Genomic DNA, 44,759 nt, shown 5'->3' on the forward strand with positions numbered 1-44,759 from the left:
GGCATCAAGCTCGTGCGGCGGATCATGCAGGCGCCGGCATTGGCGAAATACCGCGACAAGGATCTCTTCGCCGCCGGCGATCACCTCTGACGAGGCGCTGATGAACCACATCCACCCTGTGGGCACCTGCAAGATGGGTGTCCACGACGCGGCCGTAGTGGACCCCAAGCTGTGCGTGCGCGGATTGCAGGGGCTTCGGATCGTCGATGCCTCGGTCATGCCGACGCTGGTCGGCGGCAACACCAATGCTCCGACCATCATTATTGGCGAGAAGGCGCCGCGCTGATGAACTGATCGAGTGGGATGCAATTTGCCCCGATGCATGAGTCCGGATTTGGCCCTTCTGCGACCTCGGGCAATGTCCGCTCTTCCGCCGCTGTTGGGGGTTGAGCTGACATCAGTCGGCCAAGCCGCTTAGTGAGTACACGCCCTCGTACTCAAGTGCCTCGCGAAAAATGATGTAGAAGACATGCCACAGTAACCGGTACCGGTACCTTGGTCGCTTCAATCCCGACTGAGTGCCCCCGGGGGAGCCCACCCCCTTCAGCGACAGCTGTCCACCGCGGGCCCGCCGGTACCTGTTGGCCCATCAGCGAAGTGATCGCGCACCTCGTCGAGATCCGGGCACGGGGGATATTGCGGACCAGTATTGCTCGCACTGAGTTACTCGCATTTTGCCCCACAAGAGACATGGCCGTTGGAGATCACCCAATGCTCCATGTATATCGCGGAGGTCTAGGTGACTTAGGGAGGAGCAGCTGGTGTCTGAGAAACTTCAAATCGCCGTCGTCGGCGGCGGGATCGGCGGCTTGACGGCGGCGATCGCGCTGCGAGCGCGCGGATTGATGGTAACGGTCTTTGAACAGGCTGGCGAGCTGCGCGAGATTGGGGCTGGGGTTTCAATCTTTCCGAACGCCACGCTTCTGCTCCAGCGAATTGGCCTTGGGGCTGAGATCGAGAAAATAGGTTGCCCGATAACCGGCCAAGTGATCCGGACATCGGCTGGGAAGCTAATCAGTACGTCGGCGCCCCCCTCAACAGGTGTCCCGAGCTACAATGTTCATCGCGCGGACTTTCTGAAACTGCTCGCCGACGCCCTGCCGGAAGGCACGCTCCAACTAGGTCATCGCCTGTCCGGGGCCACCGAAACAAATGGTCGCGTGCGCTTGACCTTTTCGAACGGAGCGATCGTAAATCCGGATGTCGTGATTGGAGCCGATGGTATCCACTCTGCTTTGCAACGCGAGATCGGATTGCAAACCCATCCGTCGAGCGAAGGCATCATGGCCTACAGAGGCCTGATTCCGACCGAAAGGCTTTCGTGGGCGAAGGACATCGATGGTCGAATGTCGAGGTGGATGGGGAGCGGCCGCAGTTTTCTCTGCTATCCGGTGGCGAGAGGCCGTTTGATGAACATGGTCGCTTTTGTTCCCACCAATCTGGATTCCGAGGAATCGTGGACGGCCCCGGGCGACCTGAATGCGCTGCGCGCCGAATATGCTGGGTGGGACGATCCCGTACAGGAAACAATCTACGCTCTCGACACGACATTTCGTTGGGGCATTTACGATCGGGCGCCCCTGCCATATTGGTCCGTCGGTCGGATGACGCTGTTGGGTGACGCCGCCCACGCGATGGTGCCGCATCTTGGCCAAGGCGCCGCGCAAGCTATCGAAGACGGCTTCACGCTTGCCGTCTTTCTGGAAGGCGCCAAGCAACACGACGTCTCACAGCGGTTGAAGGCCTACGAAAGAGCGAGGCGTGAACGGACCAGCCAAATACAGGCTTTGGCTCGTGATACCGGCAGGTTTTTTCGTGCCGAGTATGAGGATGCGGCGGAACGAAACCGCTTCATGGTCAGGTGGATGTCGGAGAACGGACAGATCCGCAGGCACGATGCGGAGCAAGCCGCGAAAGACGCACTTGTGCTGGCAAAGGACGCCGGATCGATCTAGCAGCAACTTCCGAAATTGGCCCAAAGTGGCAGTCCCGAAATGTCTGCTCTCGCGCCGCTGTGGGGCAAAACAGACGTGGGCCTCGAACGGTCTCACTGCCTACACCCCAGCAAGTCGCACGCAGCGCTCGGTAGGGCTTTGTCCGCCGGATGCTCGAGCCAGCCCTCAGTTACCGGTGCCGGTACCTTGGTCGCTTTAATCCCGACTAATCCCGCGGGTCCTCCCCCTCCCACGACGTTAGGCGGAGCGTGTGCTTACTGTTGCGCCGTGCGTGATGGGTAGTCGGGCCGATATCGGCGCGCCCATCCGCATGGCTACCGGATCGCCCGCTAGCGCAATCTGTCTTTTAAGCACCGCCGCTTCGACGTCCAGCGGGTCTGTTCAAGTACTCCAATGCGAGGTGCCGTAGCCGCTACTGCAATAAAATCCGCAGTTGCAGTTGCAGGTAGACGGTGCCTCCTAATCAATGTCCGCTATGCCCCGATAACGCATCGCCGCGAAATGACGTGATGGGCCAACAAGAGATGTCGCGGCGGACTATTCGATCACCTCATCGGCGCGGGCCAGCAGCGTCGGAGGCACGCTGAGGCCGAGCGCCTTCGCGGTCTTCAAGTTGATAGCCAGTTCGAATTTTGTCGGTTGCTCGACCGGGATGTCACCCGGCTTCGCCCCGTGCAGAATCTTGTCGACAAGTTCGGCGGCGCGTCGGTGCAGTTCCACGAAGTTTGGTCCATAGGACATTAGACCGCCCGCTTCGACTAGCCCTTCGTGACTGTGTATCGTTGGCAGTCGCGCGCCCAGCGCTAGGCTGTTGATGCGAGTCCGGTTAGTGTTTATCAGCGGATCAAGGACGACATAAAGTGCGTCCGTGCGGCCCTTGATCCCGTCAAAGCCGGGCACAATATCCTCTGCACGCCGGATTTGGAGCTTGGTGGCCTCAAGGCCTAGCGTGCGGGTCGTTGCCTCGACCTCGTCCATATCCAGAAGAGCGCCGGCATTCCCGATGTTGGCCAAGATCGCAAGCCGTCGGAGGCCGGGGACAACCTCTCGCAAGAGTTCGAGTCGCTTAGCGGCAACATCGGTCTGCTGAATCGACAGGCCCGTGACATTGCCGCCAGGTCGCGCCAGACTAGCAACCAGACCCGTGCCTAGCGGGTCCCCTGCCGCCGCGAACACGATCGGGATGTCGGACGTCGCCCGCTTGGCGGCGGCGATGGCGGTCGTGCCCTCGGTGACAATGATCTCGACGTCGAGCCGGACAAACTCAGCCGCAATCTCGGTGTAGCGCTCGCTGCGGCCTTCTGCCCAGCGGTACGCGATCGCGACGTTTCGACCCTCGATCCAACCCAGTACGCGCAGCCGCTCAACAAAGGCGGCCCACCATTGACCCTGGACCTCAGGCGTTCCCGAGCCCAGAATTCCGATGGTCGGCAGCTTCGTCGGCTGCTGCTCGTGCGTGGCGAGCGGCCAAGCTGCAGCAACGCCGCAGAGAAGCGTGATGAAATCGCGCCGTCTCATCAAGCAGTCCCCAAGCCTTTGGGCCACGCCTTGCGGAAGGCTAGATCATAACAGGATACGAACGAGCGGCGAGGGAGAAATGGCCCACAATCGGCCTCAGACGATCATCAGGTCGATTACCGGGTTGGGTCATTCGCAACTGGTTCAGCCAGCGGCAAGTCAGGGTATCGTCCGCTATGCGGCCCGAAGCGGAAGTTCACGGCGTTCTGTGTCAGCGCCTCCTTAGGCCTCCAGCAGGACTGTTCAATCAGTCTGCAACTTGTTGCCATCGAGATAAGGCCTCGCGATTGGGGCGCTATGGCCTACACGCTTCACTGGCGTGAAAACATGTGTCAGTAACCGGTACCGCTACCCTGCTCGCTTCAATCCCGGCTGACCGCCCCGGGGCCTCCCCCCTTCAGCGATAGCGTCCACCGCGAGGGCAGCAAGAGCCATTAGGCGCAGCGTGTGACGGTCTGGACATCCATCGATACGTCTGCGCTGATGTCCCGCAACGCGCGCTCCAGCGGCTCAGTGGGTCTTCGAGCGCTTCCAGTATATCTGCTCAGGGAAGCGCGAGCGCCGGAGATACCTCACCATCGCACTCACACGGCAGAAATGAATCGCTGCGATTCCGAAAACGCGGATCGTACAGATTCTAAACGGTGGTTTAGCCAAATATAGCGGCTTGGCCTCCCGCCACTCGTCGGAGAAATTACCAAAAGTGCTAGATGCTGGTGACGACGAAGGCCACAGATTGGCGAAGCAAGCCATCGCGCGGCATGATGAAAGGCACGACCCGCAGGCCTCTTCTCTTTTCGGATTCGATCTGGCCCATCCTGGAGCGTCTCACGCGGGTGGAATTTGACATGGCTTGCAAACGGGCTATCTATAAGTCTGCATCCTGAGAGGGCCTGACGGCCCCGCCAACCAGCCTTAGACCGGCAACGGTGGCACGACGATGTGGCCCGCAAGGGCAACAGTAGGTCGCCAGTCCTCCAGATGCGTGTGCCATTTCGGAGGATTTTTTATGCTGCAATCACGACGTGGATTTCTGATCGGTGCCGGTGCGCTGCTGACGACGGCGTTTGTGAAGGACGCGCGCTCCTTCATTCACCGGAATAATCAGCCCCTGCTCTCGTCGCCGTCACAGGTGGTCGAGACCATGTATTGGCATGAAATTCCAGACGAGGGCTACCAGCTTACGCTCGGCCCGTGGAGCGTTGCACCACCCCCGCCGACGTGGAGAAAATTCTTTGTCAGCGAGAGCATCCCGCACCGGACCGACAGTGAGATCGAGAAAATCTGTTCCTCGCACTTGATTGAGCCGGTTGACTTCGACAGGCCCATGAGTGTGCGCTACTGGGAGGACTGGTTCGACATCGAAGGTGGTCCGCTCGCTAGGGCTTATCACCTGCTCCAAAAAATCGACCTCGGCCCTAACCGCGGCTCCGAGCGTGGACCGCTTCTAGATTTCAACATCGGATCCCACCCAGGCGACAGCACGCATTATGTCAACGCGAAGGATATGTTGTCGCTGTCGCTCCTACAGGCGCGGCTCATCGACCTCGGCATGCCGATTAAGATTGTGGAGGGTACCTAGAGGTGCACATTGGTCAAACGAGCCCTGGCCCTCCGGAAACCTCACCGGCGGCCGTTCTGTTTCACTGAGAAGCAGTCCGCCGCCTTAGCGCGTCGACGCCGAAAGGGCGCGGCTGCTCCCATTATTACGCGCTGCACCGTGCCAGTGCCGATGCCCAGCGCCTTGCCGACGGAAGCCGTTGTGTCCGCTCTTGGGGGCAAAACGGAAAACATCTGCTCGGGTTGAGGTTTACCGGTTTTGACCCAACCCAGACATCAGCGCGCACTTCATTTTGCAGCGGCGAAAGCTCGTTTTCCGCCCTATCAAATCGCTCGTCTGAGGCGCATGATCCTGCCTGCTGAGCGAGGGGCTAACATGCGGCGGCGGGAGGTCATAGGTCTCATCGGCGGAGCGGCTGCGTGGCCCGCGATAACGAGGGCGCAGCAAGTCAGCAAGCTCCCTACTATAGGGTTCTTGGGTGCGGACGCTTTAGCCTTTGGTCCATGGACATCTGCCTTTGTGGCGCGCCTGCGTGAACTTGGTTGGATCGAGGGTAGTAACATCCTAATCGAGTATCGCTGGTCGCAGGGCCGTACCGAGCGCTATGCCGAGATTGCAGCGGAGTTTGCCCGTCTCAAGGTCGATGTAGTTGTCACGGTCGGCAGCGCTGTTCCCGTGGTTAGGGAGGCAACAGCGGTCATTCCCATTGTTTTCGCAGTGGGGATCGACCCGGTCGGTAGCGGCCTGGTTGCAAGCCTGGCGCACCCCGGTGGCAATGTCACTGGACTATCGATCCAGGCCAACGAACTGGTCGGCAAACGAATCGAACTCGCGCGTGAGCTTGTTCCTCACTTGCGCCGGCTGGCAATCATGTTCAACATTGGCAACGTCCAGCCGGTCCTCGAAATGGGCGAAACCCAGGCCGCTGCGCGCATGCTTGGCCTTGAGGTCATTCCACTTGTGATCCAGAGAGCGGAGGATATCCCTTCGGCACTTCAGGGGTTAAAGACCAGAGCGAACGCAGTTTATGTTGCGGTCGATCAGCTTATGGTTGCCAACCGAACCGCTATCGTGACATCTGCACTTGCCGCGGAACTGCCGACAGTTTTTAGCACCAGCGATTTTGTAAAGGCCGGCGCGCTGCTGTCCTATGGACCAAGTTATACGGAACGGTTTCGACGCGCGGCAGACTATGTGGATAAAATCCTGCGCGGCGCAAAGCCAGGCGATATTCCGGTCGAGCAGCCGACAAAATTTGAGCTAGTGATCAATCTGAAAACGGCCAAGCAGCTCGGCCTCGCGGTGCCGCCGAAGCTGCTCGCGCTTGCCGATGAATTGGTCGAATAGAGATGTAAAATATTGCGGTGCATGAGTCTGTTGTTGGCCCGTCGCGTCATTTCGGCGCGCGCAACAATCAATCACTTTTGGGGCCAAGCGGACATCGGACGAAGGCGCATTGGTCGCCTTGGCCAAAGCCAGTTCGCATTTGGTAGTCTGATGCACCAAAAACGGTCGTTGAAGGATTTTGTGGGTCGTGGCCGACGAGAAAAGCACGTTGCCAAGCTGGAAGGCCGTCAAGGCGGCACTCCAATCGTTCGACCGCGCTGGCCTCCTGGGGTTGGTCCAGGACCTCTATGCTGCGGACAAGGTCAACAAGGCATTCCTGCATACCCGTTTAGGCCTGGGCTCCGATCAGCTTGGTCCTTACAAGGCGATTATCTCGCGCTGGATTTGCCCTGACTTGATGAGAAGCCACGCTGTATCGATATCAAAGGCCAAGAAGGCAATCGCGGATTACAAGAAGGCGATTGGAGAGCCGGCTGGGCTGGCCGAATTGTCGATCTTCTATTGCGAGGAGGCTTTGAGCTTCCTTGAGTCCTGCGCCTTTGAAGATGAGCGTTACTTTGTTGCGCTGATCCGCATGTATGACCAGGCCGTGAAACGTGTCCTGGATCTGCCGTTAACCGAGCGGTACGCCTGCGCCAAACGCCTCGGAACCTTTAGGTCACGCGCAAGGCTGGTCGGCTCGGGAATAGGTGATGAATTAGACAGCATTTGGCACGAAGCCGGCTTCGACGAACATCAAGGCCTATGATGTATCCTTCCGTACAGGATGCCGCATGAGCAAAATGCGGCGGCATCGACCTCGCGGTCCTTCGCCCTCGATTGCCGAGCCGCGCCGGCCGTTACTTCTTGGGGCTCATTCCTTTGTGCGGGCTGCGCGTCTCTGTCCGGGTGTACGGCGCATTGCTCTTTTGGGTTCTCTGGCCACCGCTAAGGCTATCCCAAAGGATGTCGATCTTCTCGTGACGGTTGAGCGGGCGATGGATTTGACACCGCTGGCAAATGCCGGCCGGCGCCTTAAGGGATTAGCTCAGACCATTAACCTCGGGGCCGACATCTTCCTCGCTGATATCGCCGGGCATTACCTTGGTCGCATCTGCCGTTATCGCGAATGCCATCCACGTGTCGCATGTCGTGCACAGCATTGCGGGCTTAGAACGCATCTTAACGACGATCTTCACGTGGTGACGCTGTCTGAGGACCTGCTTGCCTCGCCGCCTATTGAGCTCTGGCCCAGAGTGATCCGGCGCCTCGCCGTACCCGAGGATCTTGAGGAGATATTGCTGACCAAGCTGGAACGAGACCAGTAGCGGTCGACTACGGAACGCCGTCCCCATCGAGCGCCCTGCGAGAGAGCTGGTCGTGAACCTCAAGACCGCGAAAGCCCTCGGGATCACGATCCCTGAAACAATCATCGTGGATGCCGACGCAGTGCTCGAATGAAGCGGCAATATCCGCTGCAGTGCATGAGTCCGCAGTTGGCCCAGCCCGGACTTCTTGGGATGTCCGCTTTCGCGCCGCTATCAGGGGCATAGCGGACATTGAGTAGGACTTCCCTGCACAAGCGGCGTCCTAATTTCGCCCCGGACTCTTCGTCATCTTCCCTGCGGGAATCGTTTCTCGGGGGCCGCCATGAAATTCATTGCTGCAGGCCTTATTGCAATAGTCGCCCTGTACGTGCTGGATCAGCAACTCTCGGCCGGTCGATACACGCGGGCGGCTCAACAAATGATGGGCCAGATCAGGCATTCGACGGGCATTTGAGCCTCAGGGCCCCTTGGCGTGGTCAAAGCGTAATGCCCGCCGGTCCCTCAGCTTCCCTCCCCGAAACTGAACCAGCGGCTTTGCCTATCGCATTGCGGCTAGTCACCATGCGGTAGCCGTCAGGAAACTCAACGAGGCAACTGTTCATGTTTCCTCGCGCGAGAACGCGGCACGGCTGGCCCTTGCGGTCTTGTCGGTCCCATCGGTAAATGCACGGGAAGTCCTGCATTTACTTGACGCCCTCTGGCTCAAGCTCAAGGTCGTAGCGCTATCTATGCGCAGGCAAACTCCGCCGACGAACACGACGCTTGATCCGCCCTCTAGTCTTCAATAGCGCACGCACCGCGACTCGCAATCTCGATCTGCCGCTCACCATTGGCGACTCCTTCCTCTCGCCAACCCTCCCAGCAGGCTCTCACTACGTTTGATTATTGGCCAGTGCATGGCGGCCACAGCGGCGGGCTTTTTCTTGCGCTCATCCTCCACATCTAGCGGTCATGTGGCTGTCTGCGCAGGCGGTCTGCACACAGGCCCCTCAGTAGGCTCTACACGAGTCGGTGTAGAGGCCTCAAAATTCGTGGCGGACCCAATGGGGGCCCCGCTCCTTGCATAAGCGGGCCATCAGGGGGGTTGTACCCCACCCCGGTGGGAGCTGCCTCCTCGCTGCGCGTTAGCGCGTCGATGTCCTGATATTGCTTTCCCATCACGAGCCACAGGTCAGCCCACTAGGGCGAGCGCCCCGCTTGGCATGCTATCTAACTACCGGACAGGCCTCGACCAGGCCATTTGGGTACCAAGTCCAGCTCGCCCCACGGCTTTAATGGTGACTCGCTGACTGATCGTCCGTCGATCTCGGGCCATTGTTGCGGCCTATTGACACCTGTTCCGACGGTGTTACGAATAGATCAACGGTCGTTGGTCTTATTGTAACGGGGAGCTGGCAATGGCATCTTCTGGCAAGCATGTGGCCTACTACCGCGTTTCCACGGCCCGGCAGGGCCGGTCCGGGCTAGGGCTGGAAGCGCAGAAGAAAGCGGTTGCGGAGTATCTCAATGGCGGCGACTGGAAGATCGTCGGCGAGTTCACCGAGGTCGAGAGCGGCAAGCGCGCCGATCGGCCAGAACTGGCGAAAGCTCTTGCCATGTGTCGCCTGCACGGGGCGCGGCTTGTGATCGCAAAGCTCGATCGATTGTCTCGCAACGCGCACTTCCTGCTCGGCCTGAAAGAATCCGGCGTCGACTTCGTTGCGGCCGACATGCCGAACGCGAACCGGCTGACAGTAGGCATCATGGCCATGGTGGCCGAGGATGAAGCGCTGCGCATCTCCGAGCGAACCAAAGCCGCATTGGCCGCCGCGAAGCGGCGCGGCGTCAAGCTCGGCGGCGACCGCGGCGTCATCCCGAACGCGCGCTCTCACAAGGCCTCTGCCGAAGCGCTACGGCTGCGCACAGCTGCGAGGGCTGCTGATCTGGCGCCCATCGTGAAAGAGCTACAGGCGGCCGGGAAAACGAGCCTGCGCGCCATCGCAGAAGGACTCAACGCACAGGGCATCCCGACCGCGCGCGGTGAAGGCGAGTGGACCGCAACGCAGGTGATGAGGGTGCTGGAGCGCCTCGACCCTTTCGAAGCGGCCGCGTGAAGCGGCGGCCGCGCGGGAGATGATCTCGCAGCTCTCGCAGCTATAGCAGAGCGGGGTCACCATCGACACGATCGGCCCCGCTCACTCGGTAACCCCCTGGCAGACGAAGGCGCCACATGGCTGCCGACGGTGTGCAATCGCGGTCGAGTCTGATCCTCTGACTGCTCAGTTCAGTGCGGCATCCTCGGGACGCTCCTCGTCGCTCTCAGCAAGCGCCGCGCCAACACGCCTGCGCAAGATCGCACTCAGCTCGGCGTCGCTAAATTCCTGAACGGTGCGGTGGTCGTCGACCGTCGCGTTGACTACTTGCGTAGGCTTCCCTTCGAGGCGATCGGCGATCTGTTGGAACGCCCAGCTTTGCTTATCCTCGATCGCGCACTCGACAAGCTTTTCGGCGAGTCTGTTCACCTTTTTGCGTCTCTCCTTGTCGTTCGGATCGATGCGGTTCAGCTCCAGGCGCAGCGCGTCGGTGAAGATCTTCTCGCCAGACCTGCCGCCAGGATTGCCTGAGATGCCCTTTTTGAACGCCATTGCTTCAACACCCTACTCTATTGGAGAGAAAGAAGATTTCGCGGTCGGCTCTGTGCATGCGGTCGGAGGGCGCCCGATCTCGAGCAATTTTCCCCCATCCTTGAAGCAAGCCATCGCTGTACTCGACCCGGACGATGATAGTCGGAGCATTCGCGCCGACTTGCCGCAGAAAGTATAGCATACCTCTCGTGAGAACGGCGCCGACGCGCGTCTGCAAGAGGAGCGGCGATTGCAATCGCGCCTGTGATGGCGTCCCGGCAGCTCCAACATGAGCGATCCCTGTCCGCGTCCCGGCGTTGGCCAAGCCAGCTCGGCTCGCCAGCGCCAGCCCGTTCACCCGGCCTGCCTGGGCATCTGCGCCGCTGGCGCCGACATTCAAGTCGTCACGCTGGCAAGAGGCGCGCCGGAAACCGTTGCCGTTGCCGTTATCGACGCCAGTTATCGGGCGCCGGTTCGATTTCGCGGCCCTACCCTTCTAGGGCGCGGGTCCGCTACCAACGGTGTACGCGCCGTTGATCGGGCAACGGACTTGGCACCCACGATCGCTCAGTTTTGTTCATTCTTCGGCGGAACAGCCGCCCAAACAATCTGGTAGCTCCGTGTTCGTTCTGACCATTTCCGGCGACCAGTATCGTAGATGAGTCCTTCAGCTGCGAGACTCCGAAGAGCCTCCATTACCTCTTCATGCAACCGTTCATCCGTTGGATATTTCCGCATCTCAGAACCTCCTTACTGTCACGAGAGATCTTACGCAGCGCGGCTTGCGTCAATGCAAAGTCTTCGCCGCGCGATACGCCACCACGTCGGGGTGATCAGGCTGTGGAAAATACAGCTCCGCCGAGCCGTCGGGCAGCTCACGGCGCACCACGAGGCCGCGCGCCTCCAAGGCAAGAAACTCAATCAAGCGGCGCTCGCGCTCGTCATCATTCATCATGTCGTCCTATCCTTTCGAAAAAAGTCATCGGCGGCCGTTGCTGTTTCAAGCACGCGGCTGCCGGGAAGCGTGGGAAAGCGGCTCATGGCTTGTCCTCGCCGGACTTGCCCGTGAGCACTTCGAACGATGCAAGCGGCCCCAGCGCCTCCTCCAGCTGCTTACGCGCTTCCGCAAGCCTCGCCTGATCGACCAGCGCCGCGCGCGCCTTCTGCCCGCGCCCATTAGGGTGGTAGCGAAGCAGAAGGTGAGGAGTCGTACACCGTCTTATAAATAACCTCTTATAAGGACATGTCCGACACCTCGCTTGCGTGCCGCCGTCAGTTGCTGAAGGCGACGTCCGACACCTCGCATGAATGCGTTTAACGTCGAGGCCCGCGCGGCGGTATGCCTTCTGGGCCGCCTGTGCGGTCGGCCACAGGTCGGGATAGAGCTTGGCAGCATCGGCGCCCCACTGCGGAACCAAGCCGCGCTCGATCATGGTGTCGATCTTGTTCGGCTCCAGATCCTCGAACCGGACCACCTCATCGACTGCAATCGGCAGTGTCGTGTCATGCAACACGATGTAGACCTCTACGGGATTGGCTGCCGAACGATTGACGCCGCGGGCCCTGCCGACGGCCTGGATGATCGCTGCCTCCGTCACCGCCTGCCGGATCAGCTCGGCCTCGGCCAGCTCAAAAACCCGGCACAGCAGTGCGACTGCGGCGCCGCTCTTGAGCCGAATGGCACGGTTTTGCGCGATCATCTTCTGCGGTTGCCCGCCTTTGCGGCTCGGCGAGTGCTCGGGCAACGACACGGGCTTGCCGGTCAACTCGGCAGCCATGTTCTCGACGGCGTTCGGCGCCGGAAGAGGCCGGCCGATCGTGATCAGCACGTCGACATCGCGCCAACGATCGATGCCTTCGATGGCGTTGAAGTGCGCGACCTCGATGTTGTGCCCGGCGCCATCGAAGATCGCGGTCAGCTCCTTGTTGGTGATCACCACGCAGCGGCGCCCCGCTGCGAGCCTGCGCACGACCTTGAGCAGGCGCTCCCGCTTGTTGGCGACGCGCTGCTCTTCTTCCGGGCGGCGCCTGCCGGGCTCGCGCTGCGACAACGAAGCCTTGCCGACCGGCAGGCCGACGACCTGGGTGACGCGCTCATGCGGCGCCTGAACCTCCAGATCCAGAGCGAGCTTGATGGCCGGAAACAAATGCTTGACGATGTCGAGGCTCATGGTCGCGTCGAGCGCGATGACAGGCAGCCCGGCGATCTTTTCGTGAATTTCGCGCCGTCCGTGCAGTTTCAGGTAGAGAACCGAACCGTCCGTGGTGGTCTTGATCTCCGTGCGCAGGCGGCCCGTCGCATCGTTGGGACCGGACAACAATTCCTCAACCGCCTGCCACATCGCGGCGCGCTTCGGCAGTTGCCCGAGAAATCCAAACTGCGCCGCTTGCCTTTTGCAAGTCTCCTCGCCTGCGCCGGGCAACAGACCGACATCGACCTTGCGCCGCCATTCGAGCTTGGCGGCAGTCGCGCCCGAGCCCCCTTCATACTTGTCGGGGGGCAAAAGGCCGGCGGCCAACAGGGCTTCCTTGGTAAGATATTCGCCTACCGACGATGCCTTGACGGCCGATTTCAGCCTCTCAATCAGATCTGCGAGATGGCCAGTATCGTCAGAGTTCTTGGTTTTACCGTGATCCCGCACCGGAAACGCCTGCAGTTCAGCATCCAGTCCATCGACCGCGAGCTTGGCCTCCCACAGAGCGGACTGCCAAAAGCCTTCGTCGATGACGACGACGCCGACATCCTTGGTCAGCACCTCGGGGGGGCCGGACAGATACTGATGCGCGGCGAACACGATGTCCGCCTGCCTCGCGGCCTGTTTTTGTTGCTGGTAGCCGCATGTCTCGTAAAACGGGCACAGAATCGGATCGGCGCCGCGCCGACCCTTGCGGCAGGCCGCCTTCTCCACATCGGCGCCGATCTCCTCGGCGGCTTTCACTGCGGCCAGATTCAGACAAAGCGGCTCGTCGCTCACAAGATCCTTAGCTTTCCTCGATTGCAGCAGCGCGGTACTGATGTCTGCGGGGAACCGCTGGCGCGCCTCCTCGCCGAGCTTGTGCGTCGGCACGTAGACGGCGACGCGATGTGGAATGCCCCGTTTCTTCGCCTCGCGGACGTAGTCGGCGGCAGCGGTGCGTGTCGCCTCAGATTTTCCGGCACCCGTCGTGATGCGAATGGCCGAGTGATTGGGCTCCAAAGGGCTGTTGATGAGGTTCACTTTGTTTTCCCTTCAGCGGCCTCTTCGTGAAACCGGATCGCCTCCTGCATCAGCCGCTCGACGGCAGCCCGCAACACATCACGCGCGGCATCGACCGGCATTGCGCCCGGCATCCCCGCGCCGCTGGTCTCGATCTCCTCGATGATAACGCCACGAAGCTCACGCATGCTGCTTGGCAAGCTCCGCGAGCAGCACGTCGTTGAAGTCCTGGCCGGGCTCTTCCGGCGTCGCGCGGCGAACAGACTTGCCAGCAGCTGCCCAGCGATCGCGGCATGCCGCAGCGGCGCGTTGGCCGGTCTCGCTCACGTCGTTATCTGCCATAACGGTGAGGCGGCCAACGTAATCGAGAACCGGAAACGCTGTCATGCCGCCTGCATCGATCACCGACCACGTCGGCCCAAAGCCGAGCTGCATGCCAGCGAGGCAGGTCTCGACACCCTCGCCGATCGCGAGGTCGCCGTCATCGGAACGGCTGAGCCTGATCGCGCCGCCGCTCTTGGGGCCGAGCGCCATCCACGGACCGGCCTTGGCGGCATCCGGCGTCAGCTCGCGGCGATGAATGGCGATCGGCTCGCCCGTGATGATGTCCTGAACCAACGCCACCAAGGCCGGTGCCCTCCGTTCGCCGAACGGGCAGTGCCAATGAAAGCCGAGCACGACGAGCGCTTCGTCGGGCACTTGGATGCCGCGACCGACGAGATACTGCTCTGCCAGCGTCCCACGCACCGGCTGCACTTCCGACCAGATGCACAACGCCCGATTGATCCGAGCAGCGTCGTCCTCTTCGGGCTCGGCCGGACGCGATGACTTGGGCGCCGTGCTGCTCGACCACGAGGGCCCCAAATATGTCAGTGCTTCGTTGATGGCGTCGCCGATCGAGCAGCCGCGCTGCTGCCTGATAAATTCGATGATGTCGCCGCCGACATCGTTCTCGTAGTCCTTCCAAAGCCCCTGCTTGTCGCCTTCGACGACCAGCGCAAACGAGCCTTTGCGGCCCCAACGCAGTTCCCGGCTGGTGCTGAGCCTGCGATTGGGCTCCTCGCCCAGAAACGACCGGACGATCTGCTCGGCCATACCGCGCAGCTCCTCGCGCGCCCGGTCGTCGAGACGGGGCCCGGATGACGAGTAGTCAAAACCAAGAGTCATTGTCAGCCAGCCATCCTCTCAACCAGCGAGCCGTCAGAAAGGGGTGGTGGTGCGGGCTCGCCGTTTTGACGAACGTGGCGCCCGACCCGGTCGCGGGAAAGTGGCTCGTAGAGCACTACCTTCGGTCCGGCCCAGTCGCTCTCCTTGATCGTCAGCTTGGCGCCGATACCGATGTTCTTGACGGTGAGCGCCAAGACGGAGCTCCTGAAGCAGTCGAGCTTCCTGTTCGGATTCGCGCCGGCCACAAGCAACGCCAGGCACAACGCGAACATGGGCGACCGACTGCGGGCGACGATGCCGCCGGCCTGCGCCCTATCGTGGCCGATCAGTTGGGCGATGATAACGGCGCCACTCATTGGCGCACCCACTGAGACAGATGGTGAGCCTCCTTCGCGGCTACAGCCTGAGCGAAAGCGCGGTCAGAAAACCGCCCGTGGGCGTCGTCGCACAGGCCGATCTGGAACAGCGCGTACTCGCGTTCGACAACGATCGCGCGCGGACATTTCGGTGTCGGAATCGAATCGGCAGGCTTCCGCGGGACAGGCAGCCGAACGCGCCTTGGCGCCGGCTTACCGCTTGCGGCAGCCGTGTCGCCAATAGTGGAGCGCGCCATTGATCAAGCGGCGCTCGCGGTGTCGCGATCAGCAATGCGCTGCGCGATCCAGTTGTCAATTTCGGCTTCGATGTAGGCGTAGCGCGATGCGCCTACAGGCACGCGCCTCGGGAATGTCCCGGCCCGTTCCTTACGCCACAAGGTTACTTTAGAATAGGCGACACCTTTCGCAGCAAGGGCCGCGTAGGGGATCAGCTTCATAGGATTCTCCGTGTTTCATCTACGTATGTTCACGGAAGAATCCTCCTTCATGGGTGGCTGATCGCGGTATCGCGCGCCTCTAAATGGCGGACGGCGTGCGCTGCGTCAAGTCATTGCAGATAGCTTCACCGCTTTGTCCGGCATGTGTGGCTTCACGGCAATAAGTTGTGCAATTCAGGAAGCCGCGCTGGGATGAAGCACCACGAAGTTGTGCGGTGGCGGCTCGACGATCGACCGCAAGCGATTCGACCACATGCGCAACGCTTCCCGTTTCTCGTCTTCATATTCGTGGACATTGTAGGTGCCGGTGATCCCCGGCGGCCGATGCGCGAGCACCGCTTCGCGAACACGCTCTTCGATCTTCATCTGCGCAAGATGCGTGCGGACGGTTCGTCGAATGTCATGGTTTGTCCAGCGCTTCAATTCTTCCGGCGGCTTCTCCCCGCGCTCGACTGCCATCGCGCGCAACTCTTCCAGCATCAGAGCGTCTAGCGTTGCCTTGATCTTGGCGCCGAGATCGGCGGGCCGCTTGCCGTCAGTCGTGGAAAAGATGTAGGTCCCGCCGTGCTGCCGAACGGTCAGGAGGATCAATTGCTGGATCTCAGGCGTGAGAGGCACCAGATGCGCGCGTGCCGCCTTCCGTCCAGCGTTGCGGCCCTTCATGCGGGATGTCGGTATCGTCCAGGTGCCAGCTTCGAAATCAAATTCATCGCGCAGCGCACCGGTCACCTCGCGCTTGCGCAGTCCTGTTAGGGTTAGGGTGCGATATATCTCGCGGAACGGGGAATGTAGCTTGTCGGTTCCACGCCAAAGGGCCGTTAGCTCGTCATCAGACAAGGCCCGATCGCGAGGCGCTGAGGATTCGCCTAGCAGTACAGACCTTTGTATCGTCACGCACGGCGACAGCTTCAATCCGATCTTGCGATATTCCGCATGTCCAATCGCCCAATTGAATATGCGCGCGATCAGAGCGTACAGGTTCCGAGCGGCGACTTTGCCCCCTACCCTCCGCTTGTATGCCTTGCCGTCCTTGCGGCGCGCGGACCCCCATCGCGAACGCGCCTTCTCACGGATCACCGTTTCGACATCCGCGTCGGTGATGTCGAGAATGGGTTTCAATTTCCAGACCGGCAGCAGGTCCTTTCTGATCGCCAGTTCCACGTCATGTCCGTTGCGCTCATCCGGCAACTTGTCCGCGATGAACCTTTCGGCGATCGCGCCGAATGTCACAGCGTCCTTTTCGATTTGCGTCTCACGTTCGCGCTCTTCTTCTCTCACGGGGTCTTTGCCGGCGGCGATCAGCGCGTTCCATTTCCTCGCCTTCTCGCGTGCGTCGGCCAATGACAGGTTTCCTACCGCAGCGATCTCACGACGTGTCGCATGGGGCGAGCCGCCGGGAAAGCGCGCGACCAGGAAGTAGCTCTTGTTACCCTTATCGGTGATGGCCACGCCGAAGTTGGTTACTACGGTGTCCATGAGCCGGGTTCGCATGCCCTTCGGAGGCGGCTTGAGGCTGTTGATGGCAGTATCGGTGAGACGTTTCTGGTGTTTCGATGCGCGCATTCTGGGGCCACTACGGGGCCACAAGAATCTGAAATAGTACGAGCCCCAATGAAAGGCTCTGCTATCAGCACGGCGTAGAAATGGCAATAAGTTCAAATCATTATGTAACGACTTGCAAACCAATGAAATGCGGCGAAAATGGCCATGCCATAGCTTTTAATCACGGGGTCCTGGGTTCGAGCCCCAGCGCGCTCACCACATTGAAAACAAAGAACATTTTTCGTTCCGACGGCGACGTTGTTCGCGCCAATATTTTACTCCGGTAAGCGCGGGGTAAGCAGCGCAAATAGCATTTTCGCCATGATCGCTTGCTTTCTGATCCCGCCCCATGGCCGCAGATCAGACTCCGGCAGCGACTCCCGCGTTAAGAGCCCGTCGGTGAATTGTTGGCACTGGGCTGCCGTGGTCACCGGCTACTAGGTTTGCCCCCTATAGGTAGTCAACGCCGCCAGCCGCTTCGCTGCATCGGCGATGTCCGCCTCAGAACTGATCTGTAGCTTATTCAGCAAACGGGCACGCTGCTCCGAAACCTGCTTGACTGTGCCCCCGAGCTGAACGGCGATTTCCTTGTCGGTCTTGCCGGCCGCCAAGCGTCTCAAGAATTGCTTTTCGCGAGGACTTAACGGCGTTTCGTTCATGGCCGTTGCACCTGGGCACGAGCTGCACATCGTGAGGGAGCAATGATCAGATAATTTCAATCCGCAGGCAACGATCCCATGTCGGCGCGCGCGGCTCAGGCCGTATCCGCAAAGTAAGGCCGCCAGCGTGAACCGGCGGGGGTGGCCGACAGATGCCCCGGTCGCCAAGCGTACACGGCGACGACCTGACCGCCTCCCGTGACAGCTTCACGCGGTCGATTTTGTGTTTCGTCTTGCCATCATTCGTGAGTTGCCCGCACCCGACGTCGGTAGAAATACTGATCCGGCCATGGTGGAGGTGTTGTTGATTACGGTCTGTATCGGCGTCCTAGCTGTAGGCGCCACATTCGCCGTGATCATCTTTTTCGATGCTCGGGCTGAGCGCAGACGCCAACAGTAAGGCCGTTTCAGTTGGGGCCTCTTCAACACCCACGACGCGCAGTAGCTCGCCGCCGTTCTGCCCCCCCCCTAGGAATTGACAATTTGCGGGGTGCCGACGTTGGCGCTTTCATGCCTGCATGCGCAAGCCTGCCCACGAGGTGCAAGCCCTGTGAGTCAACTCAATCATGTCGCGTGCGCGATTCATTTGTGATTGCTTATGCAATCTGTGTGATGGCGGGCGCGATCTAGGCAGTTATCCGCCGGTTGTCGCGAAGGCGAAGGGCAAAATAGCCCAGTATCGGACTTACCGCACTGCTTTATGCACTAGCGTGTTTGCTCCACCAAGAGCTGCTAAAAGGCCCGCAGCTCACGTTAAAGCCGAAGTCCGACGGGTTGCAAATTGGAGGGCACCAAGATTTGGGCGGGCGACTGCGTTGGCTACGAGTGGCGGAAACTCCCCCCTATTACGTTGATGCACCCTCAAGCGGAGATCACGCCGTCCTGCGGGTTTCGTCCAAGCATCGAGTCGTTCGAGCGCGCGGAGCGACGCCCGTCGGGGAACATGCGCTTGAACCTGTTGACGGCGCGGATTGCAAACCCGAATCCGATCGGAGTGGTATAGCGCAAGAAGGCGATCTTCTTCACATAGCCCTCGACATGCCATTTTGCGTGCGCACCCTTGCGAAAAAAGATCACGTCGCCGACGCCATAGCGTTTCGGGGGCATGCCCTCGGTCTCGAGTACGACCGATCCTTCAAGGATCATGATGGTCTCGTCGAGATCGTAGTACCAGTCGAATTTGCCTTCGGTGCACGACCAGATCATGGTCTTGGCGGTGCCACATGCGCTGGTCGACAACACGGTCGAGCGCGCTTCAGGATTGCTTTCAATGATCCAGGATGGCTCGATCGGTGACAGCTTGAGATCCACGTTGGAACGGCCCGTTTCAATAAGCGCGAGCGTCACTGGTCACCTCTAAAGATCGAACAAGGTTGCACGCTTAAAAAGCATCTCAGGGAGACAAAACTGCGGATTGCTTTGCACATCATACGTACATTCCGCAGGCAACTATGAGATGCCACGTTGCCGCACACCCGACTGAAGTAACCCTGAATTGCAAGGCAGTCCCTCTGCACAGCCCCGCGGTGCAGTGTAACAGTCACCGCTTCCATTTCCGCAGCGGGAGTTTTTTGCATGCCTCGCTCGTCATCCATCACGCCGCGAGATTTAGATCACGATACCTACGTCGTGCTGGACGCCTCCGGGTCTTGGGCAGGGCGCGGCTGGTACGACGATGAGGATAATTACGAAACACTGATCTGCGACCTCTTGGAGGGCCGGTATAGCCCTCCGCTGCGGATCGTCTGTTTCAACACCACCGAGGGATGGTCGCGCGTTGTAACTAGAGACATCGCTGCTGATCTGCAGCGGCTCTCGGAAAAAGGGCAAGCTGTTCCGTGCTTTTTGCAATGGTTTTTGGAGATGGATACTCCCGCAGAGAAGAAAGACCAAAGAGCCGCTCGCCGCTTAAAACGGCCCGGCGGCTAGGAGAAGCAGAGCCGGAGGCAGCACGCGGAGCGCCAATGGCCCTAGCCCTTCCCCCTTCGGCTGGGGCCTGCGGCCGTCGAGCATCTGAGCCGCTCCACCAGCGCTTCTACGTGTTGCGCGTGAATCAAGGCGCTACTCCGTTTCTACACACCGAAGGTTAGCGGCGACGAGTTCGGCGCCGGCATCAAATAATGCCGTGCGGATGTGCGGCTGATCAAAGCTGACATTCACGGGGCCCCGGCCCTGGCGATTAGGGGGCTGAGTGGGGCCGGGGCCTTTGGAGGTGCTTGGCCTTGGACCAGCCAAACAACCCATCTTAGCCGACGCGGGGTCGCCCATCTGTTCGCTTACGTACACTTGCGGTGCCAGGTGACGCGGCTTTCAGCCGCACACCTTTGTCCCGCTAACAACGCCGGAATAGCAGACGTCCCCAACCGCCGCTTGGGGCCACAAGCCGGATGGGAACGCATGCAGCAGAATTGGGGATGAATACTACCGCAGGTCACGAGTTGACTGCACCGAGGCTCGTGACCAGGACATCCTTTATCTTCGTACTCCAACGCGATTGACGCCGCCATTCCAATTGCCTGGACCCGCCGTAGCACCCCGGACCGCAGCGCGCGCCACCGGACGAGGCCGAAGCACGACACCGGCCCTAGCGACACAACCTGCCGGATAGCCGACATACGTGCAGTAAATAACCGCCTCGGCGGGTGCCGGCGTAAGAGTGGCTCCCGCAATCCCCAACAGGATGCTGGCGGCAATTCCCGTAACGGTCACTGATTTGGTCGAAAGACCGTTTCGCTGATGCATGGTGCTCCTCCTTTTCGCATTTGCGATCGTGACTGGAGCCGCCCAAAAGTGCGGCTCAAGATAGCCTGAGGGCCACGAGTCGTTTGGCCTTGACGTAGATCAACGGGCGGTCGGCGTGAAAAAGCGAACTCGGTGTTATCCGTTGGGCATCGAAGCCGTGCAGGACGGGCGCATCCACATCGAGAAGATCAACGCCCCGTTCCTCTACACGCTGAAAGCCAGCGGCCCGGAGTTCGGCGCAGGGATCAAGATGGAGGTCGAGCGCTGGCTCGAGCTGCACGAGAGCGGGACCTACGTTCGGCCCTTGAAGGCAGAGGCCACCAACTAAGGCAGCCTTACTCGTCTTTGGGGTCCTCGGAGCGCTTGAGAAGTTCCAGGGAGCGCCTGATTTGTTCCTTTGAGTGCTCCACCAGTTGGCGCGTGTAATCGTTTCCCCGAGACAGCCGTTCAAGTATCGAGCCGACCTGATGTTCAATCCATTCTTTTTGCCTGTCAGTCATGGGCTTATCCAGCGTCCGACGAGCACTTAATGCACGTTGAAAATTCTGGTTCCTCGAATGGACACTGCCAAATTATTCCGGGCGATCCCGGATCATCCGATACACCCGCTCGCGCTCCAACAGTTCCACTTGCGTGGCCATGTCGTGCCATTGCTGAGCGGTTTGAATGTAGAAGTACCGCGTGATCGGGTTGGCCTTCTTGGCCAGTTCCGCGCACTTTATGGCTCTCGCTCGCATCTCTTCAGATCGCATCGAGGAATAATGTCCTGAGCGAGTCGGGGCCGCATTTAACTAGGTGAACTCCGATGTTCGCCAAAGTTCGCTGTAGCGATCGGAATCCGGCGAGCGCTCAACGCAGGCAAGCGCCCCACAGCACCAGGCGCAAGCCACCAAAAAATTCAAGGTAGTCAGATAGGCGAAGAAACCGTTCCAGGAAGTCAGTCCCTTTATTTCAGGAACGGGCGCTGAAAACCAAGTGTTGTAGTGGCATGGAGGATATTGCCATGCTTGTGTTTTGGTTACCGATCATAATCTTCGAAGCGATGCTTGAGGCGAGCGCGAGCCCCCGACTTCAGCGCAAGGCGGGCAAGCCTTTCGAATGCTAGAACACCACGTCGCTCCTTTTACAGATTGAACGGTATTCAGCCGTTCTCAGGCTTGGCGCTGGCCAGAGGCCGCCTCAGTTGGTGGCCTCTTTCAATATTGCAGCCGGCGCGCCGTCTACTGACACGGTGGAGGAAGTTGGACCGTCATCGACCACTAGTTTCCTCCGGCCTCCAACAACGCAGCGACCCCACTTTGCTGGGAAGCTCGGTAAGGCCGCCTACTCTCCAAGGCCCGCTCGAAGAACGCCGAACAATTGTGGATCGTAGGCGGGAGCGCTCTCGGTCTCTCCACCGCCGACGCCCACAGGCAGAGCCTCAGCCGGTGATAACAGCTCAGTGCGGCGGACCGCTCTAGTTTCCGGAGACTCCTCCTCGTCACGAGGAGGCATTGGAGTTAGGTAGCAGCAACCCATGATGGCCCTCGACGAGGGCGATGGAGAGTTTACTGTCGCGCAAAATCCGCAACGAACGCTGCACGAGTTCGTGGGATCGGATTACAGCTTCGCGGTCCTGTTCTGTCGGCGTGAAAAAGCGAACGCGGTATGATCCGTTGGGCATGGGGTTGTCCCTTGCACAAGAAATCTCAGCGCTAAAAACTCCGAGGCTCGAAGCTAGGTTCCGACTATTCGCGGCACAATAGGTGGCGGCGCTTTGTTGACTGCCCGGCCCCCTATAAGCCGGTGCGCTTTTCAGTGGTTCCCTCATGACCCCGCTGGACCCAGCTTGCTTGTACAAGTGGGGCAGCGTCCCGGTCCACGACAGCGCAAGGTGATAGAGTTGGAACGCTGTTTGGTCCAAGTCATTGGCGAGCATGTTATGCGCCGACGAAATGATGAAGAAAGCTGAGCTGTGCGAGGCAATGGCTGACAAGGCCACTGATCGGCTGACTGCTCATACGCTTCGGGAATTGGCCAGCCAATGGCGCGCCATGGCAGCCCATCTTGATGCGCTGCAGCGCGCCTCGGTCCATAGGATCATTCGAGACCGCCGGAGAACTTAACGTCGCTTTCGGCCGCGCGAGCAGGAAGAAAACTATGCTCCACGGGTTCCGACAACGAAACGCCTTTCGCATCGCGCAAGGCATGCTTGACAAACTTTGCCGTCGAGCCGAATTTTGTTTCGGCATGGATAAATCAGCCATCTGCGCTCTGTGGAATGGTGCACGCGTTCGGTCATCAGCCGCGCCATCCGCGGAAGGGTCGCTACCGGAGCCTTCAAGTCATTGACCGATCCTGAACATGGAAAATTCGGCAACCAACCCCTCTGTTTAAGCGATGAGATTGGTAAGTTGAGGCAGGAAATCGTCCGCACGAGAGAGGTCCTTGCACGATCAGTCCCGGACACGTTCCTCGGTCGCTCCCATCACGAAGGAACGGGCCGTTCTCCTGATACTGGAGCGCTCAAGGCTGCCGTCGGTGAAGCTAATCGAGCTGCACTTACGGATTTGCTTGGGGTTCTCGTTCACGCGGCTGTTGAGCAGGCTAATGGACATGCGAGAGCAGCTTTCTATCTCGCCAATCCCCAAGGAACTGCGCTCTACCATCTCACGGGTATGACGAAAGACTATGCGCGTTATGTCGACGGATTTGCGATAGGCCCCGCATCGCTCGCGTGCGGCTTGGCAGCTGCCAAGCGATGTGCCGTCATTACGCCTGACGTCGTGGAGGATCCAAGTTGGAGTGAATGGAGTTGGCTGGCAAATAGGTTCGGCTACCGCGCGTGTTGGTCGTTTCCCGTTGAAGCGAACGGAAGGGTTCTGGGAACTTTCGCGATGTACTATGGCGTTCCAACAGAAGCTAAGGCACGTGATCTCGAATTTGCGTCCCTTCTCTCGCGCACCGCCGCCAAGATTATCTCAAGCCATTGATGCCATCGCGACATATTGCCTTGCCGCACGGTCGCTATCGGGAGTCCTGTTCATTATTGGACCGATTAGAAGGGCGAGAATCAGTGCAGCGCAGATTGCGACTCTTTGAGCCTAGAAGGAACGAGACCTTCGGAAGCAGATTGTAAGTGTGGTACCTGATCCCTTACTGTCAGGGACCCGCGTGAATGGCCCCAGCTTCCCCCCGAGCTGGGGCTTATTCTTTGCCTTTCACCCATGCCTGCCTTAACCTTCATTACTTACCTAAAATTCGGATTCGTGTTGTCGCGCAACTGCAATTCCAGGAACGTCTCGCAGCCGAGCGGTATGGTCTGATGCTCGACCTGCGTACCTGCACAGTTAGGGGCCGACCGTCGAGAGATGGCGGCCCCGCCGCGGGCTGGAGATTTGATCTGTGGCCGATCGAGGCTGGAACGGCCTTTCGAAGATCCAATAGAGGTTGGCGGGCGCAAGCTTATCACGCTGCGGGACGCAGGCGAGTACATCGCCAGGCTACCCAAGGCTGTACACGATCGTCCAGAATGGCAAGCGGCGATGGAAGCGCTCATCCTGGTTGCCGAGAAAGGCGGGCCAACGATGCTTGCGCGTATCGGCATCATGCGGGCGTTGAACCGAAAGAATTAACCCCGGATCGCACCGCAGCCCCCACACGATCAGTTGTAAAAGCGTGAACGGAATGCCCCTAATCGCGCCCAAACCTCGGCCCCAGATTTAACGGCGGGCGAGTAGCCTCAGAGACAAACGCCCTACGGGGCGATCGAGCGCGACGGAGAACAGGTTATGGGGGCGATCATTGCAGGCACTGCGGCGGTAGCCGTTACCGCCGCTTGGCTTCGGTTCGTCGGGTGCATCGAAAAGGCCGCCAAGGAAGCCGATCGGCGCTAAGGCACGGCGTTGGTCATGCTGCCTGCCACCGGCTAGCGTAGGTTCTCACATCCTGCAGCCGTCACACATGGAGTGGCCGGACCTCTTGCGGCCAGCCACAAGCGATTGCGAGCTTGCCGGCCCAAAACTTCGCCGACTCTTGCTCGGAGACATCAACGACCGTGAAGCCACCGAGATACTCCGGGGCGTTGGAATACCGACCTTCGCTAAACTGCAGTTCGCCGCTGATGTTATCAGCACTGAAAGCCTTGCTCAGATCTTCATCTACTCCCGCGGCGAAGATGAGCACGCCCGCTTCCTTCATCTCGGCCACGACTGCCCTAGCCAACGGTCCACGAGACCGAAACCACTCTTCGGAGTGATCACCGACCCATTGCTGGTTGAAGTAGATAATGTAGTGCGTCATGTAACCTTCCTATTATCTGCGGCTAGGAGAACATACTACCTCAGATCATCGGTGTTTGGCGTATTCCGCTTCTGGCCCCTTGGCGACGTCGCACTTGCCCGAAATGCCTGCTTCGCACCAAGAGCGGACACACCTTCGATAATCGGACGCTATCGAGACAATGCGGGGATCGAAGCCAGCGCTATTGCATCAAAAGCGAGGTCCGGCCGGGACTTGCCTCCAATGTCGGACCTCGCAGCCGCTAATCCCGCCGACGGGGGCGAAAAGATCGTCTCGCTCTTAGCATGCTGCAGGAGGTCACGCGCCTACCAGTCGGCCTCGGTAGGTTGCTACCAAAGCCCCTCGGACACGGTATCGACCAGCCGGGTGCTCGTATCCTGCCCGATCGGCGCGTCCAGGGACCATGGCGAATCCGCCCTGCCGTATGCCTTCGTCGGATTCTGCTTGAAGTACTCAGAGACGAACTCGTTGATGCGTTTCGGCGTCTTCGTGATGCCAAACGGCTTGCGATTGAAGACTCGGCGCCGATGGGCCAAGAAAACCATGCTCACGATTTCGTCTTTTGCTTCATCAGCAATGTGTCTGGGAATGAGCGAGCGAACCCATTCATATTGCTTGCAGCCGTTCTTAGCTTTTGTTCGCCGGCCCATCCGCTCCCTTGCCCCAGCTGCCCAGTCTCTGCAAATCGCGTCAAACTCCGGATCTCGTGCACGGGTCCGATACAATGCATTCATATCGCCGACTATCTTTCTGATCTGAACGTATGTGGCGCGCCGTTTCATGGCTTCGATCGCCTTGGCCCTCATTTCGGGCTTCAGGAGCGGACCGACTCGTTTCTGACGTTCGATCTCGCACAGTTTGCATCGACGCCCCATCGTCCATTTCGAACCGAAGGGTTTTGCGCGGGTGGCCGCGCCGCTAGCGAACCCATAGCGCCACGAGAGCGCACGCAAAGCCGATCGCTAGGATGCCAGCAGCCGTCGCCGTGACCAGATCGATTGACCAGGGGTGTGCTTTTCCGCCGATCAAGTCGAGGTGTCTGGAGTGGCTCTCATCCCTGAAGGTCTGAAGGCGCATGACACGCACTCCTTTGTGCGCACGGAGGATGATTCAATCGGCGACAGCTCAGACAGTTCCCTGAAATGCGCTTTTCCATAGCCACGACGCGCAGTGGCTCACCACCGTGGCGCCGACGTCCGGCCCGACTTCAATTGGAATAAGCCTGCGGTCCCGGCTATGGGGTACCGATGAGCTTCGACCTAAAAGAGCGACAAGGGGGGCCGCCGAGACCGTTGAGCATCACCATTCCACCGGGAAATAACCCGGAGCCCAATCCTGCCGGGTCTACGAACAGGCGCATTCACCTATGTAAACGCTTCCGCGTGTCGGAAGCCCCCGAAGGTTAATGCGAGCGCTTCCCAAAGATGACAACTTAGGAGCCACGTTCACTACCAAGAGTTCTAAGAACTGGAACAGGTTTCGTGGACGGACCATCATGAAACGACGCCGATTCAAGCAGGCAAAGCCGCTGGGCGAGCGGCTGATAAGAGCGGCGCAGCTAGCGCGAGAGAAAGCAGACCAAATGCCACCCGGAGCCGAACGCGACGACCTCTCGCGAAAGGCTCAGCAAGCTGACGTTACCGCTGACATCGATGGATGGTTGAATTCGCCGGGTCTGAAGCCTCCGACATAGCGCAGCGGTCCTGAGTTCGGTGCCGGGATCAAGACGGCTATCGGGCGCGGCTGGCTCGAGCAGATCTGTGATGCTGGGCACATCGGAGTTTGCGCTCCGGCCACCCGTGTCTTGACACCGCAAAGCGCGGGACAGAAGCCCGGCGCCCTTGACCAGTATGACCTTGGTCACCGCACGGATAAACTGTGCGTCTAAACCTCCGACATCAGTTGAACGGGGACCATCCCCTCACGAAGCGAGGAGAATGAACATGACGAAGATTGCGCGAACCGAAACTCTCGAACTGTCGATCGGGGAGCTCGACCAGGTCGCCGGCGGAATGTCCGTACCCACAAATGAAGCGCAGATCATTGCGGGGATCAGGGCTAAAAACTTTGCCCCCGGCAGCATCTTTACTGGAAACAGTTCCTTTGGGGACACAATAGACAACAACAACCTTCCGTGAGAAACAAAGAGGCCGCCAACTGAGGCGGCCTCTTCCATTTCGTCGGCGCCCTAGCCCGCGAGCGTGTGTCCACAACCATTGCCGGTTGCGCTTCCTTTGCGATCGACGCCGGCGCTTCATGGCCTGCTCCCGTAGAGGCGCTTCCGGAGATCGCGGGCACGATCCGCGATAATCATCATGACGCGATGCAGGTCCACCAGAGCCGTCCACAATGCGCGAGATGGGCGTTCGTGCGTCTTGGTCTATTGCGCTCACTACCGGTACAGCCATAACGTTGCCCTCAGCGCTGATTGCTGATGGCGTGAGGTTATCCGATATTGAACCTCGGTTTGTCTGCAAGGCTTGTGGCCTGCGCGGCGCCGACGTGCGGCCGCGGCACCGAAGCCCCGCGCAACGCAAGGAGGAGAGGATGACTGACGATCAAGTCAATCGGATTGTCGAGCACCTTTGCCAGCACTTACACGTGACTGTCCGGTTGAAGGGCACACAGCCAGTGATCCATCCGCCAAACCTCAAGGATCTTGGATTCGATCCTGCGTCTGTGAGAGCCGTTTTGCTGACCGGCTTACATTGGGCGGGCGTCACAGTCGTCGACAACATCGAGACCCGTGAAGAGCCGCCCTGGTCCTGACGAAAAACCCCCGCAGCAAATCCGACCGTGACCCAGCGCCGTCACTCGGATGAATCCTGGTTAGCGGACTAGGTCGTCCGCGGCTGGTCCTGTTGCCTGTCAACTGCGATCGACAGGTCGTGATTAACCTCGTCCAGTGCTCGCGGTTCGCGCCAAAGCAGAACGGCGAGCACGATCATCCCCGGCGTCCATGCCAGCATTGCCCCAAAACACATCGCTTGTAAGGTCGACATGATGAACCACGGGCTGTCCCCGCCCCTTGTGCCGAATTGGTTAAGTAACTCTGGCTCGTATTTGTTCCAATCAAGGCACAATCGAGACGGAGCCATGTCGCGGCACGGCACTTTGTGTGGAAAATTTCGGAACGGTGTGGAAAAGCTTCGCCGCTACTTAAGCCAGCTACCGCCCACACCGCCGGTCACCGCCCGGTCAAGATCACCTCGGGCGAGATGCGCGCGACGGCCGTTCGCCGGCGGCTTATCTTGCCACGCCTCTCGCGGGTGACCTGGCTTCGTCTCTCGTGAGTGCGGCTAGCCGATCCAATTGAGTAGCCAAACCCGTTAAGCTCCTCGCGATATTTTGCATCAGGAAAGCGCGGTCTTTGGAAATATTGGTGGCCCGCGAAAGGGCTTTGAAGTGGCTTGCGAGCTCCAGGCATTCCGTAGCAGTCATGATGTCAACTCCGACGCGGCTGGGACTTCCGGATTCAGCTTGCGCACGAAAGGTTCGGACGCTTGACGGCAGCGCCACCCGCTCGAGATAAGGCGGGAGCCGCTGCTCTATCCCGGGAGGGAACCAACAAAATCCCGGAGAACCAATTATTTGCACGAACTGTGCCAAATTCTTATGACACCGCTGAAGGAACCGTACGGAACCACTCTGCTTGATCGATGGCCGACGATCCGCAAGGCTTGCGGCAGTCGGGTGGGCCGAGAAACGCTGACTCGAGCTGCACGAGAGCGGAACTTACGTGCGGCTTACCAAGGCGGCAGAATGAAGGGGTGCCGTCCTAATTCGGACACCCGAATTGAATTCGGACACCTCGGAAAATCCGAGTTACGCCGGTTGCTCCATCGCATATGGCGCGGCCCTAATGCATGTTGCCGCGCTGGGCCAGCGCAAGCCTTGGTTGGCCTGTCAACCTGGCCTCAGCTCCCCTAAGCCCCCCCGGAGTTGAGGCCAAATTGTTGGAGGCTTCCGCAAGCGAGCGCGCGAAGCTTTGCTCACACAAAACTGTTGGACACGTTGAACTATCTTATTTGCTCGCTCGAATAGATTTTTTCATTCCTACGGGAGGCCCCATGACTGACGAGAGGTTCGCCCGTCTGCGTGCCCACGATAAGAACATCAGCCGATATCGACGCCTGCTTGGAACCAATCTGTCAGATCTGGAGCGCCAATTTTTGGAACAGCGCCTTCGCGAGGAAAAGTCGGCGGTCGAGAGCCTGACCCATCCTGCTTTCCACCACCTCACGGATTGAACGACACGATCCCGTTCGCCGCTAGCCGTCGGTCGAGCGCGGCCGGCTCGACGCACGAGAGTGAAACCTACATCCGGCCCTTGAAGACTGACGCCGCGCAACTGACCCTATCGAAGGAAGCCCGCCATTCGCGACGGGCTCAAGGCTAAGGGAGAGTAAGACGCCATGAAGGCGCATCCAAAGCGTACGGCGATTCCCAATGATGCGCTGTATCGCAATTCACACTGTGGACAAGAAAGCATCCCTGGCGTTGAAGAATGAGCAAGGGCTTTGGACGGCCCTTGATTTGGCAGGCGCGATCGTACCCAGCGATACATCTCTTCGCTGTTTTTGCGCATCTTGCGCTGCGCTCCGCGCTCGACCAGTTGGACCGAAGTCCGATTAATGAATCGGCAACGCTGTTGTCATAAAATGAAATCAACTCGCTGCTGGAGACTCGACAATGACCGAGTACGTCATCAGGGAAGTTGGCTCTCGTCAGTGGCTCGTGTTTGCCGATCGACGATGCATCGCTTTTTGTGCCGATGAAAACGAGGCGGTGAAAGCGATGAACGGACACAGTGCGCGCAATCGCCTTGCACGTGATGAGATAACGGCTCAGCCGCTCCAGGAAGCTATCGCCCCTCAGTCGGGGGCAATTTTCCAGACCCACGAGGCGCAGTAGCCCGCTGCCGCTCCCGACCGCACACCGCCCGATCAAGATCACATTCGGCGGGATGGGCGAAGGATATCGCCACGCTCCCAAAGCGGCAGCATGACGCGCCGGAACGGAAAGCGGCTATGGAGGCGCTGATCTCCTGGTGGCTCAGCGAGGTGGCCCCACGATGTTCGCCGGTACCGGCATCGTGCGTGGCTTGAACCGCGGCAATCCGCTCTTAAATCTCCAGCAGAAGGCCAAGCCGGCATAGAACTACAGGCTGTCAGATGAATAGATTGATCGGCCGCAGGACCATCTACGCAGTGCTGGTCATTGTGGTGCTACTGATCATCTGGCAGACGCTTGCATCGCTTTGACTGGCCAACCGGTTCATGCTGGCGGGACTCTTCGTATCCCAACCTCATGTATCACGACGGGAAATATGATCATGCGCACAATGCTAGTCATATTCGCCTTGCTCGCAGCCGGGACCGCTGCAGTCGCCGGCCCCGCTCCCCCCGTTTCATATGATTATCCCTGGTGCGTCTATGGCGGGGAGCTCGGCTTTTCCGGCGACTGCTCCTATCAGACGAGAGAGCAATGTCTGGCGTCCGCGTCCGGCCGGTCGAACGTGATATGTAAAGAGAACCGGCGCCTTCTGTTCCAGCAGCAGGCCGTACCGCAGCCGGATGTGCCACAGCCTCGGGCGTACCGTCGGCATTGAAAAATGGATGCTCCCAGTCGGCGCATCGTCAAGCGTAGCCGCAGGCGAGAAACGGCTGGCCGAGGACTTCGCAGCCTCAACCGGCGGCCGGGAGCCGTTGACGGTGCGTTTGCGGTGCGATCGGCGGCGGCGCTTCATGCTCCCTGCCCGCGCCGCTGGCGGTCCTTTGACGCGTCGGATGTGCCGCCTCTCCCCGTGCAGCACGACTTAACGCTCTGCCTCGCAGCTTCAATAAAGGATAGGAGACTTCGATGATCACTGCCCGATGCAGTTGCGGTGCCGTGACGCTGTCGCTTCCGGGACCATCCGCAGTCGTCATCGCCTGTCATTGCATCGATTGCCAGCGGCGAACCGGCGCGCCGTTCGGGGTCGGAGCGTTCTATCTCGCCGAGGCCGTCACCGTTTCAGGAGTGCCGAAAGAGTTCACTCGTGCTGCCGCAAGTGGCGGGAAGGTCCGGAGCTATTTTTGCGGGGGCTGCGGCTCAACGGTTTACTGGAAGGCCAGCAATCTGCCTGCGTTCATCGGCGTTGCCGTCGGCACGATCGCGGATACGAGTTACCCGGCTCCGGTCAGGTCAGTGTTCGAGCAATCGAAACATGCCTGGGTCGAAATCGGCGGTGCTGGCACCGAGCACTTCCAGCAGAGCAGCGTACACAAGAGCGTGGGCACATCTGACTGATATGGCCACATCGTCCGACGTGGCATCCATTTGGCGCGAGACAGGAAAAGGAATGCTCGTTCAAGAGGACATTGGCCGATCGCCAGGAGGCGTAAGTTTGCTGCGATGCAATCCTGCAGGGTCTACCGCTTTTTCCCGATGGCTGAACTTGAGCCATCATGCTAGGTTCCCCGCACATCATTCCTCCTAGGTCTGATGTGGTGAGCGGTAGCCTTCGGACTGTCGTTCGCTAATACTTAGCCGTTTGCGGCCCCGCCTCCGGACCTTTGTTTCAAGTCCGTAGGGCGATGTTTTTTTGATGCATTTCCCTCCGTTCTTCCCACAGACTCGGAGGCGGGTCCTTTTTCACGTCGATGTCTTGGCGTTGCCAGCCCGCCAGCTTGGGCGGGCGAGAACGTCGAGGGCTGAGATCAGTCTTGGCGCGCTGAGAGCCTTGCCTCAACCCGCGCCTGCCTGATCGGTCCTGATCCACGCCATCGCCAATTCCCATGCTACCGACAGCACGATCGGCCCAACGAAAAGGCCGACGATGCCGTGTGCGAGCGTGCCGCCGATCACACCGACGAAGATCACGATGGTCGGCGTGTTGAGCCCGCGCCCCATCACCAGCGGCTTCAACATGGTGTCGATGAATCCGACGAGGACAAGGAACACGGTCAGCAGCAGCGCCGTGGTGACGTCCTTTGCGGTCCAGATCCAGACGATCACGGGCAGGAGCACGAGGAAGGCGCCGATCTGCACGATCGACAGCAGCAGCACGATGAACGCGAGCAGCCCGGCGCTCGGCACGCTCGCGAGCTTGAAGCCGACACCAGCGAGCAGCGCCTGAACGATCGCAACGCCGATCACCCCTTGCGACACGGCGCGGATGGTCGCGCCCGCGAGCTCGAGGAAATGCTCGCTCTGCTCGGGCACGATGCGAAACAGGAAGCCGCGACCTGCGGCGACGAGCCGCGGCCCGTGGGGAAACAGGAAGCCGGCGACGAAGACCGAGACGAGAAACTGCAGCGTCCCGACGCTGGCATCGCCGGCGAGCGACAGCAGCGGCCCTGCCAGTGGCTGGAGATACGGCGCCACCTCGCGCAGCACGGCGCGGATGTTGTTGTAGGCCTGCTCCCAGAGCTCGTAGAGCTGCGGGCCGATGATTGGCCAGGATTTGATCTGCTCCGGCGCCGACTGAAGTGCGAGGTCGCCCGTGCCGAGCTGGCGCGCAAGTTCCCTCGCTCCCTCGACCGCACTCAACCCCAACCAGGTCGCGGGCCCGATGACGATGCCGAGCGTCATCAGGGTGAGGATCACCGCGGCCGTCCTGGGACGGCCGCCAAGCAGCTTGGCGAGCCAGCTGAAGGCCGGATAGAACGCGACCGCCAGCACGGCGCTCCAGGTCAGGATCGGCACGAAAGGCCGTATGATGACGAACGTCCAGATGATCAGGAGCGCGAGCAGGCCGAGCCGGATCAGAAGCTGGACAATGTCCTCTCCCGTCAGGAACTGGCGGAGGGTTTTCACGGGCACAGCTTTCCTTGCGACTGTCGACGCGACTTCCCGTGCCATCGACGCCGCGATCAGCGTGCGAGGCAGGCCCTCGCCTTATTGCCAGCCACGGATCGGGCGTCAAGACGACCTGTCAGGCGACCCGCCTGCGAATTGCCGCTTCTAGTGGTTCGGTTGGGGCACGTTGCGGCCGATCACTCCGGCTGGACGTGCCCTTTGCTGAGCCAGTCCGGCAGCGCGGCTTGTTTGGGCTCAGGGCTGAAATCCGGCCGTCGTTCACCGGAAGCCGTGGTCCCGTCGACCTCGTCCGTCGGACCCGTGCCCCAAAGCCGAACACGATCGCGACCGACGATGGCCTCGAACAGCAACACGCCGCCCCCCTTGATGCATTCGAGCAGAATGATCATCCAGATTAGCGGCGGAATCAGCTTGCTGAGGGTCAGCTGGCCGATGGGCGTGTCGAGGACTGCGGAGCTTGGTCCGAAGGCGTGGAAGACGGCCAGTATGATAAGCAGCGTCATCGCTGCCTTTGCTGCCTTCCTGCCCCGCTCCAGAACCGAATATTGCGTCATGGATCTCCCCACCGAGCATGGGACGCGGGCGCACCGGAAATGGTTCAACCGCTCGGACCGCAAGTCAGCAAGGCGGATTTGCCTAACCGCCGTTAACCGGATTTGCGCCGATCGATTTACGCGGGCGCAAGCGCTCAAAACCTACACTGCGCCTGTCACCTCAAACACGTTGCTTTGCCATGGCCAATACCGTCTGGACGATCGAAGAATTCTCCTGCCCGAGCTGCAGCATGAACTACACCGCGACGAGGGAAGAGCACGAGACCAGGCACGCCGGCAGTTTCAAGTGCAGCGTCTGCAACGCAGTGGTCCACACCTGGTCCGGAAATCATCATTACTTCGGCTGGGAGGCCATCAAGGCGAAACCGCCGGTGTTCGGCCGGCGGTGGGCCGGCGTGCGCTGGTAGGCATACCCGGTAGACGCGTCTTCGCCGGACTTGGGTTCTCACTCAGCCGATCCGGGAACCTTGCGGGGTCGAGCGGCTTGTCAGGTTGCAATGAGCACCATGGCAAACCTACTCGCGCGCAAGCAGGAGCTGTTAGAGCGACTCCAGGGCGCCCCCGGCCCGCATGAGCGCGATCAAATCGAACGCCTCATCGAGCAGGTCGATACCGCGCTCAATCTGCTCGAGGACAGCGGCCAGGACCATAGCGACCAAGACCGCAGCGACGGGCCCTGACGGTCCTCTGCCGCGTTGCGGATCTGTTCCCGCGGAACGAAATCCCCACGCGACCCGTTGAGAGGACGGGCTGACCCTAGAAGCCTAGCAAGGGGCCACGTCGATGCCGATCGATCCTGACCGACGCAAGCGCCACAGCGAATTCTCGATGGACGATTTCTTCCTGTTCGTCCTGTCGAGCAGCTTGTGCCTGCTGGTCGTCGCAATCAGCCTCCTGATCCGGATGCCGCCCGGCTCGTGACGGTAGCGCCAATTCGTGCGGCGCCGTTTGCACTCCGTTCACCCCTAAGCCGTTAGATCGGGGGCCGTTTGCCCCTCCGCCGTAGGCTGCCATGCCGGATCTCAACGCCGTCCTCGCCAAGCTCAACGACCGTCTGCTCAGGCTCGAGGGCGAGTTGTTCGTGCTGCGCTCGCTGGCGCGGGCAACGCTGACGGCTGGTGACGATCACGCGGCGCGCATGCGAAAGCTGATCGAAGCGGCCAAAATCGCGCTCGATGACGAGGCGCTGCGGCCACTCGACAAGCCGACACGGAAATATGTCGAGGCGGCGAGCGCGATGGTCGATGAGCTTCTGGTCGAACCGACCAAGGCACGGCCGCTGTTCACGGTCATCGACGGCGGCAAGGCCGACTAAGCGGTCCTTCGGTCAGGCCACGGCGGGATTAAGCGCCTTCAGCCGGCTCAGGCCGGCCTCTATGATCGCGATCTCCTCATCGACTTGGCCAATGGGCAGGCTGAAATCGTAGCCGGAGCGGCTCTTCAGATCGATCGCCAACCGCTGGCGGTGCATCATCAGTGTGTCGAGGCCACGGCGGTTCTTCAGCCTGACATAGGTGTCGACGATCTGCTCAATCGCGCTCGGCATCCGGTGATTCCAGGAAGGAATAGGCCGCGCCGGATTTGCATACCGGCGGGCCAACTCTTGTGTCGCGGTACGCAATACAAATCCGCGACAGATTCGTCGATACGCCAGGCCGGTTGAGAACCCGTTACGACCCTGCTGGTCCGGCGCTCTTTTGCGCGACGTCGCGCTCAGGACGGTCGCCGCAGTGCGCGACATAGCGATGACGCGGACATGAAAAGGCCGCTGGCAATATCGCCAGCGGCCGGCCGGGTTCGAAAACGGATGCGGGATGAAATGTCTGCCAGCCCCGGGGAAGGCAATCCTAAGAGCAGGCTGGCCGGTCGTTCTGCCCGAAACCGAACACAGGAACCTGGAAATCCCCGGATCATTGCACCTCGACGCAGAAATAAGTCCGCGGCAGCTTGCGATAGGCTGAATACCGATAATAGGGCCGGTACGCGTAACCACGCCGGAGCGCCGGCGGCTCCTCGCCGTAATAGGCGCCGTGATAGAAATTATAGACCGGCCCGAGATCGCAGCGATATTCGCTCCACGCCGGTCCGATGCGGGGCGCCACGCCCGTCTCCGGCGGGATTGCCGGCCAAAGCTCGCCCGCCCCCACAGGCGGCGCGAGCGCGGCAGCAGCGACAACGACGATAATGCATGCATTTCGCATTCAGCAACTCCAAGAGGGCCTTGAAGAGGGCCTTGCGCATGGAAGCACGCGCGCAGCCGGCGGCGCAACGGCGGAGATGCCGGGACGTGGCGACCTCGGACGCGAGCGCGACCAAAGCGCGACGAGGTCACTTTTCCTGAGCGTGCATCAGGAACGAACCGACCAGGCCAATCAGACCCAAGGCCAGCAGCACATATTGAAGCACGGCCAGTTCCTGGCTCGGCGCCTCGGTCGCGCTGGTGATTTCATAGATGAGCACGGCTGACGCAATTCCGCTCATCAGCATCACTCTCGGCCATTTCGACACGGCGATCCCCCATTCGCGTTGCACGCCCGTTGGACGCGATGACCCGACAGCCGGTTCGACAGGCTTGCGTCCCGCGCATTGTTGATAACCGGCGCAAAGGGCTCGCGGGGGGTGACAGGGCCTTATGGCGTGTTATCCGGGGGTGACGAAAGCTCGAGACGGAACCGAGACCCCATGCGCATCACCTTGATCGGCTCCCGCCATTTTGGCGTGATCACCCTGAACATGCTTCGGGAGCACAGCGTGGACATCGCGCGGGTCGTGGTCGCCGATGGCGAGGACCGCCTCGCCACGACCGCCCGCTCGGCGGGCATCGAGGTGGTGGTCCAGGCCAATCCGAAGCTGGTGGCCGCCTCCGAGATTGCGCCCAACACCGACCTGATCATCACCGCACACAGCCATGCCCGCGTCTCCAAGGAGGCGCTCGCCGTCTCGAGGCTTGGCGGCATCGGCTACCACCCGTCCCTGCTGCCGCGTCACCGCGGCAAGGCCGCCGTGGAGTGGACCATCAAGGAGGGCGACGCGATCGCCGGCGGCACGATCTACCACCTCGCCGATCGCATGGACGCCGGCGCGGTCGCCGCCCAGGACTGGTGCTTCGTCAAGAAGGGCGAGACGGCGCGCGATCTTTGGGAGCGCGCGCTGGCCCCGCTCGGCCTGAAGCTGCTTGCGGAAGTCATCGACTACATCAAGGTCCACAAGACGCTGCCGGCAAAGCCGCAAGACGAACAGTTCGCGACCGCCGCGCCGAGCCTGTCCTAGACGCGTCCCAAAGATTCATCCTTAACGTTGCGGATTCGGCCAATTCCGTGCCAAAACGGGCCGAAAATGGGCAAATAAACCATTGTTTCCACAGGAACAATTTTCACTTTGGCGATGCAGCAAATTTCTGTCACATTTCCCCCGAATAAGCGTCAGCATCTCAGACATAGGCAGGACAGAAATTCATGCGTTTTGATCGCATTGCGTTGATTCTTACGGCCGCGATTGCCACCGGTTCGCTCGCAGCGCCCGCGTTCGCCCAAAATCCCTATGACGGCAACTGGCAAGTCACCATCGTGACCAAGAGCGGCTCGTGCGAGCCGACCGCGAGCTCCATGCTGACGGTTTCCGACGGCCGCATCACGGCGCCGGGAGCTAACGTTTCCGGCACCATCGGCCGCGAGGGTCTTGTGAAAGTTTCGATCAATGGTGCATATGCCAACGGTCAACTCAGCGGCAACGCCGGATCGGGAAAGTGGAATGGAGCATCAGCAGGCATACCGTGCAGCGGGCGGTGGGAAGCATCGCGCCACTAAGCCAACCGAGGCTCGGGTTATGAACCGGCGGCTGCTCGTTGCGGCCGCCGTTTTGTTTGCGGCCGCAATCGCAAATTCGGAAAGCAAGGCACAGTCCGGCCCGTTCGCTGCCCTCGCCGGCACCTGGAGTGGCGGCGGCACCGTCATGCTCGACGACGGATCGACCGAACGCATCCGTTGCCGCGCCAAATACGCGCCCGCAGGTCCTGCGATGGAAATGTCGCTGACCTGCGCCAGCGACGCTTACAAGTTCAACCTCTCCGCCAATGTCCGCGCCGAAGGTAGTGCCATCACCGGCAGTTGGAGCGAGTCCAGCCGCAACATCAGCGGCGTGATTTCGGGCCGCGGCGGCGGCGCAAGCTTCGAGGTCGTCGCCCAGACTGCCGGCTTCAACGCCAGCATCGCCCTGCACACGAGCGGCACCAAGCAGACGGTCACGATGCGGGCCGACAGCCAGTTCCGCGGCGCCAACATCGCGCTCTCGCGCTAGCTTCGATCTGTTTTCGACAAGCGATCCGGCCATCCCGCCGGATCGTTTTTTTATGCCTTCGCCCTGCATCGCTGCGTCCGCAGATTTGGCCGTTGCAAACTCACGCCTGGTCGCCGATACCGGCCTGCCCTCTCACGTCCCTCTCCTGCGCCGATGAGCATCACCCCGTCCAAACCGATGGCCGCGCTGTGGATGGCCGGCTGGCTGTCGCTGACGCTGGTCATGGCGGTCGCCGGCCGCGAAGCGGCGCGGCAGATGAACGTCTTCCAATTGATGGAAGTGCGCTCGCTGATCGGTTTCGTCCTGCTCTATCCGATCATCTACCGCGCCGGCGGCTTTGCGACGCTCAGGACCGTTCGCCTGCCTCAGCACATCGTGCGCAACCTGATCCACTACGTCTCGCAGCTCGGCTGGTTCTTCGCCCTGACGGTGATCCCCATCGGCCAGGTAGTGGCGATCGAGTTCACCATGCCGATCTGGACCGCGATCCTGGCGGCAAGCTTCCTGTCAGAGCGCATGACGCCGTGGAAGATTGCCGCAATCGTGCTCGGGCTCGTCGGTGTGATCATCATCGTCCGGCCCGCCACGGGAGAGATCAATCCCGGCCAGCTAATCGCGCTCGGCGCCGCCATGGGTTTTGGCGTGTCGATGGTGCTGGTGAAGTCGCTGGCGCGCACCGAGAGCGCGCTGGCGATCCTGTTCTGGATGATCGTCGTCCAGGCGGTCGCGGGCTTCTTGCCGGCGCTCTATGTCTGGGCCTGGCCACCGACCTATCTCTGGGGCTGGGTGATGGTGGTCGCGATCTGCGGCACATTCGCGCATTACTGCCTCGCCAGCGCGATGCGCTATGCCGACGCCACCATCGTCGTGCCAATGGACTTCCTGCGAGTTCCACTGACCGCGACCGCCGGCTGGCTGCTTTATTCGGAACGGCTCGACGCCTGGACGGTTTTTGGCGCCGTGCTGATCTTGCTCGGCAATCTGCTGAACTTGAAACCGGCCGCGCCGGTTCCCGCCCGCGCGCGGTGAACCAATCCGGCGTCGCCTGCGACCAAGCGAAGTAGCAAAGCGTGATCTGGATCACGCTGAAGGGGCGACCTTTCGGGGGACATACTCGGCTATCGGCAAGGATTGGGCGCTGTGGGTGCTGACGCACGGCGTTTTCGTGTAAGTTCGTGCCCATTCGTTGCCGCTTCGAATTCGATTCTGTTGGGGGATTTCAGATGCGCTACGTCACCATCCTTCTTTCCCTGATCTGCATGGCGTTGTCCGTCAGCGCCGCGAAGGCCGACCGTCGTGTCGCCTTCGTGGTCGGCAACGGCGCCTACAAGAACGTCGCGCAGTTGCCCAATCCGCCGATCGACGCCAAGGCGATGGCGGCGACGCTGCGCAATGTCGGCTTCGAAGTGATCGAAGGGTCCAACCTCAGCCGCGACCAGATGACGGAAAAGCTGCTGGACTTCGGCCGCAAGGCGCAGGGTTCCGACATCGCCGTATTCTATTACGCCGGCCACGGCATTGCCGTCGGCGGCACCAACTACCTGCTGCCGGTCGATGCCGACATCAAGTCGGAGATGGACGTCAAGTTAGGGGCCGCCATCAACATCGATCTGACGCTCGACCAGACAATGGGTGACGCCAAGGTCAAGCTGGTGTTCCTCGACGCCTGCCGCGACAATCCCTTCGCCGCAAAGATCAAGTCGAACTCCGCCACCCGCAGCGTCAACGTGCAGAGCGGCCTTGCCGAGATGAAATCCGGTGAAGGCACGCTGATTGCGTTCGCCACCGGCCCCGGCCAGACCGCGCTCGACGGCCAGGAGGGCAACAACAGCCCGTTCACGCGCGCGCTGATCGACAACATCACCAAGCCCGGCATCGAGATCCAGCAGGCGATGACGTCGGTGCGCGCCCAGGTCAACGAAGAGACTCACAAGGGTCAGCTTCCCTGGGGCCACACCAACCTGATCGGCGCCGTCTATCTCAATCCGTCACAGCAGGGCCAGCAGGTGGCCAATGCAGCGCCGACTGCGACGGGCGCAGCGCCGGCCGCAGCGAGCAGCAATACCGATGCGGCCAATGTCGAACTCGAATATTGGCGCTCGGTGAAGGAATCCAACAAGCCGGAAGAGCTCAACGCCTATCTCTCCGCCTATCCGAACGGCCAGTTCAAGGCCCTGGCGCTGGCGCGGATCGCCGCGATCCAGAACGGTCCGTCGACCGCGACCCGTACACTGAACGCCGGCGTCGATCCTGCGACCTTCACCGAGGAAGCGAGCCAGCTCACCGAGGACCAGATCGGTCTCGACAAGGGGAGCCGTCGCGACGTGCAGCGCCGCCTCACCGGGCTCGGATTCGACACGAAGCTGACCGGCGTGTTCACCGACGAGACCCGCAGCGTGATCAAGCGCTGGCAGGCCGCGCGCGGCTATCCGGTCTCGGGCTACCTCAACAAGCTCCAGCACAAGGCGTTGCTCTCCGAGATCGTCGCCACGACCGCGCCGACCGCCAGTAGCGGCAACTCCAGCCAGCAGCCTCCTCGTCGCGCCCCCAGCAACACTGCCAGCGCGCCCGCGCCGGTCCAGCGCAGCGGCGGCGGCGACGCCGCTGGCGCCGCGTTCATCGGCGGTGTCATGGGCGGCATGATGGGCGGCATGTTGCGGCGATAAGACGCCAAGCCGCGGCATCAGTGCAGCGACAACAAAAAGCCCGGCTCGCGCCGGGCTTTCCCTTATCTCCCCTCATGGTGAGGAGGCGCGTCGGCGCCGTCTCGAACCATGCAGGCCCGCACTGCTGCACCTTGGCCTTCATCCTTCGAGACGTGCGTCCCGCGCTCCTCAGGATGAGGGGCGAGAGCTGACCAAGCTCAGAAATGCTACTTCCCCGCCGCCTTGCGCAGCGCCTCGTTGATGCGGTCCTGCCAGCCAGGACCGCCGGACTGGAAGTATTCCAGCACGTCCTGATCGATGCGTAAGCTGACCTGCTCCTTGATGCCGGGCGTCACGTTCTTCTTCAATGGGGCCTCGGCGACCTTGGTGGTCACCTTCTTGAACGCCGCTTCGGCCTCCGTCCTGGCATCGCCCAGTGTCCGCGGCCGCCTCGGTTGATCCGCCATGTCCTAGATTCCCTCAAACAGAACGGTCGAAAGATAGCGCTCCGAGAACGACGGCACCACCGCCAGGATGGTTTTTCCCGCAGCTTCTGGCCGCTTGCCGATCTGGAGCGCGGCAGCGATCGCGGCTCCCGCGGAGATGCCGCCGGGGATGCCCTCATGTCGCGCCAGCGCACGCGAGGTTTCGATCGCAGTCGTCGAGTTGACCTTCACGATCTCGTCGATCACCGAGCGATCGAGAATGTCGGGAATGAAGCCCGCGCCGATGCCCTGGATCTTGTGCGGGGTATGCTGACCGCCTGACAGCACCGGGCTCTCCTCCGGCTCGACGGCCACGACCTGCAAGGACGGCTTGCGGGGCTTGAGCACCTGGCCGACGCCCGTGATGGTCCCGCCGGTCCCGACACCGGCGACGAAGAAATCGATATTGCCGCCGGTATCGTTCCAGATCTCCTCGGCGGTCGTGCGGCGGTGCACCTCGGGATTGGCGAGGTTCTTGAACTGCTGCGGCATCACCGAATTCGGCGTCGTCTTCAACAGCTCCTCCGCGGTTGCGATCGCGCCCTTCATGCCCTGCGCCGCCGGCGTCAGCACGATTTCGGCGCCGAGGAAGGCCAGCATCTTGCGCCGCTCGATCGACATGGATTCCGGCATCACCAGCTTCAACCGATAGCCGCGCGAGGCCGCGACGAAGGCAAGCGCGATGCCGGTATTGCCGGACGTCGGCTCGATCAGCACCGTATCTGGCTTGATGATGCCCGCCTTTTCCATTGCGATGATCATGGCTGCGCCGATGCGGTCCTTCACGCTCGCGGCCGGATTGAAGTATTCAAGTTTTGCGAGAATGGTCGCATTCACCCCTTGCAGGCCCGGCAACCGGCGCAGACGCACGATCGGCGTGTCGCCGAAAGCGTCGACGATCGAGTCATAAACCCGGCCGCGGCCGGCTGCGTGCACTGCACTCGTGGTGGACGATGCGTCCATGATGAACTCCCTATGGCAATAATGTTCGCTTTATCAGCGATCTTGTTCAGTTAGAGGCAGCGTGCGACGACACGCAAGCAACAAAGAGATGCACCGCAAATCGCTGCACCGCAAAATCGCTCAAAGATTAAATATCAGAAAACCAACGCATTTGTGTTGCGACCTCGTCAACGAACTCTGCTTATGTTAGACTTACGTCCAACAGCAGGGAGGTCCCACGATGTCAGCAGTTGCTGAACTCCTGACGACCGTCGCGCGTAACCGCGATCCACGTTGCAGCGATTTGCCCACCTGTCCCGTCTGCGCCGACTCCATGGTCGCCGCCGAAGCCTCCGCCTATGTCTCAGACCACGTGATCAGCTATCTCTGGACTTGCGATACCTGTGGCTATGGCTTCGTGACCAAGCATTCGGTCAAACCGTACACTTGCAATTGATCTCTATTGTTCGAGCATGATCCCCGCGCAAGCGCTTTGCGTTTGTCGCGAGGGAAACCGCTATACACTTTGCGCCAACGCGGCCCTTCGGGTCCGGATCAAGCTCTAGCGTGGGGCGATGTCGCCCCGCGCCCAATCTTCCCGCGTACGCTGATAGAATTCTTCGAACTTGCCGTGTGCGATCGCCTCCCTGATGCCCTGCATCAGAAACTGGTAATAGGCGATATTGATATCCGACAGCAGCATGGCGCCGAGCGTCTCGCCTGACTTGACGAGATGGTGAAGATAGGCGCGCGCGTAGTTGCGCGCCGACGGCCATGCGCTTTCCTCGTCGAGCGGCCGCGGATCGTCGGCGTGGCGTGCATTGCGCAGGTTCACCTGGCCAAAGCGCGTGAAGGCGACGCCGTGGCGGCCATTGCGCGTCGGCATCACGCAATCGAACATGTCGATACCGCGCTTCACGGCTTCGAGAAGATCATCTGGCGTGCCGACGCCCATCAAATAGCGCGGCCGGTCGGACGGCAACGCCGGTGCCGTCTCGTCGATCATCGCCAGCATCACATCCTGCGGCTCGCCGACCGCGAGCCCGCCGATCGCGTAGCCGTGAAAGCCGATCTCGACCAATCCTTCCGCGCTCGCATGCCGCAGCGACGGAACGTCGCCGCCCTGCACGATGCCGAACAGCATGTAGCCTGCAGGCGCGCTCTCGAAGGCGCGCTTGCTCCGCTCCGCCCAGCGCAACGACAACCGCATCGCGCGCTCGATGTCGTCGCGCTCGGCCGGCAGCCGCACGCACTCGTCCATCTGCATGGCGATGTCGGAGCCGAGATAGCGCTGCACCTCAATCGAACGCTCGGGCGACAATTCGACCTTGGCGCCGTCGATATGCGACCGGAAGGTGACGGCCTTCTCGCTGACCTTGCGCAAATCCGACAGCGACATCACCTGAAAACCGCCGGAATCCGTCAGCATCGGGCCATTCCAGCCGGTGAACTTCTGCAGGCCGCCGAGCGCTGCGATGCGTTCCGCGCCCGGACGCAGCATCAAATGGTAGGTGTTGCCGAGCACGATGTCGGCGCCGGCCTCACGTACCTCGCGCCAATGCATGCCCTTCATGGCGCCCGCGGTGCCGACCGGCATGAAGGCGGGCGTGCGCACCACGCCATGGGGCGTGGCCAGGCGGCCGGTGCGCGCCGTGCCATCGGTTGCGAGCAGTTCGAAATGGTTGGGAAGACCATGATCGGGAAGATTCATGGCGCTGCTTATTGCGTGCCGGCGGGAGCCGATCAACCACCCAATGTGCAGGGCCCACGCCCCAGGTCCGACACAATAGCGCCCTGCCGCAGCCCCAGCCTTCCACTTGTTAAATAAAACGATACCGTATAGTTTTAGTAGCAGGGGCAGGATGGGAATGCCGCTGGCGACGACGCTGGCGGCGCGTGCGTGGTGGTGACAGACGGCGAATGCCTTCCCCTTCATTTTTGATCGGATCGATCCCGTTCGACGGCGGGATCGGCAGAACGGGCATGCGCCTGCTCCGCTCGGCCGCCCTGCTCTGCGGCCTGGCGCTGGCCGGGTGCACGACCCTGCCGCGGACGCCATATTCGGCAGCCGATGCGAGCAGCTCGCGCGTGCTGGATATCGACGGCCTGCGCCGCTACACCGACGAGCCCGTCAGCAAATTCCGCGTCGGCAAGGACGACACCGCAGCGACCACGACCTACCTGGCGCTATCCGGTGGCGGCGCCGACGGCGCCTATGGCGTCGGCGTGCTGAACGGCTGGACCTCGGCCGGCACGAGGCCGGTGTTCTCGGTCGTCTCGGGCGTCAGCACTGGTGGTCTCATCGCACCGTTCGCGTTCCTCGGACCACAATATGACGACACGCTCAGGGAGCTCTACACCAGCGGCATCGCGGAGAGCCTGCTGAACGATCCCAGCATCATGCGCGTGCTGTTCGGATCCGGCCTGTTCGGCAACACGCGGCTGCGCGAGCTGGTCGCCCGTTATGTCGGGCCGGAGATTTTGGCGCAGGTCGCGCGCGAGCACGCCAAGGGACGCAAGCTGCTCGTCGTGACCACCGACCTCGACACCCAGCGCACCGCCGTCTGGGACATGGGCAAGATCGCCGCGCTCGGCACGCCCGAGGCGCTCAAACTGTTTCGCGATGTGATGGCGGCGTCCGCCAGCATTCCCCTGGTGTTTCCGCCGATCCTGATCGAGGCCGAAGGCCAGGGCCGGCGCTTTCAGGAGATGCATGTCGACGGCGGCGTGACGGCGCCGGTCCTGACGCTGCCCGAAGACCTGCTGTTTCACGGGCGCCTGCCCGGCAACAGCCGGGTGAACATCTACATTCTCGTCAACAAGAAGATCGAGCGCACCTTCGAGCTCGTGCCCAACGGCACGATCGAGGTCGCCTCCCGCAGCCTGTCCTCGATCACGCAGTCGCAGACGCGCTCGGTGATCTTCTCGACCTACGATTTCGCGCGCCGCAATCACCTCGGCTTTCACCTGTCCTATATCGAGCGCGATTATCCGTCGCCGCCCTCGCAAGGGTTCGACACCGCCTATATGCGTGCGCTCTACCAGTATGGGTACGAGAAGGCGGCCGCCGGCCGCGCCTGGAGCTCGACACTTCCCTAAAGCATGATCCGGACCCGAAGGGCCGCGTTGGGCAAAGTGCGACGCGGTTTTCCGAAAAGATCATGCGCAAACAACAACCTAAAGCGCGATGGCGTTTCATCCTAGTTTCATCGCGCTTTAGAGCCGCACGGGTCAGCGGAACGGCGCCGTGCCGAGACGGTTGATGATGAGGCCGATTCGGCCAAATTCGCGGTGACGCCCCTCTTGCTGCGCGTTATAGAGCGATGACGATGATCACGATC

General features: G+C 60.9%; 53 protein-coding genes, 1 pseudogene and 1 riboswitch. Of the genes and pseudogenes, 29 read left to right on the forward strand and 25 right to left on the reverse strand.

Going from position 1 to position 44,759, the window contains the following annotated elements; genetic code table 11:
- Positions 1-286 (forward strand): annotated as a pseudogene (locus tag SO156_RS36780) (GMC oxidoreductase); the annotation flags it as partial.
- Positions 287-761: 475 nt separating this feature from the next.
- Positions 762-1,955 (forward strand): FAD-dependent monooxygenase, encoded by a 1,194-nt coding sequence (locus SO156_RS36785; protein WP_498538191.1) that lies wholly within the window; start codon positions 762-764, stop codon positions 1,953-1,955.
- A 537-nt stretch (positions 1,956-2,492) separates the two neighbouring features.
- On the opposite strand, the gene SO156_RS36790 is transcribed toward SO156_RS36785, so the two are convergent.
- Complete coding sequence (locus SO156_RS36790; protein ID WP_498538192.1) at positions 2,493-3,473, reverse strand: ABC transporter substrate-binding protein; 981 nt, start codon at positions 3,471-3,473, stop codon at positions 2,493-2,495.
- Between the two features lie 873 nt (positions 3,474-4,346).
- Positions 4,347-4,446, forward strand: a riboswitch (SAM-I-IV-variant riboswitch).
- Positions 4,447-4,482: 36 nt separating this feature from the next.
- On the opposite strand from SO156_RS36790, the gene SO156_RS36795 reads away from it, so the two are divergent.
- The 6 genes from SO156_RS36795 to SO156_RS36820 all read left to right on the forward strand — a co-directional run bounded on the left by SO156_RS36795 (position 4,483) and on the right by SO156_RS36820 (position 9,781).
- On the forward strand, positions 4,483-5,055 hold the full coding sequence (locus SO156_RS36795; RefSeq protein ID WP_498538193.1) for a hypothetical protein: 573 nt from the start codon (positions 4,483-4,485) through the stop codon (positions 5,053-5,055).
- Positions 5,056-5,553: 498 nt separating this feature from the next.
- The gene (locus tag SO156_RS36800) at positions 5,554-6,381 is read left to right on the forward strand and encodes an ABC transporter substrate-binding protein (RefSeq protein WP_498538194.1); all 828 of its coding nucleotides are present in this window, start codon (positions 5,554-5,556) and stop codon (positions 6,379-6,381) included.
- A gap of 187 nt (positions 6,382-6,568) precedes the next feature.
- Positions 6,569-7,129, forward strand: a complete 561-nt coding sequence (locus tag SO156_RS36805; RefSeq protein ID WP_498538195.1) for a hypothetical protein — start codon at positions 6,569-6,571, stop codon at positions 7,127-7,129.
- Positions 7,130-7,154: 25 nt separating this feature from the next.
- Positions 7,155-7,688 (forward strand): hypothetical protein, encoded by a 534-nt coding sequence (locus tag SO156_RS36810; RefSeq protein WP_498538196.1) that lies wholly within the window; start codon positions 7,155-7,157, stop codon positions 7,686-7,688.
- Positions 7,689-8,010: 322 nt separating this feature from the next.
- Positions 8,011-8,142 (forward strand): hypothetical protein, encoded by a 132-nt coding sequence (locus SO156_RS36815; protein WP_498538197.1) that lies wholly within the window; start codon positions 8,011-8,013, stop codon positions 8,140-8,142.
- A gap of 943 nt (positions 8,143-9,085) precedes the next feature.
- The gene (locus SO156_RS36820) at positions 9,086-9,781 is read left to right on the forward strand and encodes a recombinase family protein (RefSeq protein ID WP_498538198.1); all 696 of its coding nucleotides are present in this window, start codon (positions 9,086-9,088) and stop codon (positions 9,779-9,781) included.
- Between the two features lie 165 nt (positions 9,782-9,946).
- Here the strand turns inward: SO156_RS36820 and SO156_RS36825 are convergent, their stop codons facing one another.
- The 10 genes from SO156_RS36825 to SO156_RS36870 all read right to left on the reverse strand — a co-directional run bounded on the left by SO156_RS36825 (position 9,947) and on the right by SO156_RS36870 (position 19,017).
- Positions 9,947-10,312 (reverse strand): DUF5681 domain-containing protein, encoded by a 366-nt coding sequence (locus tag SO156_RS36825; RefSeq protein ID WP_498538199.1) that lies wholly within the window; start codon positions 10,310-10,312, stop codon positions 9,947-9,949.
- Positions 10,313-11,078: 766 nt separating this feature from the next.
- Positions 11,079-11,246 carry a hypothetical protein gene (locus SO156_RS36830; RefSeq protein WP_498538200.1) on the reverse strand — a complete coding sequence of 56 codons (168 nt, stop codon included), beginning with the start codon at positions 11,244-11,246 and terminating at the stop codon, positions 11,079-11,081.
- An 82-nt stretch (positions 11,247-11,328) separates the two neighbouring features.
- On the reverse strand, positions 11,329-13,509 hold the full coding sequence (locus SO156_RS36835; RefSeq protein WP_498538201.1) for a hypothetical protein: 2,181 nt from the start codon (positions 13,507-13,509) through the stop codon (positions 11,329-11,331).
- The gene (locus SO156_RS36840) at positions 13,506-13,676 is read right to left on the reverse strand and encodes a hypothetical protein (RefSeq protein ID WP_498538202.1); all 171 of its coding nucleotides are present in this window, start codon (positions 13,674-13,676) and stop codon (positions 13,506-13,508) included. The genes SO156_RS36835 and SO156_RS36840 overlap by 4 nt, the downstream gene beginning before the upstream one ends.
- On the reverse strand, positions 13,669-14,655 hold the full coding sequence (locus SO156_RS36845) for a DUF7146 domain-containing protein (protein WP_498538203.1): 987 nt from the start codon (positions 14,653-14,655) through the stop codon (positions 13,669-13,671). The genes SO156_RS36840 and SO156_RS36845 overlap by 8 nt, the downstream gene beginning before the upstream one ends.
- Before the next feature lie 2 nt (positions 14,656-14,657).
- Complete coding sequence (locus SO156_RS36850) at positions 14,658-15,011, reverse strand: hypothetical protein (protein ID WP_498538204.1); 354 nt, start codon at positions 15,009-15,011, stop codon at positions 14,658-14,660.
- Between the two features lie 260 nt (positions 15,012-15,271).
- Entirely contained in the window at positions 15,272-15,469 is a 198-nt protein-coding gene (locus SO156_RS36855) for a helix-turn-helix transcriptional regulator (RefSeq protein ID WP_498538205.1), read from the reverse strand.
- 174 nt (positions 15,470-15,643) lie between these two features.
- The gene (locus tag SO156_RS36860) at positions 15,644-17,128 is read right to left on the reverse strand and encodes a tyrosine-type recombinase/integrase (protein WP_498538206.1); all 1,485 of its coding nucleotides are present in this window, start codon (positions 17,126-17,128) and stop codon (positions 15,644-15,646) included.
- Positions 17,129-17,448: 320 nt separating this feature from the next.
- On the reverse strand, positions 17,449-17,670 hold the full coding sequence (locus SO156_RS36865; RefSeq protein ID WP_458145337.1) for a helix-turn-helix domain-containing protein: 222 nt from the start codon (positions 17,668-17,670) through the stop codon (positions 17,449-17,451).
- An 861-nt stretch (positions 17,671-18,531) separates the two neighbouring features.
- Complete coding sequence (locus SO156_RS36870) at positions 18,532-19,017, reverse strand: cupin domain-containing protein (protein WP_458145338.1); 486 nt, start codon at positions 19,015-19,017, stop codon at positions 18,532-18,534.
- Between the two features lie 228 nt (positions 19,018-19,245).
- Between SO156_RS36870 and SO156_RS36875 the strand changes: the two genes are divergently transcribed.
- A complete protein-coding gene (locus SO156_RS36875; RefSeq protein ID WP_498538207.1) occupies positions 19,246-19,599 on the forward strand; it encodes a hypothetical protein in 354 nt (117 codons plus the stop codon).
- A 543-nt stretch (positions 19,600-20,142) separates the two neighbouring features.
- Here the strand turns inward: SO156_RS36875 and SO156_RS36880 are convergent.
- Positions 20,143-20,412 (reverse strand): hypothetical protein, encoded by a 270-nt coding sequence (locus tag SO156_RS36880; protein ID WP_498538208.1) that lies wholly within the window; start codon positions 20,410-20,412, stop codon positions 20,143-20,145.
- 115 nt (positions 20,413-20,527) lie between these two features.
- On the opposite strand from SO156_RS36880, the gene SO156_RS36885 reads away from it, so the two are divergent.
- Positions 20,528-20,740, forward strand: a complete 213-nt coding sequence (locus SO156_RS36885; RefSeq protein ID WP_458145341.1) for a hypothetical protein — start codon at positions 20,528-20,530, stop codon at positions 20,738-20,740.
- 7 nt (positions 20,741-20,747) lie between these two features.
- Here the strand turns inward: SO156_RS36885 and SO156_RS36890 are convergent, their stop codons facing one another.
- Positions 20,748-20,912 (reverse strand): hypothetical protein, encoded by a 165-nt coding sequence (locus SO156_RS36890; RefSeq protein ID WP_498538209.1) that lies wholly within the window; start codon positions 20,910-20,912, stop codon positions 20,748-20,750.
- Positions 20,913-20,984: 72 nt separating this feature from the next.
- On the reverse strand, positions 20,985-21,164 hold the full coding sequence (locus SO156_RS36895; protein WP_498538210.1) for a hypothetical protein: 180 nt from the start codon (positions 21,162-21,164) through the stop codon (positions 20,985-20,987).
- Positions 21,165-21,928: 764 nt separating this feature from the next.
- Here SO156_RS36895 and SO156_RS36900 point away from each other — a divergent pair.
- Positions 21,929-22,063, forward strand: a complete 135-nt coding sequence (locus tag SO156_RS36900) for a hypothetical protein (RefSeq protein ID WP_498538211.1) — start codon at positions 21,929-21,931, stop codon at positions 22,061-22,063.
- 268 nt (positions 22,064-22,331) lie between these two features.
- On the opposite strand, the gene SO156_RS36905 is transcribed toward SO156_RS36900, so the two are convergent.
- The gene (locus tag SO156_RS36905; RefSeq protein ID WP_498538212.1) at positions 22,332-22,658 is read right to left on the reverse strand and encodes a hypothetical protein; all 327 of its coding nucleotides are present in this window, start codon (positions 22,656-22,658) and stop codon (positions 22,332-22,334) included.
- Positions 22,659-22,739: 81 nt separating this feature from the next.
- Here SO156_RS36905 and SO156_RS36910 point away from each other — a divergent pair, with 81 nt between their 5' ends.
- Positions 22,740-23,384 (forward strand): GAF domain-containing protein, encoded by a 645-nt coding sequence (locus SO156_RS36910; RefSeq protein ID WP_498538213.1) that lies wholly within the window; start codon positions 22,740-22,742, stop codon positions 23,382-23,384.
- Positions 23,385-24,348: 964 nt separating this feature from the next.
- Here the strand turns inward: SO156_RS36910 and SO156_RS36915 are convergent.
- A complete protein-coding gene (locus tag SO156_RS36915; RefSeq protein WP_458145342.1) occupies positions 24,349-24,693 on the reverse strand; it encodes a YciI family protein in 345 nt (114 codons plus the stop codon).
- 329 nt (positions 24,694-25,022) lie between these two features.
- Entirely contained in the window at positions 25,023-25,499 is a 477-nt protein-coding gene (locus SO156_RS36920) for a hypothetical protein (protein ID WP_498538214.1), read from the reverse strand.
- A gap of 1,137 nt (positions 25,500-26,636) precedes the next feature.
- Here SO156_RS36920 and SO156_RS36925 point away from each other — a divergent pair.
- From SO156_RS36925 to SO156_RS36950, 6 genes are all read left to right on the forward strand, one after another.
- Entirely contained in the window at positions 26,637-26,831 is a 195-nt protein-coding gene (locus SO156_RS36925) for a hypothetical protein (protein WP_498538215.1), read from the forward strand.
- 409 nt (positions 26,832-27,240) lie between these two features.
- On the forward strand, positions 27,241-27,462 hold the full coding sequence (locus SO156_RS36930; RefSeq protein WP_498538216.1) for a hypothetical protein: 222 nt from the start codon (positions 27,241-27,243) through the stop codon (positions 27,460-27,462).
- Positions 27,463-28,763: 1,301 nt separating this feature from the next.
- On the forward strand, positions 28,764-28,943 hold the full coding sequence (locus SO156_RS36935) for a hypothetical protein (protein ID WP_458145346.1): 180 nt from the start codon (positions 28,764-28,766) through the stop codon (positions 28,941-28,943).
- Between the two features lie 442 nt (positions 28,944-29,385).
- Entirely contained in the window at positions 29,386-29,607 is a 222-nt protein-coding gene (locus SO156_RS36940; RefSeq protein ID WP_498538217.1) for a hypothetical protein, read from the forward strand.
- A gap of 430 nt (positions 29,608-30,037) precedes the next feature.
- A complete protein-coding gene (locus SO156_RS36945) occupies positions 30,038-30,304 on the forward strand; it encodes a DUF3551 domain-containing protein (RefSeq protein WP_458145444.1) in 267 nt (88 codons plus the stop codon).
- 251 nt (positions 30,305-30,555) lie between these two features.
- On the forward strand, positions 30,556-30,984 hold the full coding sequence (locus SO156_RS36950; RefSeq protein ID WP_458145348.1) for a GFA family protein: 429 nt from the start codon (positions 30,556-30,558) through the stop codon (positions 30,982-30,984).
- Between the two features lie 438 nt (positions 30,985-31,422).
- Here SO156_RS36950 and SO156_RS36955 read toward each other — a convergent pair whose 3' ends face one another.
- On the reverse strand, positions 31,423-32,493 hold the full coding sequence (locus SO156_RS36955; protein ID WP_498538218.1) for an AI-2E family transporter: 1,071 nt from the start codon (positions 32,491-32,493) through the stop codon (positions 31,423-31,425).
- A gap of 179 nt (positions 32,494-32,672) precedes the next feature.
- Positions 32,673-33,050 carry a hypothetical protein gene (locus tag SO156_RS36960; RefSeq protein ID WP_498538219.1) on the reverse strand — a complete coding sequence of 126 codons (378 nt, stop codon included), beginning with the start codon at positions 33,048-33,050 and terminating at the stop codon, positions 32,673-32,675.
- Positions 33,051-33,229: 179 nt separating this feature from the next.
- Between SO156_RS36960 and SO156_RS36965 the strand changes: the two genes are divergently transcribed.
- From SO156_RS36965 to SO156_RS36980, 4 genes are all read left to right on the forward strand, one after another.
- On the forward strand, positions 33,230-33,457 hold the full coding sequence (locus tag SO156_RS36965) for a hypothetical protein (RefSeq protein WP_458145351.1): 228 nt from the start codon (positions 33,230-33,232) through the stop codon (positions 33,455-33,457).
- Positions 33,458-33,556: 99 nt separating this feature from the next.
- Entirely contained in the window at positions 33,557-33,730 is a 174-nt protein-coding gene (locus SO156_RS36970) for a hypothetical protein (protein WP_498538220.1), read from the forward strand.
- A gap of 103 nt (positions 33,731-33,833) precedes the next feature.
- Positions 33,834-33,971, forward strand: a complete 138-nt coding sequence (locus tag SO156_RS36975; RefSeq protein WP_458145353.1) for a hypothetical protein — start codon at positions 33,834-33,836, stop codon at positions 33,969-33,971.
- 91 nt (positions 33,972-34,062) lie between these two features.
- Positions 34,063-34,365, forward strand: a complete 303-nt coding sequence (locus SO156_RS36980; protein WP_498538221.1) for a hypothetical protein — start codon at positions 34,063-34,065, stop codon at positions 34,363-34,365.
- Positions 34,366-34,377: 12 nt separating this feature from the next.
- Here the strand turns inward: SO156_RS36980 and SO156_RS36985 are convergent, their stop codons facing one another.
- The 3 genes from SO156_RS36985 to SO156_RS36995 all read right to left on the reverse strand — a co-directional run bounded on the left by SO156_RS36985 (position 34,378) and on the right by SO156_RS36995 (position 35,531).
- Positions 34,378-34,596, reverse strand: coding sequence for a hypothetical protein (locus SO156_RS36985; protein WP_458145355.1), 219 nt, complete (start codon positions 34,594-34,596; stop codon positions 34,378-34,380).
- A 364-nt stretch (positions 34,597-34,960) separates the two neighbouring features.
- Positions 34,961-35,251: a hypothetical protein gene (locus SO156_RS36990; protein WP_458145356.1), complete on the reverse strand. Its 291-nt coding sequence runs from the start codon at positions 35,249-35,251 to the stop codon at positions 34,961-34,963.
- Positions 35,252-35,378: 127 nt separating this feature from the next.
- The gene (locus tag SO156_RS36995) at positions 35,379-35,531 is read right to left on the reverse strand and encodes a hypothetical protein (protein WP_458145357.1); all 153 of its coding nucleotides are present in this window, start codon (positions 35,529-35,531) and stop codon (positions 35,379-35,381) included.
- A gap of 201 nt (positions 35,532-35,732) precedes the next feature.
- Here SO156_RS36995 and SO156_RS37000 point away from each other — a divergent pair, with 201 nt between their 5' ends.
- The 5 genes from SO156_RS37000 to SO156_RS37020 all read left to right on the forward strand — a co-directional run bounded on the left by SO156_RS37000 (position 35,733) and on the right by SO156_RS37020 (position 40,012).
- Entirely contained in the window at positions 35,733-36,320 is a 588-nt protein-coding gene (locus tag SO156_RS37000; protein ID WP_458145358.1) for a formyltransferase family protein, read from the forward strand.
- Between the two features lie 185 nt (positions 36,321-36,505).
- Complete coding sequence (locus SO156_RS37005) at positions 36,506-36,856, forward strand: hypothetical protein (protein ID WP_458145359.1); 351 nt, start codon at positions 36,506-36,508, stop codon at positions 36,854-36,856.
- A complete protein-coding gene (locus tag SO156_RS37010) occupies positions 36,801-37,346 on the forward strand; it encodes a hypothetical protein (protein ID WP_458145360.1) in 546 nt (181 codons plus the stop codon). The genes SO156_RS37005 and SO156_RS37010 overlap by 56 nt, the downstream gene beginning before the upstream one ends.
- Before the next feature lie 153 nt (positions 37,347-37,499).
- Positions 37,500-38,375, forward strand: coding sequence for a DMT family transporter (locus tag SO156_RS37015; RefSeq protein ID WP_498538222.1), 876 nt, complete (start codon positions 37,500-37,502; stop codon positions 38,373-38,375).
- A 194-nt stretch (positions 38,376-38,569) separates the two neighbouring features.
- Complete coding sequence (locus SO156_RS37020; RefSeq protein WP_498538223.1) at positions 38,570-40,012, forward strand: caspase family protein; 1,443 nt, start codon at positions 38,570-38,572, stop codon at positions 40,010-40,012.
- A gap of 206 nt (positions 40,013-40,218) precedes the next feature.
- On the opposite strand, the gene SO156_RS37025 is transcribed toward SO156_RS37020, so the two are convergent.
- Complete coding sequence (locus tag SO156_RS37025) at positions 40,219-40,458, reverse strand: BrnA antitoxin family protein (protein WP_498538224.1); 240 nt, start codon at positions 40,456-40,458, stop codon at positions 40,219-40,221.
- A gap of 3 nt (positions 40,459-40,461) precedes the next feature.
- Positions 40,462-41,439 carry a cysteine synthase A gene (gene cysK / locus SO156_RS37030; protein WP_458145364.1) on the reverse strand — a complete coding sequence of 326 codons (978 nt, stop codon included), beginning with the start codon at positions 41,437-41,439 and terminating at the stop codon, positions 40,462-40,464.
- Positions 41,440-41,659: 220 nt separating this feature from the next.
- Here cysK and SO156_RS37035 point away from each other — a divergent pair, with 220 nt between their 5' ends.
- Positions 41,660-41,875 (forward strand): hypothetical protein, encoded by a 216-nt coding sequence (locus SO156_RS37035; protein ID WP_458145365.1) that lies wholly within the window; start codon positions 41,660-41,662, stop codon positions 41,873-41,875.
- Positions 41,876-41,980: 105 nt separating this feature from the next.
- Here the strand turns inward: SO156_RS37035 and tgt are convergent, their stop codons facing one another.
- Positions 41,981-43,129: a tRNA guanosine(34) transglycosylase Tgt gene (gene tgt / locus SO156_RS37040; protein ID WP_498538225.1), complete on the reverse strand. Its 1,149-nt coding sequence runs from the start codon at positions 43,127-43,129 to the stop codon at positions 41,981-41,983.
- A 272-nt stretch (positions 43,130-43,401) separates the two neighbouring features.
- Between tgt and SO156_RS37045 the strand changes: the two genes are divergently transcribed.
- The gene (locus tag SO156_RS37045; RefSeq protein ID WP_498538226.1) at positions 43,402-44,517 is read left to right on the forward strand and encodes a patatin-like phospholipase family protein; all 1,116 of its coding nucleotides are present in this window, start codon (positions 43,402-43,404) and stop codon (positions 44,515-44,517) included.
- Positions 44,518-44,759 lie beyond the last annotated feature (242 nt).

The sequence above is a fragment of the Bradyrhizobium sp. UFLA05-125 genome (assembly GCF_059803515.1).

Bases quoted from the DNA above. Each gene is read 5' to 3' on its own strand.
- SO156_RS36790 (WP_498538192.1), bottom strand. From the start codon at position 3,473: ATGAGACGGCGCGATTTCATCACGCTTCTCTGCGGCGTTGCTGCAGCT.
- SO156_RS36795 (WP_498538193.1), top strand. From the start codon at position 4,483: ATGCTGCAATCACGACGTGGATTTCTGATCGGTGCCGGTGCGCTGCTG.
- SO156_RS36810 (WP_498538196.1), top strand. From the start codon at position 7,155: ATGAGCAAAATGCGGCGGCATCGACCTCGCGGTCCTTCGCCCTCGATT.
- SO156_RS36815 (WP_498538197.1), top strand. From the start codon at position 8,011: ATGAAATTCATTGCTGCAGGCCTTATTGCAATAGTCGCCCTGTACGTG.
- SO156_RS36820 (WP_498538198.1), top strand. From the start codon at position 9,086: ATGGCATCTTCTGGCAAGCATGTGGCCTACTACCGCGTTTCCACGGCC.
- SO156_RS36825 (WP_498538199.1), bottom strand. From the start codon at position 10,312: ATGGCGTTCAAAAAGGGCATCTCAGGCAATCCTGGCGGCAGGTCTGGC.
- SO156_RS36830 (WP_498538200.1), bottom strand. From the start codon at position 11,246: ATGATGAATGATGACGAGCGCGAGCGCCGCTTGATTGAGTTTCTTGCC.
- SO156_RS36840 (WP_498538202.1), bottom strand. From the start codon at position 13,676: ATGCGTGAGCTTCGTGGCGTTATCATCGAGGAGATCGAGACCAGCGGC.
- SO156_RS36845 (WP_498538203.1), bottom strand. From the start codon at position 14,655: ATGACTCTTGGTTTTGACTACTCGTCATCCGGGCCCCGTCTCGACGAC.
- SO156_RS36850 (WP_498538204.1), bottom strand. From the start codon at position 15,011: ATGAGTGGCGCCGTTATCATCGCCCAACTGATCGGCCACGATAGGGCG.
- SO156_RS36855 (WP_498538205.1), bottom strand. From the start codon at position 15,469: ATGAAGCTGATCCCCTACGCGGCCCTTGCTGCGAAAGGTGTCGCCTAT.
- SO156_RS36865 (WP_458145337.1), bottom strand. From the start codon at position 17,670: ATGAACGAAACGCCGTTAAGTCCTCGCGAAAAGCAATTCTTGAGACGC.
- SO156_RS36875 (WP_498538207.1), top strand. From the start codon at position 19,246: ATGCCTCGCTCGTCATCCATCACGCCGCGAGATTTAGATCACGATACC.
- SO156_RS36880 (WP_498538208.1), bottom strand. From the start codon at position 20,412: ATGCATCAGCGAAACGGTCTTTCGACCAAATCAGTGACCGTTACGGGA.
- SO156_RS36890 (WP_498538209.1), bottom strand. From the start codon at position 20,912: ATGACTGACAGGCAAAAAGAATGGATTGAACATCAGGTCGGCTCGATA.
- SO156_RS36895 (WP_498538210.1), bottom strand. From the start codon at position 21,164: ATGCGATCTGAAGAGATGCGAGCGAGAGCCATAAAGTGCGCGGAACTG.
- SO156_RS36900 (WP_498538211.1), top strand. From the start codon at position 21,929: ATGATGGCCCTCGACGAGGGCGATGGAGAGTTTACTGTCGCGCAAAAT.
- SO156_RS36905 (WP_498538212.1), bottom strand. From the start codon at position 22,658: ATGGCTGATTTATCCATGCCGAAACAAAATTCGGCTCGACGGCAAAGT.
- SO156_RS36915 (WP_458145342.1), bottom strand. From the start codon at position 24,693: ATGACGCACTACATTATCTACTTCAACCAGCAATGGGTCGGTGATCAC.
- SO156_RS36920 (WP_498538214.1), bottom strand. From the start codon at position 25,499: ATGAGGGCCAAGGCGATCGAAGCCATGAAACGGCGCGCCACATACGTT.
- SO156_RS36925 (WP_498538215.1), top strand. From the start codon at position 26,637: ATGACGAAGATTGCGCGAACCGAAACTCTCGAACTGTCGATCGGGGAG.
- SO156_RS36930 (WP_498538216.1), top strand. From the start codon at position 27,241: ATGACTGACGATCAAGTCAATCGGATTGTCGAGCACCTTTGCCAGCAC.
- SO156_RS36935 (WP_458145346.1), top strand. From the start codon at position 28,764: ATGACTGACGAGAGGTTCGCCCGTCTGCGTGCCCACGATAAGAACATC.
- SO156_RS36940 (WP_498538217.1), top strand. From the start codon at position 29,386: ATGACCGAGTACGTCATCAGGGAAGTTGGCTCTCGTCAGTGGCTCGTG.
- SO156_RS36945 (WP_458145444.1), top strand. From the start codon at position 30,038: ATGCTAGTCATATTCGCCTTGCTCGCAGCCGGGACCGCTGCAGTCGCC.
- SO156_RS36950 (WP_458145348.1), top strand. From the start codon at position 30,556: ATGATCACTGCCCGATGCAGTTGCGGTGCCGTGACGCTGTCGCTTCCG.
- SO156_RS36960 (WP_498538219.1), bottom strand. From the start codon at position 33,050: ATGACGCAATATTCGGTTCTGGAGCGGGGCAGGAAGGCAGCAAAGGCA.
- SO156_RS36965 (WP_458145351.1), top strand. From the start codon at position 33,230: ATGGCCAATACCGTCTGGACGATCGAAGAATTCTCCTGCCCGAGCTGC.
- SO156_RS36970 (WP_498538220.1), top strand. From the start codon at position 33,557: ATGGCAAACCTACTCGCGCGCAAGCAGGAGCTGTTAGAGCGACTCCAG.
- SO156_RS36975 (WP_458145353.1), top strand. From the start codon at position 33,834: ATGCCGATCGATCCTGACCGACGCAAGCGCCACAGCGAATTCTCGATG.
- SO156_RS36980 (WP_498538221.1), top strand. From the start codon at position 34,063: ATGCCGGATCTCAACGCCGTCCTCGCCAAGCTCAACGACCGTCTGCTC.
- SO156_RS36985 (WP_458145355.1), bottom strand. From the start codon at position 34,596: ATGCCGAGCGCGATTGAGCAGATCGTCGACACCTATGTCAGGCTGAAG.
- SO156_RS36990 (WP_458145356.1), bottom strand. From the start codon at position 35,251: ATGCGAAATGCATGCATTATCGTCGTTGTCGCTGCTGCCGCGCTCGCG.
- SO156_RS36995 (WP_458145357.1), bottom strand. From the start codon at position 35,531: ATGAGCGGAATTGCGTCAGCCGTGCTCATCTATGAAATCACCAGCGCG.
- SO156_RS37000 (WP_458145358.1), top strand. From the start codon at position 35,733: ATGCGCATCACCTTGATCGGCTCCCGCCATTTTGGCGTGATCACCCTG.
- SO156_RS37005 (WP_458145359.1), top strand. From the start codon at position 36,506: ATGCGTTTTGATCGCATTGCGTTGATTCTTACGGCCGCGATTGCCACC.
- SO156_RS37010 (WP_458145360.1), top strand. From the start codon at position 36,801: ATGGAGCATCAGCAGGCATACCGTGCAGCGGGCGGTGGGAAGCATCGC.
- SO156_RS37015 (WP_498538222.1), top strand. From the start codon at position 37,500: ATGAGCATCACCCCGTCCAAACCGATGGCCGCGCTGTGGATGGCCGGC.
- SO156_RS37020 (WP_498538223.1), top strand. From the start codon at position 38,570: ATGCGCTACGTCACCATCCTTCTTTCCCTGATCTGCATGGCGTTGTCC.
- SO156_RS37025 (WP_498538224.1), bottom strand. From the start codon at position 40,458: ATGGCGGATCAACCGAGGCGGCCGCGGACACTGGGCGATGCCAGGACG.
- cysK (WP_458145364.1), bottom strand. From the start codon at position 41,439: ATGGACGCATCGTCCACCACGAGTGCAGTGCACGCAGCCGGCCGCGGC.
- SO156_RS37035 (WP_458145365.1), top strand. From the start codon at position 41,660: ATGTCAGCAGTTGCTGAACTCCTGACGACCGTCGCGCGTAACCGCGAT.
- tgt (WP_498538225.1), bottom strand. From the start codon at position 43,129: ATGAATCTTCCCGATCATGGTCTTCCCAACCATTTCGAACTGCTCGCA.
- SO156_RS37045 (WP_498538226.1), top strand. From the start codon at position 43,402: ATGCGCCTGCTCCGCTCGGCCGCCCTGCTCTGCGGCCTGGCGCTGGCC.